We start from the raw sequence: 57671 nt of genomic DNA on the forward strand, positions 1-57671 counted from the left end.
GTCATCCACTCCCACAACCTGGAAGCAGCCGAAGAATTCCGAAAAGAAGTCCTCACCACCTTCCCGAATATCGGTGAAGTCAACATCTTCCCTCTCTCCCTGAGCGTTTCCTGCCACATTGGCCCCGGAAGTCTGGCACTCACCTGTTCCAAGGTACACCCGGAAATATGGTAAAGACTAGTCAGAAGCAATCCACATGGCCAGAGCACAGCCGGAGGGAATACTTCTGTATGGCTCTGTCTCTGGAGGAGGGCTGCTAGTCCTTAGGTTCTGGAAATCTGCGTTATTAAAAAAAGTTCGGCTGTCTGAGCGGCAACAAGCCGCGAGTTCCGAACTTTTTTTAATGGTTTTAGCAGATTTTCAGGGCCTTAGAACTAACACCCAACGGAAGCCGAAGACCATACAGAAGTATTCCCTTCGGCGTCCCTCCCGCCAACATATTTAATTTTCCTGTGTATTCTCAATCTCCACCGGCGCTTCATTCAAGATCTTCATAAACTCCTCACCGGTAATCGTCTCATGCTCATACAGATACTTGGCAATCTCATGAAGCTTTCCGATATTATCCGTCAGGATCTTCGTAGCCTTTTCATGCTCCCGTCTTACAAGCTCCACAACCTTCTTATCCAGAAGCGTCTGCGTCTCAAAGGAACAGGTGAGACTTGCATCTCCGCCAAGATACTGATTACTTACATTTTCCATGGCAACCATGTCAAAATCATCACTCATACCATACCTGCTGATCATCGCTCTGGCAATCTTGGTCGCCTGCTCAATATCATTGGAGGCACCGGTAGTAATGGAATGGAAGATCAGCTCTTCCGCTGCACGGCCGCCTGTAAATGTAGCGATCTTATTCTCCAGTTCTTCCTTAGTCATCAGGAAATGTTCCTGCTCATCTACCTGCATGGTATATCCCAGTGCACCGGAGGTACGTGGAATGATCGTGATCTTATGGACCGGTGCAGAATCTGTCTGCTTGGCAGCAACCAGTGCATGACCAACCTCATGATAGGAAACGATCAGCTTTTCCTTATTGGAAAGTACACGGTTCTTTTTCTGATATCCGGCAATAACAACTTCGATGCTTTCTTCAAAATCCGCCTGTGTGGCAAATTTCCGTCCGTCGCGGACTGCACGGAGAGCTGCCTCGTTGACAATATTGGCAAGCTCCGCACCGGAGGCACCGACTGCCGCCTTGGCAATTTCATCAAACCGGACTGTATCCGCAATTTTAATCTTCTTGGCATGAACCTTCAGGATTTCCTCACGCCCCTGAAGATCCGGAAGCTCAACCGGGATCCTTCTGTCAAAACGTCCCGGACGAAGAAGTGCAGGGTCAAGGGAATCCGGTCGGTTGGTAGCTGCCAGGATCACAACACCCTTGGAACCGTCAAAACCGTCCATCTCTGTCAAAAGCTGGTTCAGTGTCTGCTCACGCTCATCGTTTCCGCCGCCCATTCCGGAGCCGTCACGTTTCTTGCCGATGGTATCGATCTCATCAATAAATACGATACATGGTGCTTTCTCATTGGCCTGTTTAAAAAGATCACGTACCTTGGCAGCACCCATACCCACAAACATCTCCACAAATTCCGAACCGGAAATTGAGAAAAACGGAACCTCCGCCTCACCGGCAACTGCCTTGGCAAGAAGGGTTTTACCGGTTCCTGGAGGGCCTACAAGAAGGGCACCCTTCGGCATGGAAGCACCGATCTCTCTGTATTTCTCCGGATTATGAAGGAAATCTACAATTTCCGTCAAAAGCTCCTTGGCTTCATCCTCACCGGCAACATCTGAAAATTTGATTCCCGTAGAGGATTTCACATAAACCTTGGCATTGCTTTTGCCAAAGGACATCATTCCTCCCGGTCCTCCGCTGCCCATGGAGCTCATCATCTTCTTGCTGAGCCAGCGTCCCAGAAGAACAAAGATCGCGATCGGAAGTACATATCCCAGGATCAGAGACAAAAGCAATGACTGCCTCTGGGGTGCAGTTCCCTCTATACTTACTCCTGCATCGTAAAGATGTGATACAAGATCCTGATCATCTACAGATACCGTCTTGCAATAGACATCATTTCCATCCACTTTCATAGTATAATAAATGTAATCGGAATTAAGGGTTGCCTCATATACTTTTCCTCTGTCTACGGCTTTCAGAAAGGTGGTGTAATCGGTTTCTTTTACACTTCTCTCAGAAAGAGCAGGAAGAGCAAAAACATTCAGCAGAACAATAATGACGACCGCAATGATATAATATACATACAGCGGCCGCTTCTCTGGTTTTTTGGAATTCAGATTCATGCAGTCTCCTCCGTTATCTTATAGTATATCGCTATATCCACAGTGCTATATCAGGTGGTACAGCCTTGTAGTACACTGTACCACTTTTTTCAGTCAATTTCAAGGATGCCTCATCCGATTTCATAAACATTTTAGAATTAAAAATATTTCCAAATAATACCTTTATTCTGAAAAAATCCTTGCAAGCCACCCGATACTGTGCTATTATAATAAATGGTTATGCCGCTGTGGCGGAATTGGCAGACGCACTTGACTCAAAATCAAGCGGAGCAATCCGTGCCGGTTCGAGTCCGGCCAGCGGCATTCGCATAAAAGACCTGACGGAGAAATCTGTCAGGTCTTTATTATATAATACAAAAAAATCACGAAAGGAATAAAAAAATGGAAAAAGACAAAAGCTTTTTAGGAACCGAGCCTGTCGGAAAGCTGCTTCTGCAGCTTGCACTTCCTACAGTTGCCGCACAGCTCATCAATATGCTCTACAATATCGTCGACCGTATCTATATTGGTCATATTCCCGGAGAGGGTGCTCTTGCCCTTACCGGTGTAGGTGTCTGTATGCCGCTTATCATGGTCGTATCCGCCTTTGCTGCTCTTGTCGGAAACGGAGGCGCTCCCAGAGCCAGCATCTTTATGGGTAAAAATGACACGTCGAAAGCCGAACAGACTCTCGGAAACTGCTTCACCATGCAGATCATCATCTCCCTGATCCTGACTGTTATCCTGTTTCTCGGAAACCGCAGCCTTCTCCTTGCATTCGGCGCCAGTGCAAACACCATCGACTATGCGGTGGGTTACATGAATATCTATGCAGTAGGAACTATCTTTGTACAGCTGACTCTTGGCATGAATAATTTCATCACAGCCCAGGGATTCGCAAAAACCGGAATGCTCTCTGTACTGATCGGTGCGATCTCCAACATTATTCTGGATCCGGTTTTTATTTTCGGATTCCACATGGGTGTCCGGGGCGCTGCTCTGGCAACAGTGATCTCCCAGGCATTTTCCTGCATCTGGGTCCTCTCCTTCCTCTTTGGAAAAAAGACCTTCCTGAAGCTTCGGAAAAGCACCATGAAACTAAAAGCTGATATCATTCTGCCCTGTATGGCTCTTGGCTCTTCTCTCTTTGTCATGCAGCTCAGTGAAAGCGTTATCTCTGTCTGCTACAACTCCTCACTCTTAAAATACGGCGGGGATGTTGCCGTAGGAGCCATGACTATCCTTACCAGCGTCATGCAGTTTGCCATGCTTCCTCTTCAGGGACTTGGTCAGGGTGCACAGCCTATCATCAGCTACAACTATGGTGCACGTAACGAAAAACGTGTACGTTCTACATTTAAGCTTCTTATAAAAACAAGTGTTTCTTATTCCGTGATCCTGTGGCTGATCATTATGATCTTCCCGCAGATCTTTGCCGGAATGTTTACTTCGGACAGTACATTACTTGCTTTCACAAAAACAGCGCTCCGGATCTATATGGCAGTTGTGTTTATCTTTGGTATCCAGATTGCCTGCCAGATGACCTTTATCTCCCTTGGCAGAGCCAAAGATTCCATCATTGTGGCTATTGTCCGGAAATTTATTCTGGTCATCCCGCTGATCTATATCCTGCCCAATATTTTCCGTGCTGACCGGACAAATGCAGTTTATATGGCCGAGCCGGTTGCGGATATCCTGGCCGTTACATTTACTGCCGTCCTGTTTTTCTTTGAGTTTAGAAAAGCCCTGGCAGAAATCTCCGGCAGCCGGAAGCTGTAACCCTGCATTTGACCACCTTCCGCCCTGCTCGCGATCTTATGCCTACCAGATACTTAAACATAAAACAGCCTTCCAGCATCATTACAAGATGCATAGAAGGCTGTTTTTATATATTTCCGCTATTTTATTTCAGTTCGTCTTCATCCTGAAGAAGTTTCTCAAAAACAGGGAAGCAGTCAAAGGTTGCAAAATAATCTCTCGGTGTCTCGGCACGACGGATCATCTCAAAGCTGCCGTCCTCATGAAGAAGGATCTCTGCAGATTTCAGTTTACCATTGTAGTTATAACCCATTGCAAAACCATGAGCACCTGTATCATGGATCACAAGAAGATCTCCCTTGTCGATTTTCGGAAGCATACGGTCAATGGCAAATTTATCATTATTCTCACAGAGGGAACCTGTCACATCATATTTATGATCGCACGGCTCGTTCTCCTTACCCATAACCGTAATGTGATGATAAGCACCATACATAGCCGGACGCATCAGATTTACTGCGCAGGCATCTACGCCGATATACTCTTTATGCGTATGTTTCTCATGGATTGCTTTTGTGACAAGGCAGCCATACGGTCCCATCATGAAACGGCCAAGCTCTGTATAGATCGCAACATCACCCATTCCTTCCGGAACAAGTACTTCTTCATAAACCTTGCGGACACCCTCACCGATCACACGGATATCATTTGGCTCCTGATCCGGTTTATAAGGAATTCCGATACCACCGGAAAGGTTGATGAATTTAATGTGTGCACCTGTCTCCTTCTGAAGCTTCACGGCAAGCTCAAACATAACCTTTGCAAGCATTGGATAATAATCATTGGTCACTGTGTTGCTTGCAAGGAATGCATGGATTCCGAACTCTTTGGCACCTTTGGATTTCAGGATACGGAATGCGTCAAAAATCTGCTCGGTAGTCATTCCGTATTTTGCATCTCCGGGATTATCCATGATACCGTTACTGATCTTAAATACTCCACCTGGATTGTAACGGCAGCTGATCACTTCCGGGATTTTTCCGAGAGCTTTCTCTACGCTCTCAATATGTGTGATGTCATCAAGGTTGATGATCCCACCGATCTCATCTGCATATCTGAACTCTTTCTCCGGTGTGTCATTGGAAGAAAACATGATATCGCCCTTTTTGCAGCCTACTGCCTTAGCCATCATAAGCTCTGTCTCTGAGGAGCAGTCGCAGCCACAGCCATACTCCTGCAGAATATTGATCAGATATGGATTCGGTGTTGCCTTTACCGCAAAAAATTCCTTGAATCCTTTGTTCCATGCAAAAGCCTCTTTCAGGGCTTTTGCATTCTCACGGATTCCTTTCTCATCATAGAGATGGAAGGGTGTCGGAAACTTTTCAGTAATCTCGTTGAGTTTCTCAAGTGTCACAAATGGTTCTTTTTTCATAATAACTGCATCTCCTGTTTTTCCGACTGCTATTCCCGAAGAAACCTCAGTCTTATTCTGCCTCGATCACGTGCATCATATTTGTCACTGCACCACGACCGTTTGTCATGTTGGTCGCAGGGTCTCCTGCTGTAAATACAACAAGGTCTCCTTTATGTATCAGATGACGGCTGCGGACAACATTCATAGCCTGAGACATGATATGGTCCGTGGTATCTCTCTGATATCCTTTCAGAGGTGTTACACCCCAGATCAGCTGAAGTTTATGCTGGATGGTTGAGTTCGGTGTGATCGCATAGATTGGAACCTTCGGGCGGAAATTGGAGATCAGTCTGGCTGTATTTCCACTCATTGTCGGTGTTACGATAGCGTTCGCCTTCAGGTTCTTTGCAGTACGCACCGTTGCAAGTGCCACTGCACTGGAGATCTTCTCTCTTCCGTCCATGGAACGATGTTCAATAAACACTTTATAATCCAGATGCGGCTCTGTCATCTCTGCGATATCTGCCATCATCTTAAGAGCATCAATCGGATATTTGCCGGCTGCTGTCTCTCCGGAAAGCATGATCGCATCGGTTCCGTCGTAGATCGCATTGGCAACATCAGCTACCTCTGCACGTGTAGGACGCGGATTACGGATCATGGAATCAAGCATCTGTGTTGCCGTAATAACCGGTGTATAATGTTCGTTGCACTTACGGATGATCTCCTTCTGGATATGAGGTACCTGGCTTGCAGGAATTTCCACACCGAGATCTCCTCTGGCAACCATGATACCATCAGATGCTTCAATGATGGAATCAATATTCTCAACACCCTCTGCATTCTCGATCTTCGCGATAATACCGATATCTTTTCCGCCATTATCATTCAGAAGCTTACGGATCTCACGGATCACCTCTGCGGAACGGACAAAAGATGCCGCGATAAAATCAAATTTCTGTTCGATACCAAAAATGATATCCTTTTTATCCTGCTCTGTGATTCCCGGAAGATTTACTTTTACATAGGGAACATTCACACCCTTCTTCTCTCCCAGTTCACCACCGTTTAAGATGTCACAGACAATATCGGTTCCCCTGATTGTCTTAACCTCAAGCTCGATCAGACCATCATCAATGAGGATTCTGTTTCCCGGTTTTACATCCTTGTAAAGTGTCTCATATGTGATAGCAACCTTTGTGCTGTCGCCTTCAAAATCGCCAATTCCAAGTACAAACTGTTTTCCCGCTTCCAGCTTAACCTTCTGTCCGTCCTTTAAAAGTCTGGTACGGATCTCCGGTCCCTTTGTGTCAAGAAGCATGGCAATAGGCATATCAAGCTCCTCACGAAGCTCCTTGATCATATCCACACGGCCCTTCTGCTCCTCGTGGTCTCCGTGAGAAAAGTTAAATCTGGCAATATCCATTCCATTCTCCATAAGAGCCTTCAGAGTTTCCCTGTTATTGCTGGCAGGTCCAAGTGTACAAATGATCTTAGTTTTTTTCATAATCAATTATTCTCCTTCTTTTTACGTTTTACTGTACGTGTTTATGTGTAAATAAATGATCCTGACAATATTCATAATTTCCGTTGCACTTTGAGCAGAAACGAAACTCCAGGTTTGGGTCATCCTTTTCGGTACGTCCGCAGATCGCACATTTATGCTTGGCGATCCCATCCGGACCGGACCCTGTTCTGGAAGGAGCCACAGCCTTCTTAAACTGCTGCCTCCTGTGGATCTCCTTTGGATTGTATCGGTTCATATCACGGGTACTGAAATAAAAGATCACAAAGTTTAAAAGTGATGCTACGATCGGTACTACACCTACCCAAAGCCCGACTCGAAGATAAGATACGATATCCCACGCAATGAACAGTCCGTATACAAAGGCCATCCATTTCATCCTGATCGGGATCACAAACATAAGAAGCAGCTGAAGATCCGGATATGTGACTGCATAGGCAAGGAAAATAGAAAGACTGATATAATATGTGGTAAAAATATTTCCGCCAAGAGAATAGGCGATCCCGTTCATCACCACATAACCACCTGTAAATACATGTAAAAGCACTGCTGCGATCACAGTAAACAAAACACCTGAAAAAATATACAATGTGTACCGGAAAGTTCCCCAGGTACGTTCCAGTGAAGTACCAATCGGATAATAGAAAAAAAAGATTGCGAGAAGGAACATCACAAGATTGCCGGTTCCTCCCACACTGGACGGCGGATAGATCACCCATGTCACCAATCTCCAGATCTGTCCCTTCATGACCATGGACATATCAAGACTCAGCATATTCAAAACTCCTGGAGCAAACATAGCCAGAAAATACCCCAGCACATAACATCCGATGATGTAAACAGTCAGATTCGGAACCCCGAATCTTCCGAATTTACGTTCCAGTTTGTCGATAAATTTCATTAAAATCTCCTTTCAGAAAACTTTTGAAAATCAGAAAAATCGCTTCTTGGAAAGAATGATCGCTGCCACAACACTGATCGCCACAGAAATCAGGATAATGATCAGAAATCCCAATGGACTCCTTGATAAGGGCATACCGGAACCAGCCACATTCATTCCGTAAGCACTGAACACAATAGTCGGAATACTCATGACAATAGTAATGATCGCCAGTACCTTCATAACGATATTCATATTATTGGAGATGATCGATGCAAAAGCATCCATAGTTCCGTTCAGGATACCGCTGTACACATTGGCCATTTCGATCGCCTGCTTATTCTCAGTGATGACATCCTCCAGAAGATCCGTATCCTCCGGATATTTCTTGATACTGTCTATCTTCAGAAGCTTCTCCAGCACAACCTCATTGGACCGGAGTGACGTAATAAAATAAGTCAGAGATTTCTGCAGCTCCAGAAGCTCGATCAGCTCCTCATTTCTTGTGGAAAGATGCAGTTTTTCTTCCACCTGCTCACTTTTTTTGTCAATGATACGCAGATAACGCAGGTACATGCTCGCATTTCTATAAAGGATCTGAAAGATAAAACGGGTCTTCATATAGGTAAAAAAGCTCCGGACTCTTCCCTCCATAAATCTGGTAAGAACCGGTGTGTCCTCCAGACAGATGGTAAAGATCATAGACCCCGTCACAATGATGCCAAGCGGTATTGTCCCATACCAGTCCTTGTCATTACGTTCCTCGATCATAGGAACATCAACCAGGATCAGTGTATAATTATCCTCAACTTCGATACGTGACCGTTCTTCCTCATCCAAAGGGGATCGTAAATCGTCAACCTCTATATCAAACTTCTCGGAAAATTCAAAAATCTCTGTTGCCGTCGGATTCGTCAGCGCAATCCAGCAGCCTTCCTCCGGTTCCTGTATCTGGTGGATGGCTCCGTCTATTGTCTTGTAAATCCTTACCACGATTCCCACTTCCCTTCTCTTGCTTTTCTTTTGCCAGGGCAAAATTCTTTTTTATTATAAATAGTCAAAATAGCTTTGTCAATTCATACCTTTTCTTTTTAAAAGAGCTTTTAAATAATTTCACATGATCTTTACATAAAAATTCATTCTGCCTTCCACGTTCTTTACATTTTTTCCGGCTTCCTATATAATGATTCCAGAATTCCAACGAAAGGAAGTTATACAAATGAGTCAGTCATCATTCGGAAAAAAATTCGTGGTTACCACCTGGGGAGAATCTCACGGCAAGGCTATCGGTGCCGTTCTCGACGGCTGTCCCGCAGGTCTTTCTCTCTGCGAAGAAGATATCCAGGTTTTTCTTGACCGGAGAAAGCCCGGTCAGAGCCGTTATACAACTGCCCGTAAGGAAGGAGATCTGGTGGAGATCCTTTCCGGAGTTTTTGAAGGAAAGACTACCGGTACTCCAATTTCTCTTCTGATCCGCAATACAGATCAGCGTTCCAGAGATTACGGAAATATCGCATACTCCTATCGTCCCGGTCACGCAGACTTTAGCTTTGACCAGAAATACGGATTCCGTGATTACCGTGGAGGTGGACGCTCCTCCGGAAGAGAAACCGCCGGACGTGTGGCAGCCGGTGCCATTGCCATCAAGCTGTTAAACGAACTTGGCATTACATTTACTACCTACGCAAGATCCATCGGTCCTGTAGAGATCCGGTCCTTCTCAGAAGAAGAGATCCGAAATAATGCACTCTGCATGCCAGATGCCGACGCAGCCGCAAAGGCATCTGCCTATCTCGAACAATGTCTGAACAGTCAGGACAGTGCCGGCGGTGTGATCGAATGCCGCATCAAAAACGTTCCTGCCGGTCTGGGCGATACGGTTTTTGACAAGCTGGATGCTACCCTCGCTCATGCGATCATGTCCATTGGTGCTGTAAAAGCTGTTGAGATCGGTGACGGCATCAATGTGACACGTCTTACCGGTTCCGAAGACAACGACGGTTTTGTACAAAAAGACGGCATTATTTCCAAAACTTCCAACCACGCAGGTGGTATTATGGGCGGTATGAGTGATGGTAGCGATATCATTCTCCGTGCACATATCAAACCAACTCCTTCCATCAGTCAGTCTCAGTCTACTGTGACCAACACCGGAGAAAACCTGGAGCTTGAGATCAAGGGCCGGCATGATCCGGTGATCGTACCGCGTGCAGTAGTCGTTGTGGAAGCTATGGCAGCACTTACCATTACAGATGCACTTTTTAACAATATGAGTGCACGGATGGATCGTATCCACGAATTTTATCAGCGGTAATTTCACATTTTGACCTGTCAGATAAAAAATTATAAATGCGCAAAAAAAACAGACTCAGGGAAAGTTCCTACTCGTCCCTGAGTCTGTTTTTGTCTGCCTGTACAAGACTTACTTTGATCAATCCTGTTCTTAATCCAACTGCTCCCATGTATCCGGTACCGGCCAGATATGGATACAGTTCGGTGTCTCGATCTTTCTCGGTTTTTCGTTCATCATGATGATATTCTTTTCATAATCCACAGTGAAAACGGTAATACTGTTGCTGGCATGATTGGCAACAGCAATATGCTTGTTATCCGGGAAGATCATAAGATCCTTCGGGTAATCACCACTGATCGGAAGTGTAAATTTCTTGGTCAGAAGGCCTGTTTCCTGGTCTACTGCATACATAGTCACAGTATTTTCCCCTGCTGTTGTACAGAAAAGATATTTACCGTCCGCGGAAAGAGACATACCGGAAGCTGCGTTATGGAGCGCATCATTGGAATCCTCTTTTCCAAGAGTGGTAATGCTCTGAAGCAGTTGGAACTCCGGGTTCTTACCGCTTCCGTCATAGCTGTATACCTTCACCTCATTGCTGAGCTCAAAAAGAAGATATGCAAATCTTCCGTCATCACTGAAACGGATGATACGAGGGCCGCTCTCTCTCGGGCAGCGAAGAATGTCAACCAGCTCCAGTTTGTCTTTCTTCTTATTGATACGATAGATCTTAACCTGATCGATACCATTATCTACCGCACAGAGATACTTATTATCCGGTGTCGGACGTACACAATTAACATGCGGACGGAAGTTACGCTCTGCCACGCTTCCAAGTCCCTTGTGGAAAACGCCGTCCATAACACTTCCCAGACGGCCGTCTTTATGTGTATGTACAACCGTTACCTTACCATCATGGTACCCTGCCACATAAAGATATCTTCCGTCCACATCTGTTGCAAGATAGCAGCCTCGCATTCCGTTGATATCCACACTGTTGAGGCGGGTAAGATCACCGTTCTTGTCTCTTTCAAATACAGCTACACCCTCATCCTCAATGGAATACAGATATTTACCGTTTTTTGATACCGCCAGATGAGAAGCGTTGCTGACCTCCACTTCGCTTCGTTCTGTGAGTGTTCCGTTTTCTACATCTACATCGTATACCTGAATTCCCTTACTGGTTCCATGGGTATATGTTCCCACGTAAGCCACGTACTTCTTTTTTCCCATAAGTTCTGGCCTCCTGCTTTTTACATTGGTTACGTATTTTTGTGTTTATTTTATCACAAAGCTTCTGCAAGAACAAGTTACCATCCTGTTATCTTTTGTGCAATTTTTTATGCAAAGCTGCCGTCCACTATGGCGTTCACACATAATCCACGCAAATGGATCGGCTCCTGCGCATCCATTACGCCTCTTTACAGATCTCCCAAAGCGCCTCTCATTGCTTCCAGAGTTTCATCAATTACTTCATCTGTATGCGCTGTGGAAAGGAACATCGCCTCAAACTGGGAAGGTGCAAGATGAATGCCTCGTTTCAGCATTCCCTTGAAATATTTTGCAAAAAGCTCCAGGTTGGATGTTTTTGCAGAAACATAGTCTTTTACCTCCTGGTCTGTAAAGAAAATACTTGCCAGAGAAGAATCATAGTTTACCTGATATGGAAGACCTTTTTCCTCCACGATCTTCTTCAAGCCGCCGTAAAGCTTCTCACCTTTGGCAGCCAGATCTTTGTAGATTTCCTGATGCTCATAGAGATATTTCAGCTGTGTGAAACCTGCAGCCATGGCAACCGGGTTTCCGCTTAAGGTACCTGCCTGGTATACAGGACCACACGGTGAGATCAGATCCATGATCTCCTTACGTCCGCCATAAGCGCCTACCGGCATTCCTGCGCCGATTATTTTCCCGTAGGTGACAAGATCCGGACGGATACCAAAATACTCTGCTGCTCCGCCAAAGGCAAGTCGGAAGCCTGTGATCACTTCATCAAAGATCAGCAGACAATTGTGCTCATCGCAAAGCTCACGAAGCCGCTTTAAGAAGCCTGGTTTCGGAGGAACCACACCCATGTTTGCTCCTACTGCCTCCACGATCACGGCTGCCACATTTCCCTCTTCCTGTTTGAGAAGTGCTTCCACACTGGCGGCATCATTGTAGGTAGCCGTCATGGTATCCTGTGTACAGCCCTTCGGAACACCGGCGCTATCCGGAATACCACTTGCCATGACACCGGAGCCAGCACTTACCAGAAGGCAGTCGCTGTGTCCGTGATAGCAACCTGCAAATTTGATGATCTTGTCTTTTCCGGTAAAACCTCTTGCTGCACGGATGGCACTCATAACAGCTTCTGTTCCTGAGTTTACCATACGGATCATATCTACATGTGGAATATGTTCACAGATAAATTCTGCGATCTCTACTTCGATTCCTGTAGCACAGCCAAAGCTCAGGCCATTTTCGCAGGCCTTGATCACACTCTCGCGGATCTCCGGGAAATTATGTCCCAGGATCATCGGGCCCCAGGAATCAATGTAATCCACATAACGGTTTCCATCTACATCATAGATATAGCATTTATCTGCTTTTTCAATAAAACGAGGTGCCTCACCGATGGCTCCGTAAGATCTTACCGGGCTGTTTACGCCTCCTGGGATTCTTTTTACCGCACGCTCAAATAACTGTTCTGATCTTGTCATCAGCCGATCCTCCCTTCATCCATAAGTCTTGCCAGAAGCTCCGCATAATAGGTAAGATAGATCTGCGCGCCGGAACGGAATGCTCCTGTAGCCATCTCACCCACGATTCTTTCTTCGTCGATCCAGCCGTTTGCAGCTGCTGCTTTTACCATTGCATACTCACCACTGACACTGTATGCGGCAACCGGAACGTTTGTGATCTCCTTTACCTGCCAGATCATGTCCTGGTATGCAAGAGCCGGTTTTACCATGATGATATCTGCACCCTCTTCCACATCTGCAAGCGCCTCTTTCAGCCCTTCTCTGCTGTTGTGCGGATCCATCTGGTAGCTTTTTCTGTCCCCAAAGGACGGAGCAGAATCTGCTGCCTCACGGAACGGACCATAAAATGCAGAAGCATATTTTACTGCATAGGACATGATCGGTGTTGTATAATGTCCTGCCTTGTCCAGACACTGGCGGATCGCTGCAACACGACCATCCATCATATCAGAAGGAGCAACCATATCCGCACCTGCCTCCACGTGGGAAAGTGCTGTTTTTGCGAGAAGCTCCAGCGTCTTATCATTGTCCACATCATGACCGCAGAGAACGCCGCAATGGCCATGAGAAGTGTACTCACACATGCATACATCTGTTACATAATAAAGCTCCGGAAATTTCTCTTTTGCAATGCGAAGAGCTCTCTGAACGATTCCCTCCGGATCATAGGCACCGCTGCCCACTTCATCCTTATGGTCAGGAATACCAAAAAACATCACACTGCCTACACCGGCTTTGGAAAGCTGCTCCAGTTTATACGGAAGACGGTCCAGGCTGTAACGGTACTGCCCGGTCATGGACGGAATTTCTTCTTCCTTATTTTCTCCTTCCATTACGAACATAGGATACATAAGAGAAGATTTATCCATTCTTGTCTCACGTACCATCTTACGAAGGTTTTCGCTACCTCTTAATCTTCTTGGTCTTTTTGTCAGTTCCATGATCATTCGCTCCTTTTCATATCCTCCACCAGCTTGACAAGACTGTCAATGGTGGCTTTTTCTGACATATATGCTTTCATTCCAAAGCTCTCAGCAGCCGCCTTCGTCTGTCTGCCAATGCAGGCCGCCTTAACCTTTGAATAATCCAGTCCTTTTGTTCCCTCCACAAATCCCTTCACAGTGGAGGCACTTGTAAACACCGCACAGCTGATCTGTCCTGTTTCAAATTCCTTCTTCTCATCGATGAGCTGGCTCTTTTCGTAAAGAGTCTGATAGGTCGGAACATCCTCGATCACAGCACCTGCCTGTGCAAGAAATGCCGTGAGCTTTTCATTGCCCTTTTCTGCCCGCGGGATAAGTATCTTTTCTCCACCGGAAAGAAGCTCTGAAAGTTCCTTTCCAAGAGTATCCCCGTCATATACCGACGGCACAAAATCTGCCAGCAATCCTCTTTCCTGCAGGGCCTTTTTTGTTCCCTCCCCGATCACGGCCAGACGAGCATTTCCCATGGCACGGATATCTTTTCCATGGCGGATCAGTTCTTCAAAAAATACCCTTACACCTGTAGGGCTGGTAAATACAAGCCACTGATATTCCTCCAGGTGATCCAGCGCTTTATAGAGACGGCTCTGGTCTTCCATGGGGACAGTACGGATCGCCGGAAGCTCCAGAACCTCCGCGCCTTTTTCACGAAGCATGTCCGCAGTTCTGGAAACAAGCTCTTTCGGTCTTGTGACAAGGACCTTCCATCCTGAAAGCGGCAGTTCTTCATACCAGCCAAACTTCTCTGCCAGTGTACATACCTTACCCACCACAATGATCGCCGGTGTCTCGATCCCCTGGCGTTTCACCTCTTCTTCCAGGGTAGAAACTGTTGCTACGATCCGTTTCTGACCTGCTGTAGTTCCCTTCTGCAGGATCGCTGCAGGCATGTCCTTTTCCATTCCTGCACCTATCAGACCCTCGCAGATATCCGGAAGTGCGGACACGCCCATCAAAAATACAAGCGTTCCCTTTGTATCAACAAGTGCCCGGAAGTCTATATCATATTCTTCTCCGGCCCTCTTATGTCCTGTAATGATGTGGACTGAAGAACAGAAATCCCTGTGTGTTACCGGAACCCCGTTATATGCCGGTACTGCAATGGAGGAAGTAACACCCGGAACAACCTCATAAGGGATCCCATTCTCCCGAAGAAGCTCCAGTTCCTCTCCTCCTCTTCCAAAGAGGAATGGATCTCCGCCTTTCAGGCGCACCACACGAAGACCCCGCTGTGCCTCCTCAAGAAGTACCTGATTGATATTTTCCTGACGCATGATATGGTGACTGGCACGTTTGCCTACATTGATCAGCCTGGCATTTTCCGGGATTCTTGACAGAACTCCCTGACCTACCAGACTGTCATAGACGACCACATCTGCCTGTTCCAGCACTTTGAGGCCCTTTAATGTAAAAAGGCCAATATCGCCAGGACCCGCTCCTACCAGCCATACTTTTCCTGTTTTCATCTGTTTTCTCCTTTTTTCCGAAGAGTTTCTGCCAATTCCCTGCCTAAGCTTTCCGCATCTGCCTTATTGCCACGCAGTGTTCCTGTTACATAGGAACCGTCTTTTTCATTATAATAAAGCCCTCTGAGATAGATCTCATCCCCGAGAATTTCCGCATGGGCAGCCACCGGAGAAGAGCACCCTCCATCCAGGAGCTTTACAAAAGCACGCTCCGCACTTCCCGCGGTCCAGGCATCCTTATCACAGTAGCCCTCCAGGAAATCATAAGCTTCCCCTTTTCTTCCCTGTACAGCAAGGATTCCCTGACCAGCAGCCGGAATGATCTCATCTGCTGTAAAATACCGGTTGATCCTGGATTCCAGTCCAAGTCTCTTAAGGCCGGCAGCAGCCAGGATCAATGCACTGTACTGTCCTTCATCCAGCTTCCGGAGTCTTGTCTGAAGATTTCCGCGGATACTTCTGACATCCATATCCGGATACAGTTTTTTAAGCTGTAAGGTTCTCCTTAAGCTGGAGCATCCAAGGGGCTTGCTTTTATCAAGTTCAGAAGCTCCCTCAGGAAGAACCAGTACGTCTCTCGGATCTTCTCTTTTGGAAAAAGCCAGAAGCGGCAGCTCCTCCGGAACCTCCATAGGCATATCTTTCAGGCTGTGTACAGAAAGAATACTTCTTCCATCTATCAGTGCTTTATCCAGCTCCTTTACAAAAAGCCCTTTTCCGCCAACCTTATCCAGTGTACGGTCCAGAATGATATCCCCGGTAGTTTTCATAGTGAGGATTTCCACTTCCAGATCCGGATTTTTTTCTTTTATGTAGTCACGGACCATTTCGCTCTGCAGCACTGCAAGCTTACTCTCTCTGCTGCCGATCACGATCTTATCTCTCTTCATCTTCATCCTGCTCTCCCAATACTTTTTCCAGCGCATTCTGGATCTCTTCCCTTACACGCTTTGCTTTTTTGTGATCCAGTCCGCTGGCTGTAACTCCAACTACCATTTCATCCCGCATATATACGCCTGGGAAATAAAAATCACAGGCTTCCCGGTCGGAGGCTACATTAACATAAATGCCCTCCTCCTTACAGACACGGTGGATCTCATCATTCAGCTTCCAGTCATTGGTGGCTGCGATCACCATATATGCATTGGCAAAATCAGAACGTTTCACGGGACGGATATACAGAGTCACGGTTCCTGCTTTCCCGAGATCCATAAGCTCCTGGGTCACTTTTGTAGCCACTACCGTGATATTTCTTGTAAATTTCAGAAGAGTTTTTATTCTTCTGGTAGCAATATTACCACCACCTGCCACAACGATATTTTTATCGGACAGGTCTATAAACATGGGGAAATAAGGTTTATTCTTCATAAAGTTTCTCCAGTCCTTCCACACATTCCAGAAAAGCATCCTGGTTCAGACTGTCCCGAAGCCCGAAGATCAGCTTGTTCACAACCTTTCCGGCTGCAGTATCCACTGCTTTTTTCAGGTTTTCTCTGTCTGAATCCTCCATAGGAGTTTTCCGGAAGATTTTTTCGATCCTCAGGTTCAGATCTTCCACAGCATCCGCTTTGATCTCCTGGATGCGCGGGATGATATCACGACCTTCCAGCCACTGGAAAAATTCGTTCATCTGGGCCTTCACAATGGCTCCTGCTGCTTCTAGGTTATCTGCAAGTTCCTTCGGTGTCTCGCCGGTTCGGAAGCTGTCCATATCATAAAGTGTGATGTTATCTTTTTTTCGGATCTCCGGATCAATATCTCTTGGAACTGCCAGATCGATAAGGATCATAGGTCGTTCCACACGTACATCCTCAAACAATTCTTCCGTCAGTGTATAATTGGGGCTTGCTGTTGCGCTGACCACCAGGTCACACTCCGGCAGATAATCCATTCTCTCACCATAATTGATCCTGCTGCATCCAACAGGAATGCTCACAACACCACTTCTGTACTGACGGATCGTAACCGTCACATCCGCTCCTGCTTCACGCAGTGTCTGGGCAGCCATCTTCCCCATCTCACCGTTTCCGATCACCATACAGACTTTATTGCGAACATGATAACCGCCCTCTTCCAGAAAACGGATGGCCTGATGGATCACAGAAGGATTTCCATGGGAAAACGGCACTTCCGTTTTGATCTTCTTGCCTGCAGTTACCGCCATACGGAAAAGCACCTCCAGAACACTGTCTGTGGTAAACTCATCCCTTGACATACTCAACGCATCTTTTACCTGGGTCAGGATCTGATCTTCCCCCAGGATCTGGGATTTCAGTCCGCTGGTAAGATAAAACAGGTGTTCCACCGCCTCTTCGTTTTCTCTGCTGGTAAAATACTTCTGGTATTGTTCTCCCTGCACACCTTTCAACGAGCAGAGCCACTGATACAGGTCCGGCTTCTCCTCATCTGCAGTACTTACCCACAGTTCCAGCCGGTTACAGGTCGACAGAATAATACACCCGCAGATCCCAGCTTCTTCTTTCAGCCTGCGCAGCGCCTCTCCGGTATTTTTACGGGTAAAAGCAAACTGCGCTCTGACATCTACAGGTGCCATATTATGATCGATTCCAATCATGAATATACTCATGTCCTACGTTTCTCCTTTGTTTCCACAATCTTTTATAATGATAAACATTTCCGTAAGGAAAGTCAACTACGATTGACAATGTCAGCCCTCCCTTTTATAATATCTTATGGTAGAAATTGCGGATCATCTTTATATTCCAGCGGAGAAATATAAAGAGTTTATCATAATCACCATAATTATCAGGATGGAGGAAATCCCCGTATGAACTCAGCTTCAAAAAAAGCGATCCTAGTAGTAAGTTTCGGCACAAGCTATGAAAACACCCGTAAGCTTACCATCGAGGCCATCGAGCACGATATTGCCGATGCATTCCCGGCCTGTCCCACCTACCGTGCATGGACAAGCAAAATGATCATTGCCAAACTGAAAAAGCGGGACGGTCTTACGATCCACACGGTAAAGGAGGCTCTGGAACAGATGCTTCTGGATGGTATCACCGATGTGATCGTACAGCCGACTCATGTGATCAACGGTATCGAAAATGATCAGATGAAAGCCGATGCGCTTTCTTTTCGTGACCGTTTTTCCAGTATTGTTTTCGGAAATCCTCTTCTCACAACAGAAGAAGATAACCAGGCGATCGTCCGGGTAGTTGCAGATGAATTCCGGGACATGGATCCGGACACTGCACTTGTACTGATGGGACATGGAACAGAACACTACGCAAACACGGTTTACGCTGCTTTGGATTACCGTTTTAAAGATACCGGACATAAAAATATTTTTCTTGGAACTGTAGAAGCCTATCCAGCCCTGGACTCCCTTCTCCGGGCTGCCGACAGCTTTCATCCGAAAAAGATCGTGCTGGCGCCTTTCATGATCGTAGCCGGCGACCATGCACAGAACGATCTGGCCGGTGCAGATCCGGACTCCTGGATGAACCGTCTTTCTTCCGAAGGATATGAAGTCACCCCTGTACTGAAGGGACTTGGCGAATATCCCCAGGTCCGGCAGATCCTTGTGGAACATGTACAGCAGGCCATGAACGCTTCGGTCTGACAGAGATCAGATGATCCATATATATCCCTCATAAAAAAACTGCACCGTGATCCATCCCAGGATCTTCCGGTGCAGTTTTTTATTTTTTATGAAATTACTTGAAGTTCTGAAATTCCTGTTATTTATGCCATCAGTTCATCCAGTTTTGTCTTTACAGCAAGGATAAACTCTTTGCTGTTCAATACCTGTACCTCTTTCAGGGAAGTGATCAGTGCAAGATCCTTGGTCATCTTTCCGCTTTCAATGGTATCCAGTGTTGCTTTTTCCAGTTTTCCTGCAAAATCAGCAAGTGCTTCATTTCCGTCCAGCTCGCCTCTCTTGCGGAGAGCTCCTGTCCATGCAAAGATCGTTGCAACAGAGTTTGTGGATGTTTCTTTTCCCTCAAGATGACGATAATAGTGTCTCTGAACTGTTCCGTGGGCAGCCTCATACTCAAAATATCCCTTCGGGGATACCAGTACAGAGGTCATCATGGCAAGAGAGCCAAATGCGGAAGATACCATGTCGCTCATAACATCTCCGTCATAGTTCTTGCATGCCCAGATAAAACCGCCATCTGCCTTCATAACACGGGCTACGATATCATCGATCAGACTGTAGAAATAGGTCAGGCCGGCTTCCTCAAATTTATCCTTAAACTCTGCATCAAAGATCTGCTGGAAAATCTCTTTAAATCTTCCATCGTATGTTTTGGAAATGGTATCCTTGCTTCCGAACCATACATCCTGCTTTGTGTCCAGTGCATAATTAAAGCAGCTTCTCGCAAAGCTCTTTACGGAATCATCAAGATTATGCATGCCACGGAGAACACCTGCTCCATCAAAATGCTGGATCAGCTCCTTACGCTCTTCTCCGTCTTCGCCCTCAAATACAAGATATGCATCTCCCGGCTTGTCAATATAAAATTCTGTATTCTTATAGATATCTCCATATGCATGACGTGCAAGTGTGATCGGTTTCACCCAATTCTTTACACATGGCTCGATTCCCTTTACAACGATCGGCGCACGGAATACAGTTCCATCAAGAATAGCACGGATCGTTCCGTTTGGACTCTTGTACATTTTTTTCAGGTCATACTCTTCCATTCTGGCTGCGTTTGGCGTGATCGTGGCACATTTTACGGCTACTCCGTATTTCTTGGTTGCTTCTGCTGCATCAATGGTAACCTGATCATCTGTCTCATTTCTGTGCTCAAGACCAAGATCATAATATTCTGTATTCAGTTCCAGATACGGTGTGAGAAGTTCATCCTTGATGATCTGCCACAGGATACGTGTCATCTCGTCTCCGTCCATCTCAACTAAAGGTGTCTGCATTTTGATTTTTTCCATATTATTTTCTCCTTTTGAGGTTTATTCTCCTGTTCGGATTCCAGGTGCTCTTTCCTTTAGAATCTTTCTTCAGCACTTTTACTGTACATTGTACTCATATTTTCCGGTTCCGTCAACGCTTTTGTGCTTTACCACACTATGTTTATAAGAATTGTATAATAATTCAGCCTGCCAACAGTTTTTCACAGTTAAATTTCCCCCATCCCTGCTGATTTCTGGGAAGTCCCATATCTTCTGCATTTTCTCTTAACAACATCTTTACCTCTACATTAGAAAGCCGGGGATCTTTTTCCAGAAGGCAGGCGATCCCTCCTGACACCAGAGGCGTCGACATGGAGGTTCCGCTTTTGAGTCCATATGAGTACGGCAGTCCCGGTGCACAGGCAATGACCTGGCTTCCCGGCGCTACCAAATCCGGTTTGCACACACAGTCAAAAGTAGGGCCTCTTCCGGAAACTGCCTTTCTGCCATTCAGCATATCACTGGAGCCTACGGTAATGATCTTCCGGCTGCTTCCCGGTGCTGTTACCGTGCCGGCCCCCGGTCCCTGATTTCCTGCTGCAGCTACCACCACAAATCCCAGATCCCAAAGTTTTTCCACTCCTTCAAGAAGATCTGTCTGTTCCTTATGATCCCGGGATGTTGTTCCCACTGAAATATTAACGATACGGATATGATAAATGCTTCCAAACTCCATGATCCACCGAAATGCCCGCATCACATCCTCCCTGCTTCCGTTCCCGAAACGATCCAGAACCTTCAGAGCAGCGATACTGCAGCCAGGTGCAGCCCCTTTATATTTTCCACCTGATGCAGTTCCGTCCCCTGCAAGGATCCCGCTGACATGAGTCCCATGTCCGTTATCATCATATGGGCTGCGTCTGACTCCTGTAAAATCACGAAACACGGAAATACGGCTGCCAAAATCTATATGAGGAAAAATACCGGTATCCAGAACCGCCACGCCTATCCCTTTTCCTGTATACATCCTTTTATACCTTTCCAAAGCTCTCCCGCCGGACAGCTGACCTTTCTTTAGCTTATTCTGCGACCATCTTTCCCGCTACTCGTTTTATATAAAAAGACCCCGGGATCTTACATCTGAATCCCCGGGATCTTTGCTGTATATTTTATTTAGGTTCCGCGATCAGCTGTGGAAAAAATGAGATATACAGAAGCTGTTTTAAAAATCTCCATACCCGGTGATAATTATATTTTCTTGCAATATAATGTATAAAATACATTATCTCCTCCAATACTTAACATATCTGAAAAATAAAGGAGGTTTTTCTATGCTTCTCTTTTTTCTTGTATTCTTCGGACTCCAGATCTTTGTTCTTTTCTGCTGTGCCGCTGCAGGAAATGACGCCGCTTCCCAGGAACTATCTGACCAGGAACAGCTTCAGTTTATCGCAGAATGGAAAAAACAACATCAAAAAAAGGACGTCTGCTGAAGAACGTCCTTTTTGCTTTGCAATTCTATTCTCCATTCATATGATGATACACACCAGTCCGCCTTTGCTGTCATTTACGATCTTCTTCATAGTATCCTGAAGCTTCACCTGACTTTCTTCGCTGATCATGGCCAGCTTGTTCCGGATTCCGTCTTCCACCAGCTGCTGGATGGATTTTCCGAAAATATTGGTCTCCCAGATACTTTCCCCTCGCTCCGGGCTTTCTCTGATATACTTTATCAGATCCTCCGCCTGCTGTTCTGTACCAACGATCGGAGCGATCTCCGTTTCGATTTCCGCCCGGATCATATGAATGGACGGACTTTTTGACCGGATCTTTACTCCGAATTTATTTCCCTGACGGATCACCTCAGGTTCCTCAATAGTGATCTCGGAAAGCTCAGGCACCACAACCCCATACCCTGTTCCTTTTACCGCTTCCAGGGCAGCCTGGACTTTTACAAATTGTTCCTTCATACCGGCAAGCTCTTTTATGGTCTGGATCAGTTCATATTCGCTTTCCATGGATATCCCGCTCATTTCACTGAGCATCTGATAATAATAAATGTCTTTTACTGCGATCCGGATACGGACTTTTCCATCGGAAAGACTGACCTGCTCAAGCAATGTATCTTCCACATATGGACTTTCCAGATATACTGATTCTCTACTTACATCACGCACATGAGTAAGTCTGGTCATCTTTTCCCGAATCTCATTTAACAGAGCCGCCTTTACCTCATGTTCCGGAGAAAGCATCTCCACCCATCTGGGAACAAAAAGCTCTATCTCACTGACCGGAAATTCATAAAGGATCTTCTCCAGGATCCTGGTCACATCCTCTTTTCGAAGCTGTTCACAGTTGACTGCCAGAACGGATACTCCGTATTTCTCTTCCAGATTTTTTACGATTTTTCCGATTTCCTCACTGTAGGGAGTCTGGGAGTTTACCAGGAGCAGAAATGGTTTTCCCTGGGCTTTCAGCTCTTTTATCGTCTGCTCTTCTGCCGGAATAAAATTTTCTCTGGGAATCTCCCCGAAACTTCCGTCTGTTGTGACTACAATCCCAATGGTGGAATGCTGGCTGATCACTTTTTCCGTTCCAATGCGGGCTGCATCATGGAACGGGATTGCTTTTTCCTGCCAGGGAGTTTTGACCATCCGCTCCCTGCCTTCTTCCACATTTCCGGATGCATCTTTTACCAGAAAGCCTACACAGTCAATGAGTTTTACCCGGATTTTCTGGTTTTCCCCTATGGATACTTCCACTGCTTCTTTTGGAATAAATTTGGGTTCTACGGTGGTGATCATTTTTCCGGCACCGCTTAATGGCAGTTCATCCTGAAGTTCTGCTCTTTTTCCCTCGCTGATCGATGGCAATGCTATCAGCTCCATAAATCTCCGGATAAATGTGGATTTTCCTGTACGGACCGGGCCCACAACCCCTATGTAGATATCCCCGCCCGTCCGTGCCTGGATATCACGGTAAACCTGAAAGTTTTCCATATAAAAAAGCCTCCCTGCATATACTGGCCTGTAAGCTCCGGAAACCATCTGCAAAAGATAATTCCCGCATATCACAGTATATGCCCGGAAGGCTTCTTATATGCTGCTGTTCATCAGGAACAGCAGCCCTTTGTATTCCTCACATCAGTCTTTAATATAAAACTCATTATGAAGCAGATGATGCTCTTTGCCTTTGAGGAGTCCCTCATAAAGCTCCAGAACCAGTGGGTTCTCATCGGATTTCTTGATGATCATGGTATTGTCTGCATTGTACAAACCTCTTGCTCTGGCTGCCTTGGTTCTGTCACCGGATCTGGTCGGCTGACCTCCACCCATGATACATCCACGGCGGCATGCCATAACCTCGATCAGATGATAGTTTGCTTCGCCGTTCTTTACACGTTCCATAACGGTTCTTGCATTTGCAAGGCCACTGGCTACGCATACATTGATATCCATTCCCTTGTACGGTACGGTAAATTCCTTGATTCCCTCTTCACCACGAACACCGCACTCTGCAATCTCATGCATGGCTTCCTTGCTGTGATCTGGGCTCAGTCTTCGAAGAACTGCCTCGGTAACACCACCGGTAACACCGAAGATAACGCCACCGCCGGAACCAAATCCAAACGGCATATCGCATGCTTCCGGATCCAGTGTTGCAAAATCAAGACCAAAGTTATCGATCATGCGGAGAAGCTCTGTGGTTGTGATAACGATATCGGTATCCTGCTCACCATCGGTAAAGCTGTTGGGGCGGATTGCCTCTGCCTTCTTGGCAGTACATGGCATAATAGAAACCATAACAGTCTTCTTGCCTGCTGCATGCTCCGGATCACGGAAGTATTCCTTGATAACCGCAGACATCATTCCCTGTGGGGAACGGCAGGTAGAAATGTTCGGAACATATTCTTTATACTGATCAGTGATAAACTTCACCCATGCAGGACAGCAGGAAGTCAGAAGCGGAAGATTCTCACCCTTCTCCACTCTGTTTAGGAACTCCTTGGTCTCTTCCATGATGGTAAGGTCGGCACTAAATGTGGTATCGTAGACTTCGTCAAAGCCCATTCTGTGAAGCGCGTTAACGATTTTACCCATAACACTTCTGCCTTTGGCAAGTCCGTAATGATCACCAACTGCAACACGAACTGCCGGTGCAACCTGTGCAACAACACGAGTATTCTTATCAGCCAGTGCATCCCATACTTCATCCATATGTGTACGGATGGAGATCGCACCTGTCGGACAGTAAACACGGCACTGACCACAGTTTACACACTGTGTCTCAGCAATCTTTTTATTGAATGCAGGCATGACCATGGCCTCTGTTCCACGGAATGCGAATCCAAGAGCTCCGATTCCCTGAAGTTCCTCGCAGGCACGTACACAGTTGCCGCAGAGGATACATTTGTTCGGATCACGGATGATGGACGGTGAACTGTCATCGATCTCGTGCTGTTCTCTTGTATTTTCGAAGCGGATATCCCGCACGCCAAGGCGATGTGCCAACTCCTGCAGGATACATTCGCCGCTCTTTACACAGGTTGTACAGTCACGGCAATGTGCTGCAAGAAGTAATTCCACGATCAGTTTACGATATTTCTTAATACGGCCGGAGTTGGTATAGATAACCATTCCGTCTCTCGGCTGCTCAGAACATGAGGCAAATGTTTTGCCTCTGTCATCCTCAACTGTACAGAGACGACAGGCACCAAAGGTGGAAACCTCTGAATGATAGCACAGTGTGGGGATATTGATACCGGCATTCCTGATGACTGTCAGGACATTTTTTTCGTCGGTGAATTCTACTTTTCTTCCGTCAATTGTCATTGTACCCATAAGATATCCTCCCTTCTATGCTTCCACATAAATCGCATCAAAGTTACAGTTATCCTTACAGGATCCGCATTTGATACATACGTCGTTGTTGATTACATGTGGATGCTTGATCTTTCCTGAAATCGCACCAGCCGGACAGTTCTTCGCACACTTGCCGCAGCCGATACAGAACTCAGGATTGATATGGAATTGACGGAGCGCCGTGCAGACCTTCGCACGACATTTCTTATCTACGATATGCTCTACATATTCGTCACGGAAACGCTTCAGAGTACTGATGACCGGAAGCGGTGCACTCTTACCGAGTCCGCACAGGGCCATGCTCTGAACCATGTTTGCAAGCTCTTCCAGCTCATCCAGATCGGAAAGCTCACCCTTACCTGCGACGATTCTCTCCAGGATCTCAAGCATACGTTTGGTACCCTCACGGCAGGGAACACATTTACCACAGCTCTCACGCTGTGTAAAGCTCATGAAGAAACGCGCAACCTCTACCATACAGGTATTCTCATCCATAACAACCAGTCCGCCGGAGCCCATGATGGCATCCAGCTTCTTAACAGAATCAAAATCAAGCGGATGATCGATCTGATCGTCGATCAGACATCCACCGGAAGGACCTCCGATCTGTACACCCTTAAATGCAGCACCGCTCTTAAGACCGCCGCCGATGTCATAAATGATATGACGGAGGCTTGTTCCCATCGGCACCTCGATAAGGCCGGTGTTCTCAATGGAACCGGTAAGTGAGAAGGTCTTTGTTCCGGGGCTTCCCTCTGTACCGATGGTGTGGAACCAGTCAGCACCCTGAAGGATGATCTTCGGTACGTTGGCGTAGGTCTCTACGTTATTGAGGACGGTAGGCTTACCCCACAGACCCTGCTCGACAGTTCTCGGAGGTTTTACTCGAGGCATACCTCTGTTGCCTTCGATAGAAGCAGTCAGGGCAGAACCTTCACCACATACGAACGCTCCGGCACCGCGATTGATATGTAAGTGGAAATTAATACCGGAACCAAGGATATTATCACCAAGAAGGCCATAGGACTCTGCCTGCTCAATAGCCATTCGAAGTCTCTGTACAGAAAGAGGATACTCGGCACGCACATAAATATAACCATCTTCTGCACCTACTGCATAGGCAGCGATCACCATACCCTCGATCATCTTGTAAGGATCACCTTCCATTACGGAACCATCCATAAATGCTCCCGGGTCACCCTCATCACCGTTACATACTACATAACGGACTTTTTCCGGCTGGCGTGCAACCTGTGACCATTTCTTGCCTGCAGGGAAGCCTGCACCGCCACGGCCGCGGAGACCAGACTTCGTGATCTCGTCGATAACACCCTGTGGGGTCATTTCAAAGAACGCCTTCGCCATTGCGGAAAAGCCGCCTACGGAAATATATTCATCAATGGACTCTGCATCGATCTTGCCACAGTTCTCAAGAACGATCCTTGTCTGCTGGTTCAGGAACGGAATGTCACTGGGATGTGGACAGGCCTCATCATTATGACGATAAAACAGACGCTCAACAGGCAGTCCGCAGATCACGGTCTTCTCTACGATCTCGCGACAGTCGTCTACCTGAACATGTACATACTGATAATCATAGGGCTCAATTCTCATAAGAGGGCCAAGTTCACATAAGCCCTGGCATCCGGTCTTAACGATTCCTACATGAGGAACATCCTTCTGCATCTCAACCGCAACACCCTCGATTCCTTCACAGAGTCTTGACATTTCTTCATAAATCTTCTGAGCACCGGAAGCAATACATCCGGTACCGGAACAGACGAGAACACGGCAGGTATAGCCATCAAGATTCTTCTTAACCTCAGCCTGTTTATTTTTCAGATCTTCCATACTGGTTATACTCATACGCTCTCACCTCTCAATTCATTTAAAAGCTCAACAGCCTTCTCAGGAGTCATCTTCGGGTGAACTTCATCATTTACAGTCAGTGTCGGTGCAAGTCCGCAGGCACCAAGACAGGAAACTGTCTCAACGGTAAACATCATATCATCTGTAGTATGCTTCTTATGACTCAGTCCAAGTTCCTTCAGCATTGCTTCCTTTACAGGCATGGACTTACGTACATGACAGGCAGTACCGTCACATACCTTGATGATGTACTTGCCTTTCGGCTCAAAGGAAAAGTTTTCATAGAAAGTGGCTACACTGTACGCCTTCGCTTCTTTTACACCAATCTGTTCCGCAACATAAGTAAGAAGCTCTCCCGGAAGATAACGGTACTCAGCCTGGATATCCTGCATGATCGGAATCAGTGATGCAGCTTTCCGGCCGTAGTGCTCGATGATCTCATCCGTTTTCTTGTAATACGTCTGGTCTAACATTCGGTTCCCTCCTTGTTTCTCATAGATTTCCCACTTGATCAACCTGTTCCACTACAGGTTAATGCTTTAACACTCTGTCAGTGCCGCGCATTTATGCAAATCATTATTTTGCACTATTTCATGCCTTTAATTATAACTTATATGGTCATTTTTCACAAGCAGTTTTTTTGCTTTTTTCAGAATATATCGAAATGTTTACAGTGGCTTACTGATTTTGTATCTATTTTCCATAAAATATGTTCAATTTTTAACAGCCTTGATAATAAAGATACAAATCTGCTCTTTGTTTCTGTCCAAAAACATTAAAGCCGGTTATTGATTTTATTTCTCAATTACTTTAAGATGGATAAAAGTGCGTGGAAAACATTTAATTAATTTATTTTGTAAAGGAGAACATCTATGCGAAATCTTGACACACCAGTAAAACAGATCCGGCGAAAGATTTTTACCGAAATTGCTAAGATCGGATTTGAATCCACGGACGAATCAATGATCCATGATATCGAATCCATTCCCTACAATATTGTAGAGGAACACGCGAAATACCGCGAAAGCATCTATCGTGAAAGAGCTGTTGCAAGCGAACGTGTCCGTCTGGCCATGGGACTTTCCCTCCGCCCGGAAAATCGTTCCGTCCACCTTACCGATGGCGTGAAAGCCAGCAACATTGACGAGAAATATTATGAACCACCTCTTATGCAGGTGATCCCTTCCGCATGTTCCGCATGCGAATCCAACAAATACGAAGTCAGCAACATGTGCCGCGGCTGTGTCGCACATCCCTGTTTACTCACCTGCCCCAAAGGCGCCATTTCCATGGTAAACGGAAAATCCTTCATCGACCAGGACAAATGTATCCATTGCGGAAGATGCAAAGCTGTCTGTCCTTACGATGCCATCGCCCATAAAGAACGCCCCTGCGAACGTGCCTGCGGTGTAAAAGCCATCGAGAGCGATGAACAAGGACGCGCCTCCATCAACCAGGATAAATGCGTATCCTGCGGCATGTGCATGGTCAGCTGTCCATTCGGAGCTATCTCCGACAAATCCCAGATCTTCCAGCTGTCCCACGCCCTTCGAGAAGGAACTGAGATCATTGCAGAAATCGCCCCCGCCTACATCAATCAGTTCGGCGAAGACATCACCCCGGGCCAATTCCGCTCCGCTCTCAAACAGCTGGGCTTCTCAAACATTTATGAGGTAGCACTGGGCGCAGACATCGGCTGCATCTCTGAAGCACACCACTACGCCAAAGAAGTAGCAACCGGCCACCTCCCCTTCCTTCTCACCTCCTGCTGCCCGTCCTGGTCAGTCATGGCAAAGAAATACTTTCCGACCATGATCGACAACATCTCCCAGGAGCTGACCCCGATGGTGGCAACTGCCCGGATCGTAAAAAAAGAGCACCCCCATGCGAAAGTAGTCTTCATCGGACCATGCGCCTCCAAAAAACTGGAAGCCATGCGACATTCCGTAAGAAGTGATGTAGACTTCGTGATCACCTTCGAGGAACTCTGGGGCCTGTTCGACGCCAAAAGCATCACCCCATCCACCTGCGAAGAGCTCCCGGAAGAAACCCAGGCCGCAACCGCAGCAGGACGAGGCTACGCCATTGCAGGCGGCGTAGCCGGAGCCATCGAAAACTGTCTGAAGGAATACTATCCCGATGTACCAGTCCACATCGAACACGCAGAAAGCCTTGCCGAATGTAAAAAAGTCCTCACTCTGGCAAAAGCCGGCAAGATCAAAAACTGCATGATCGAAGGAATGGCCTGCCCCGGAGGCTGCATCGGAGGCGCCGGAACCAACGCCGGCTTCGCAAAAACCTCCAAGGCCCTCAAAAAATACGTAGACAGCTCAGAACCAAAACTCCCCTCACAGGAACTGGAAAACCTGGAGTTGAACTAACTACCTCAAAATATTCCACTATATAATTCCCCCAATATTTCAATTTGATTGAATAAAAAACGGAGATGCAACCTAGATCTTTAATCTTCAAGGTTGCATCTCCATTATTTTATCAACCAGGACAGGGCAAAGCCCACCACCACTACTTCTCCACCGTCTCCGTACTCTCCGGCCAGGTATACTCCTCCCCCTTCAACTCCGCCAGAAGACTCCTAAGCTTATATCCATAACTTCTCCCGGCGGCCCAACCGCTGCCGTAAGGATTCTCCTGAATCCCAAGCCATTCCACATAAGGTGCACTCTCCCGGGTCACATACTGAAAACGGTTATCCACACAAGCCTGGTTCAGCTCCTCCGAAGAAGCATAAGCCTTCAGATGCTGCACCTGCGCCCGGATCCCCGTCCTTACATCAGGAAAAGAATTACCGGCAACACCACCACCGGTAGTTCCCAGCCCCGAAAAATTAAACTGCCCCACACTGGCATCCCCACCAAACTGAAGCCACCCGGTCTCAAGCATGGCCTGCTCAAAAACAACCTCTCCACGGACGCCCTCCGCATCCGCTTCCTCTATCACAATCGTGCAAAACGTATCAATATCCGGTGCACCACCCTCCGTCAGGATGCCGGAAGGATACTCCACATTCTGCGCCTCATACTGCACTACCATATCCTCCGCATCCACTGTGGTACACCCCATGATCGTATAATATCCATAAGTATTATCTGTGGAATCATCCACAAAACCCTCTGTATCACTCTCTCCAGATGACTGAGGCTTCGAAATCTGACCCTCCATAGAATGATCCGCTTCCTCTGCCAAAACACCTGCAGGCGTTCCGAACACCAGAACGCCTGCAAGTACCATCATCCGTAAACAAAAACTAATTCGGAATCTGTACATATATAAATGATCAATCCTTTATTACTGTTATTACTGCGCTTTTCTCATTGCAGCTTCAACCACATGACCTACAAGAACAGAAGTTGTAACACTTCCTACTCCGCCAGGAACCGGTGTGATCGCATCAACGATTGGCTCAACTGCCGCATAATCAACATCACCACAAAGCTTGCCCTCTGCATTGACATTGATACCAACATCGATAATAGTCTGTCCCTCTCTGACATAATCAGCGCCGACAACACCAGCACGACCAGCTGCAACGATGACGATATCCGCCTCTTTTGCAACAGACGGCATATCAACGGTTCTTGTATGGCAGATCGTTACTGTCGCATTTTTCTTAACAAGCATCATGGCAGCCGGTTTACCAACTACAAGACTTCTTCCGATAACAACCGCTTTTTTGCCTGTGCAGTCGATTCCATAGTGATCAAGGATCTCCATGCATGCCTGCGGTGTACATGGCGGGAATCCGATCTTCTTGCCTGTAAATACACCAGACATGGAAAGATCTGTCATACAGTCAACATCCTTCTCTGCTGCAAGTGCATTCTCGATCACTGCCTGATCCAGATGTTTTGGCAGCGGACGGAACAGAAGAACTCCATGGATCTTGTCATCTTTGTTTACTTTATCGATGGTTGCAAGAAGCTCATCCTGGGAAACATCCTCCGGAAGAAGAATTTTCTCACATGCAACACCAAGAGTCTCACAGCGCTTTGTAGCACCTCTCTCATAGGAAATATCGCTTGGATTCTCACCAACACGGATAATGCAAAGTGTAGGATCTACACCTTTTGCCTGAAGCTCTGCAACGTTCGCTTTGATCTTTTCATTGAGAGCCGCTGTTACTTCTTTACCTAATAACTGCTTTGCCATTTGTCTGGTTCCTCCTATTTCAGTCTTCCGAGAACACTGTCAAATGTCTCGTCTGCGATCTTTGTATATTTCTCAAGCATAGCGTCTGCTTTTTTGTTTAATTCCTCTGCATACGCACGGTCAGCCATAGATTTTGTGTTAATGTACACATTCAGGCTTGCTCCCTTAAGAGCTGCTTTGCAGAATGCAGCACCTACACCAGCATCACTGATTGCAAGCTTAGAACCTTTTGCTCCGAACTCAACGATAAGTTCAATAGCCTCGCAGCATTTCTCCATGATCTCCATAGGAACAGAGCATGCTTCCTTGAGGGCAGCTTCCATTACTCGAGCCTTCTCAGCCTTCTCTTCTTCTGTCTCTCTCGGCATTCCGTAAGCCTTGGAAAGAGGCTCAAAAACTTCCGCATCTCTCTCGATCAGATGAAGGAAATCTTTCTGAAGCTGATCACATTTCTTTTTCAGCTCCCACATTTCATCTTCTACATCTGCATATTTTTTCTTACCGACAGTAAGGCTTCCAACCATGTTTCCAAGAGCTGTACCAACAGCAGCTACAAGGGCAGATGCACCGCCGCCGCCTGGAACCGGTGCCTTGGAGCTTAATACCTCGACAAATTCAGTACATGTACTGGTAGAAAATCCCATAGGACTCTCCTCCTTATATTCTTATTTTAGCACTCTTTAGAGCCCATTGGGGGCTTTATAAAAAGCCCCCTCCGGTTGTTTTTGATCTTATGTTCCGATTAGAAGAGACCTGTGATCTTACCTGTCTCATCTACATCGATCTTGGTTGCTGCCGGAACTTTCGGGAGACCTGGCATAGTCATGATCTCACCTGTCAGAGCAACGATGAATCCTGCACCTGCGGAAATCTTCAGGTTACGTACTGTTACCTCAAAGTCTGTCGGTGCACCAAGTTTTGTCTGATCATCAGTCAGACTGTACTGTGTCTTAGCAACACAGATCGGGCAGTTGCCAAATCCAAGTGTTTCCAGCTGTTTTGCCTGTTTCTGAGCATTTGCTGTAAGAACAACTTTCTTACCACCGTAAACTTTCTGTACGATGTTATTCAGTTTATCCTCGATGGATCCCTCAAGCTCATAAGCATATGTGAAGTCATTCGGCTCCTCAACAAGACGGATTACTTCCTCAGCAAGCTTCATGCCGCCTTCGCCGCCTTTTGCCCATACCTCGGAAAGTGCAACGTTAACGCCAAGCTCTTTACATTTTGCCTCAACCAGGTCAAGCTCTGCCTTGGTATCGGTCGGGAATGCATTGATAGCAACTACACATGGAAGTTTGTATACATTTTTGATATTGCTTACATGTTTCAGAAGGTTTGGAAGACCTTTCTCAAGAGCCTCAAGGTTCTCGTTGTTCAGATCTGCCTTCGGAACACCACCGTTGTATTTCAGTGCACGAACAGTAGCTACGATAACAACTGCGCTTGGATGAAGGCCTGCCATACGACACTTGATGTCAAGGAATTTCTCTGCACCAAGGTCAGCACCGAATCCAGCCTCTGTGATAGCATAATCTGCAAGTTTCATAGCCATCTTTGTAGCTGTTACGGAGTTACATCCATGAGCGATGTTTGCGAATGGTCCGCCGTGTACGATTGCAGGAACATGCTCCAGTGTCTGTACAAGGTTTGGTTTCAGGGCATCTTTCAGAAGTGCTGTCATAGCACCCTCTGCATGAAGATCACCAGCTGTTACCGGTTTCTGCTCGGAAACTTTACCATAGGTATATCCGATGATGATTCTGGAAAGTCTCTCTTTCAGGTCTTTGATGTCACTTGCGAGGCAAAGAACTGCCATGATCTCAGATGCAACTGTGATGTCGTATCCGTCTTCACGAGGCATACCGTTTGTTCTTCCGCCAAGACCATCTACTACATTACGAAGCTGACGGTCGTTCATGTCCACGCAACGTCTCCATGTGATCTTTCTCGGGTCAATGTTCAGGTCATTACCCTGGAAGATATGGTTGTCGATCATTGCTGCAAGAAGGTTGTTTGCCGCACCGATCGCATGGAAGTCACCGGTAAAGTGAAGGTTGATATCCTCCATCGGAACTACCTGTGCATAACCGCCGCCTGCTGCACCACCTTTTACACCGAATACCGGTCCGAGGGATGGCTCACGAAGAGCTACCATTACTTTTTTGCCCATTTTCTGCATTGCATCTGCAAGACCAACGGTTGTTGTTGTTTTTCCCTCTCCTGCAGGTGTCGGGTTGATAGCTGTTACGAGGATCAGCTTACCATCTTTCTTGTCACTCTCTTTTAACAGATTGTAATCAATTTTTGCTTTGTACTTACCGTACTGCTCCAGATATTTGTCGTCAATACCTGCCTTCTCTGCAATCTGTGTGATTGGAAGCATTTCGCACTCCTGTGCAATTTCGATGTCACTTTTAAATCCCATAATGTTACCTCCCTTTAGGTATTTTTACAGTTTTTAATCCCTTAAAACTGCATCTCTATAAAAACAGGTCCCATCCTGTTCTTAACTATTTTTCATTTTTAAAGACATTTCAGAAATGCCTTTAAAGACCCAATGATAACGTCTCCCATAACGGCCATATCCTCAGCCGCAAAGGAAACCGGAAAATTATCAGAAAACAAGATCTGTGAGGACGGCGGGAACTCATCATCGCCCTCCCAGAGGATCATCTGAACTACATATCCTGGAAAGATCTCCACCTGGTATGCAATATCTCCATGATCCACGGGAACCGCATGGATGTGTTCCATAATTTCCTTGAAATCCTTAAGTCTGTTTCCGTATGTGAAAGCTAGGCGTTTGATGCACCTGCCATCAAACTGACGGAGATAAACCTCTCCCCAGGGCATTTCCCTGTATGTTTTAAACCTTCCGCTTCCCTGAGATACATTCCCGTTCAGCAGAAAACGGATAGCAAGGATCTTTGCATAATGCATTTCCTCAAGAGGATAAAATCCCGCATCATCTTCCTCATGAGTTACCTGAAAATCCGGCCAGGAAATATAATAAACGCTTCCCAGGAATTTCAGAGTCAGTTCTTTCTTCTCTTCGTCATAAGGAAGTGAAAGACGTCCGGCAATTTCTGCCGGGTCTACCTTAGCGAACTCCTCTGTATAATGCTCCCAGGGCATTCTTTCTTTGCTGTCTTTTTCATAATTCAAGTCATTTATACTAAAAGCCATGTTTTACCTCTGCTGTTTTAGTCTGCTTTATCTCTTCTGCTGTTCTTCCATAACAGACGGAAACAGATTTGTGTCCGTATGCGGAATAAAGCATGCACCTACAAACTCATCCATATAGGTAGGAACTGTAGAAAGCTCCAGGTAAGTCATATTTGAAGCCAGTTCATAGGTTTTCTTCTCTGCTGATGTGGAATGAAGCATCAGATAAGCACCCGTCAGAGAAGAGTTACCAATGTAATGGAACTTCTCAAGAGGGATATCCGGGAACATTCCGATATGTACTGCATTAGCCATATTGATCCCGCTTCCGATTCCACCGGCAACATATACGTCATCGATCATGGAAACATCGAAATCAAGAGAATTCAGCATAGTACGGATTGCAGAGAAAATAGCACCTTTGGCACGGATAAAATTATCAATATCTACTTCTGTGATCTCAACATCCTTGGCAGAACCGGCTTCCTCTTCAAACGCGATCACATAGCTTCCCATGCCATAATGATCGTGACGGATTCTTTTGCCCTCACGGACAAATTTTCCCTTCGGATTGATGATTCCTGTCATAAAAAGTTCACTGATCACATCAATGATACCGGAACCGCAAAGTCCTACCGGTTTGGTTCCAGGTTCACCTACAACCTTATATGTCGGCTCCATAGTTTCTTTATCAATGGTACATGCCTCAATAGCACCGTCTGTAGCACGCATACCGCAGCTGATATCTCCACCCTCAAAGGCAGGACCTGCGGAACATGCACAGCTCATCATAAAATCGGAATTACCGAATACAAGCTCTCCGTTAGTACCAAGGTCGATAAACAGAGAAAATTCCGGTCTGTTCCAGATCATACTTACCAGTGTACCGGCAGTGATATCTCCACCTACATAGCTTCCGATATTCGGAGCCATGATAATATGGGCATCCGGATTGATCTCAATTCCCACATCCGATGCAAACAAGGAATTTGTTTTGAAAAACGTAGGAATATACGGTTCCATACGAAGCGGATCCGCATTGATCCCTGCAAACAGATGATTCATGGTTGTATTAGAAGCAACACACATCCGGTAGATCTGTTTCTCCGGGAAATGAATACTTCTGCACATCTCATGGATCATCGGGTTAATGGTCTCTTTGATCACCGCATCCTGAAGTTTCTTCTTTCCGCCAGGTTTCTGAGATTCGATGATACGGTTGATAACATCCGCACCAAAACGGATCTGTCCGTTTCCGGAAGAACTCTTGGCCAGAATCTCTCCTGTTTCCATATTGATCAGGACTGCAGAAACGGTTGTGGTACCGATATCTACAGCAAGACCACCGATCACAACATCTTTCTTACTGTCAAAAATATCATAAACATACATGTCATTTGGTGCTGTACGAACCACGCACTTCACAGAAAATTTACTCTCACGAAGTACATCTGGAAGCTTCTTAAGCACCGCATACGGAATTCTGACACGCTTCAGGTTCATAAACTTCTGAAGTGCACGGGTCAGTCTTTCATTATCCGGCATGGTATCATCCAGTGATGGAATATCCATCTGAAGTTCCACAACATCAAGACTGTTTGTAAGTTCTATGCCAGCCATCTCAACTTCATGCTTGGCATTTTCAAAAATAGCGATTTCTTCTTTTGAGCTCAAATCAGCCACTTTCATTCGGCTCTTATATGCGGATGCAATATCCGGAACAAGAACCTCCACATCTGCACTGATCTTGCTCATACAGGCCAGACGCCAGCCTGCGCCATATTCTTCATCCGAAATATGAAGAGTTTTCTTTGAGTCCAGTTCTCCGCTTTTTAACTGTACCCGACATTTTCCACAGGCTCCGTTTCCGGAACATGGTGCATCGATAGCCACATTGGCACTACGAGCAACCTCCAGTAAATTATCCCCCGCATTGGCAAATGCTTCTACCGTACTGCCATTTTCAAAAGCAAAAGTCACCTTAAACATTCGGCAACCACCTTTCTCGCCTCGTAAAAGTTATTCGTCTTCCACCTGTGGCGTTGGGAGTTAGACTAAACTATATTAGTAAAAAAGAGGCTGAAGGCCGAAGCCCCCAGCCTCTGAAATAGCGCTCCTGTTTTGTTCACACGCCAAATTAGATCTCAAGGTAAGAATCTGCGTAAAGTGTGTTACCCTTGAATACGTCACAGGATTTGATTGTCTCCATAAGACGAAGGTCGTTAGGGTTAACGATTGCAGATGTAAGACCATTCATCATAGCCATAGCTACAAGAGCAGAGTCCATGATCGGACGGATATGTTTTGGCATACCGTTACTGTTGTTGGAAAGACCGCCAGTAGAGTTCAGACCCATCTCGGAGAACATCTTGATTGCCTCAAGAACTTCCATCTGTTTGTCCTGCATTCCTTTTACAACAAGGAAAAGCGGATCAAACCAGAGATCCTCTGCTTCCATACCAAGGCCAAGGCCTCTCTCAAGCATGTTCTGGCAGTGCATCATACGCTCGTCATTGTCTGATGCAACCATACCGGAAGAGCAAAGTGCGATACAGATCGCATCGTTAGCTGCTGCAAGGTCGATATTGGAAATTCTGTCTCCAGCATCTGCAGAGTTTACGATCGGTTTACCTTTGCTTCTGTTGTATACGGAAATACCAGCCTCAATAGCTTTCTGATTTGTAGTATCCAGAGCAAGCGGAACATTGTCAAACTCAGACTGAAGGAGCTGTACTGCCCATTTCATAAGGTCCTCTCCATCGTTCTCAGCCGGTCCGATGTTTACATCAAGATATGTAGCGCCTGCATCAAGCTGCTGTTTTGCTCTTTTGATGATCGGCTCAGGATCTCTCTCAGTAAATGCTTTATTTACTGCCGGTGCTGTTGTTGAAAGTCTCTCCCCAATTGTTACAAATTTTGCCATACTCGTGTTCTCCTTTACATATTAGTAGGATATGGCTGTGCAGCAAACCTGCACAGCCGTTTATAACTGCCGGCGATATTGCCGGACAGCTGATTTCTTAAACCTTAAGTTTATGCATCAAGGTCTTTTAAGAATTTCACAAGCTGTACTGCTTCTCTTGGTCCTACGATGATCTCCCATCCAGGAAGCTTAGCCTCAAGATCGCCCTTAAGAACTGCTACTTTACCAGGAATAACCAGTCTTCTGCATTTAACCTTCGGCTCAACATTCTCTTTGATATACTCGGAGATGCTGTTTCCGGAGAATTTACCTGCTGCCCAGGATGTAAGTACGGAAAGTCCGCCTGCATCATTGATCACCAGGTTAAGCGGAACACCGGAACGCTCCAGCTCGCCAGATACTACGAAATATGTAAGAGCAAAGTCTACTGTTGTTACAACGAGAGAATTCTCGTCTGCTCCGTTCAGAGGATAAATGCCCGGTTCTACCTTCATTGGCTTCTGCGGGTCTGTAAATACGTTCTGACGAAGACCGAACAGCGGAAGTGCCTCTGCATATGTCATCTGCTCCATAACGATGATAGAACCATATTTCATAGTAAACATGGAAGCAAGTGCTGCCTGTAAATGTTTGTCACCCTTCGCAAGTTTAACAAGGTTAACGATAGAAGGATAACCAAATGTTCTGTCCTGATTCTTAAGAGCTGCACGACGAACCTGTACAGTATTTGCAAAGGTCTCTTTGATGTCAGCTCCTGTTGTATCAAGTACGAGATTCTTGTTGCCAAGTTTCTCAATAGCTGCTGTAGTATCATATAACTCATTGATGTCCTTACCGGATACACCGAGAACTACTCCTGCATCTGTAGCAACCTTGCTCATTGCCTCGTAGTTGGAAGCGTTTGCTCCGTTAAGAACCGGTTTGCCGTCCTTACATACTTCAAGGGCAGCTTTTGCGATCTCAGGATCTGTACAGCCAAGGATCAGTGTTCTTCCAAGACCTTTAGCCTTCTCTACAAGTGCTGTAAATTTTGCAGCATCTGCATTCTCATCGCAGTTTACATACACAAGCTCTACATGCATTCTCTCACCGATACGATCATAGTCAACGTGTGGGATCTCTGCAAGTTTTGCTTCTACTTCTTCATCACTCATGCATGTGCAAAGTGATACGGCATATCTTGTTTTGCTTACAAATGTCTTCTCATGTCTGAAAAGAACAGTCTCTCCACCAAGTGTAAACTCTCCATCGCCTGTTCCGATCTTGATAGTTTTCATTGGCGGTGCAGTTGCCTCAGAAAGAGATGCTAATGCATCCTCGGACATATGAGGACACTGCTCAATTTTCATAGCGCCCTGTGCAACTTTCATAGAGAAAGCCATACATGTAGGGCATCCACATTCCTTACAGTTTTTCTTTGGTGTTAATTTAAAGATCTGAATACCATTCAGTGCCATAGCTCTTTATCCTCCTATTTATTACGCAAGTGCTTTGATCAGCTTGGAAATTGTCTTAACAGATTCCGGATGTCTTAAGATAACTGCATCAGAACCAGCTGCAAGATCAGCTGCTGCTGTCTCAACTTCCATGTCGATTCCACGCTCGTCCTGTGGTCCCCATGCCGGCATGTCTGCTTCAGAAGCCATTGCCTCTTTAACATTCCATGTCTCAGCGGATACAGGTGTAATAATAGGCATCTGCAGCATGTTATCATTCTGGCCTAAAGCGGCACCTTTGATACGGTCCATAGTAGATACTACGTACTCATATCCATAACCAACTGCTGCACTACCGATATTCATAACGATCTTCTTTGCATCTACACCAAGCTGTGTAGTAACAACGTTAAGCTGTTTAGCAAGGTTGATATCAACGGCAGACTCAGCGCCTACGATCTGATTGTAAGCAAGACCTGCTGCTGCACCGATCGCTTTGTAGTTCTCCTCTTTCTCGGAAAGGATCAGTGCATTTCTGCCCTGAAGAGCCTCTGCAACCTTCGGAAGGAGCTCTGCATCCTTCTCAACATTCTTGCAGCCCTCTACAACCAGTGGACAGTCAACTGCATCTGCAACTTCTTTAACAACTGCGATCAGCTCATCGATAGATTTGTTAACACCGTTCGGGTCGCCGCCCTCAAGAATAAGTGCAACAAAGTCAGCACCCTCCATAGCTGCAGCTTTCTTAGCAATGTCAGCCATTGTAGTAGCGCCTTCATAGTAAGCTTTGATACCTTCAGATACGCCCTCAAGACCCATATCAGAGATCTCTACACCGATCTTCGGGCAGTTCTCTGACTCTGCGTCAAAGGAATAAAATGGGAATGTACAATCCCCACCAATTGTCACAGTCTTATCTCCGCTTCCGATTGTGACAGCATTAATCTTTGCATTGAACTTTTGTGGTTTCTGATTAAACGGCATTTTTCGTTAGCCTCCTTAAAAATAATAATTAAAAACTACAGAGCTTCTTATATTATACTACATAGCACCAGTTATTGGCAAGATGCAGCACTATATTTCTGTTAAAAAATCAACAAACTTTTTAACAGTTTACAGGAGAAAGGATGTCCGCACATCCTTTCTCCCGGATAAATTACATCATCGGATCAAGTCCGAGAGCCGGATGTCCTTTTTCTGTAAGGAATGCAACCAGTGTCTCTGGATCTTCTGCGATCGTCTCATCACCGATCATGTCTGTAAAGTTATCGATTCCGTAAAGCTCTTTTGCAGTCTTATTAAGTCTGTCAGCTACGAATTCTTTCAGTTCTTTTGGCATCCATACGATACGCTCGATACCGCCCTCAGCCTTCATGAACTTCTTAGAGGAAATGAAATGTTTACCATGTCCCATGAATCCAGGTGTCTGAACTCCACCACCTGTCATGGATGCCATCTCAGGGAATGTCATTCCAAGTGGTGTCATGCCTGCATACTCACGGTTAGCAATAACAACACCGTTGGAGAATGGCTCGATACCACAGATACACTCGAAGCATCCGCAGGAAGTCATCGGATCCTGCATGATGGAGTACAGTGTAACGTGCTCCAGAGCACCCTGGGAGAATTTCTGAACTGCCTCATCAACGTCCTCATAAGAACCAAGATTCTCATCGATCGGACGCTCTTTTGTGATGATCTGGCAAGGGCCAGCTGGGTCAAGCTGATGTGTAGCTTTTGCATCCAGCCATGAAACCGCACCGCAAAGACCAAGTCTCTCAGGTGTTACTACACATACGTGGCTTGGTGCGAATGCCTGGCAAAGGATACAGCTGTAATATACGTCAACAGACTCATCTGTCAGAGTATCAAGACGCTCATCACGTTTGTCAAAGATCGGAATTGCAACCTCATGACGGATTCTTGTACACTCAGCAGGATCTGTATAGATAACAACCTCACATTTATCAACAACCGCATCGAACTCATTCTTAACAGATGCATAAAGAACCTCACCGATATGTTTGATTCTGAAGCCTGCATTAAATGCATCAATGCTGATACGGATACGCTGCATATCACGCTGTCCTGTATGGTATACACCCTCGATACAGTTGATATAGTTGTGGAATTTACGCTCGATAACCGGCTCAAAGTCAGACTGCATGTTCTTACCTGCAACTTTAACAACATATGCAATGCTGTTCTTGCTGCCGAATTCCATCTCATCTACTTCAGGTCCGATCACTGTGATCTTGTGATCCTCGATCTCAGAAGCATCGCAGGTCTGTACAAGCTCTGCACAGTCTACACGGGAGCCATCGAACTCAACCTGCATATCTTTACGACGGATGATCTCACCCTCGAATGCAGATGCGAAAGCAACCGGAATATCAATATTTGTGATCTTGATCTTAATATCACGCGCCTCAAGAGAAGTAGCGTTAAATTTGCTTACGTCCTCCTGAACGATAAGGCTCTTCGGTACACGGAAGATATTCTCTGTCTCATTTGTAACAACCGGGAATCCAAGTGCGATAGCGCCTGCACCGCATGCTACGATCACATCATCCAGAGGTTTGAATGCGTTAACAAATGCCGGTACACGATCCATTGTGTATTTCATAAGTGTTCCTGCATCTCCAGGTGTTACGTTACCGAAGATCAGAGCTGCACGGATCGCAACGGAAACTACATGAACAACAGATGTAACATCTTTTCCAAGAGGAATAACACGAACGTTGGCACCTGTCTTCATTCCGGCTTCTGCAACCTGATCAATGATTCCGCCAACAAGTGTTACCAGGATACCCTGTGCCTGATAGCTCTTTACAAGAGCAACACCCTCTTCTGTAGTAGGAGCAGCACCAAGGATAACAGCAACGCCTGGGATATCGCCTGTTACAAGCGGTACACCGAGCTCACGGATAACAGCATCACCAAGATGTCCATAGCATGGCTCTTCGTAAGGAGTTGCTCCGTCGATATATTTCAGAACCTCGATGAACTCTGCGCAGAGTGCTGTAGCAACACCGGACATGAATGCATCGTTCAGTCTTTTCTCTCTTGTCATAAGTGTTTTTACAACGCCAAGAGCTTCTTTTAATTCTTTTAATGTTGTAACTTTTGTTCCTGTTACAGCATAGTAGCAAGGAAGGCTGTAAGCGGTATTCGGGAAGCTGACAGCTTTGTCTTCGCCATACTGAGCGATCGCGCCGTCAATAGCACCCTCTGTTAAACCATATACAGCATCGTTTCCGCCGAATACTCTATCAAATAAAGTCACTGTAATACCTCCTATTTTTACAGAATTGAATTCTGATCAATTTTGTCTTTGATTTTTCTGATTTCAGCTGTTACAGTTTCACTGAAATCGTAGGGAGATTTTCCCTGACGATCAGCATCTATAACTTCTGTATTGTAGTGGATCATTCCAAGCAGATCTTCTGCCGGGATCTTACTCCGGATAAATTCCTCATCCTCCGGATTCCTTACCTTATTGGCCACGACCTTAACCTGAGAAACTCCCAGATCCTTTGCAAGACGTTTAACATTCTTATATGTCTGTACACTTCTTGCCCCTGGTTCGATCACTACAATAAATTCATCCATGCTCTCCGTGGTGCCCCGGCCCAGATGTTCCAGGCCGGCCTCCATATCCATGATCACCACATCATCTCTGTGGATCACAAGGTTATTGATCACTCTTTTAAGCATCACATGTTCAGGACAGACGCATCCGCCTCCACCTGTTTCCACAGTTCCAAGGACAAGCAGCTTTACGCCATTACAGGTTTTTCCATAAGTATCCGGAATATCGTCTACCTTTGGGTTCAGTTTATAAAACTGATTCTGGCTGTTGGCTCCGGTGCGTTCTTCTATGAGCTTACGCATTTTTGAGATTGGAACAATAGAATCCAAGGTTTCCTCGTCAAATCCAAGGGCAAGACCCAGGTTCGCATCCGGATCCACATCCGCCGCAAGGACTTTTTTTCCCTCATCTGCGTATAGTCTTGCAAGTGTTGCTGCGAAAGTTGTCTTTCCTACTCCGCCTTTACCGGTTACTGCTATTTTCATTTTACGTCTTCCACCTTTTATAACATTTTAAAGATCGCAACGGATTAGATTCCTAATGCTGTTCTCTTCTCTTCAATTCTCTCGATCATAAGATCAACTAATTTCTCGATGTCTGTCTCTACTGTGTAAGCAGCACCTGTCCATTTTCTTGTTCCCTCTGTAAGAAGTTCGCACATTTCTGAAGAACCGGAAACATATGGATCAACGCCAAGGAATGTATCAATACCAGTACCAACTACGTAGTTACCGATGGATACAGCTTTTTCAGACATCCACTCAGGAGCACATCCTACTACCGGAAGCTGATTGATCTGAAGTCCTGCATCTTTTGCAAGTTCAGCAGCCAGGATCATCATACGGGAGATATCTACGCAGGATCCCATATGAAGTACTGGTGGGATATCAGCCAGCTCACAAACACGTTTCAGACCTGCACCGCAGAGATCTTTTGCGGATTTGTCCATCAGACCAGCTTTAGCAGCTGCCTGTGCGGAACATCCGGAAGCGATGATAACGATATCATTTGCGATACACTTCTTCATCAGTTCGATATGTGCATAGTCAGGACGGATCTTAGGATTGTTACATCCAACCATAGCGACAGCACCACGGATAACACCGGAAGTGATGCACTCAAGTAATGGTTTGGTTGTTCCTGTTACATCAACCTGAGAGTTTGTAACACCATCAAGAACTTTAACGATCGCTTCTACTGAATAACCAACAGTAGCTTTCTGTTTCAGCTGCGGGATATGTACAAGCTCAGGTTTTCTGTTCTTGAAGTTATCGATAGCCATCTTAACGATTGCTTTTGCATTTTCTCCTGCTGTCTCAGCGTTGAATCTGATAAATTCAGAATCCGGCATCTGAGCGATCGGAGAAGTTGTAACAAATTTAGTATGGAAACATTTGCTCAGAGGTCCTAATGCAGGGAAGATACACTGAACATCAACTACGATCGCCTCGCAGGCACCTGTCAGTACTACGTTCTCCTGCTGCAGGAAGTTACCAGCCATCGGAACACCACGACGCATAGCTACCTCGTTAGAAGTACAGCACACACCGGAAACGGTGATTCCTTTTGCTCCTACAGATTTTGCATAATCGATCATTTCTTTGCTGTCTGCATACTCACAGATCATCTCAGAAAGACTCGGATCATGTCCGTGTACAACAATGTTTACGTTCTCTTCAACCATTACTCCAAGGTTAGCCTCTGTATCAAGTGGCTTCGGAGTTCCGAATAATACATCAGAGAACTCTGTTCCCATCATGGAACCGCCCCATCCATCAGCCATACCGCAGCGAAGAGACTGTTTTACAAGCGCCTCCGGAAGAGATGAACATCCCATATGAGACATATGCAGGGAGCTTGCAACCTCACGGTCGATAGCACGTGGTGCGATTTCGTTCTCGATTAGTTTTTCTTTCTGTCCTGCAGGCATTCTGTCAAGGAATCTCTGATATCCGAACGGTTTACCATATTCCATAAGACCGATCTCAGCCATCTCATGAGCCAGATCATAGATATCCTTGCCTTCTGTTTCCACGCCCCACTCTTTAGCGATGCGAAGCAGTTTCTCAGGATCTTTTACCTGATAATTTCCGCCCTCTTTTGCACAGTACAGTGTATGGCAGATCTCACGACCATGATCGGAGTGAGTAGCTGCACCACCGGCTGTAAATTTAAGGAAGTTTCTTCCTACGATACCATGAGCATCACATCCGCAGATTCCTCTTGGAGCCTTCGGTGTAATACGACACGGTCCCATTGCACAGATACGGCAGCAGATACCCTGCTCACCGAATTTACAGTGCGGAGTCTGGTTCTTTGCACGGATCTGCCATGCATCTGCTCCTACCTTTGCACCTGTCTCGAGAAGACGGGCTGTAGCGGCTTCAAATTCCTCCACTGTAGTTAATTTGAATTCACTCATTATAGACCTCCTTTAATAGCACATCTATTTTTATTTTTCTTTTTATAATAAGCCCAGGGCAGGAACCCATCCCCACCCATGGGTTATTTTCTTTTTTAAAAAAAGGTTTATATTTCGTTATAAACCTAATTTATCAAAAATTTCAAAAGCTGCTTTTCTCATCGGATTATCCTCAGGAAGAGTAACGGTTGGTTTACCATCGCAGTCATATTCATAAACTGCCTCATCCTGTGGTACCACACCGATCAGATCGAGTCCCTGATTCCGGATCTCCTCAAGGATTCCTGAATTCAGTTCTGCTTTTGGCGCGCGATTGATAATAAGACCTACTCTGGAAGGCTTCATATCGCATTCCTTAATAAGTTCTGCGATCCTGCCAACTGCCTGAACGCCTCTTCTGGAGCAGTCACTTACAAGAATTGCTGTCTCCATGCTCGGAAGAATTCCTCTGCTGATATGTTCCATTCCGGCTTCGTTATCCACAACAATATACGGATAATTTTTCTGGTATTTGGCAAGCTGTGCCTGAAGCAGACCATTTACAAAGCAATAGCAGCCTTTTCCCTGGGTTCTTCCCATCACAAGAAGATCATAATCATCTTCCTCTGCAAGAGCATCCTCAAAACGTACCTCCGCATAATCTGCCTTGGACATTCCTTTGGGGATCGGGCTTTTCTCTGTCATCTCAGCATGTGCGATCTCCTCACGTACATCGCCAAGAGTTGTATCTACTTCTACGCCAAGAACCTCGTTCAGATTTGAATTGGCATCTGCATCTACCGCCAGTACAGGTCCTTTTTTCTTTTCGCAGAGATACTGGATCAGCATTCCGCATAATGTAGTTTTTCCAACGCCGCCTTTTCCTGCGACTGCAATAACATGTGCCATAAAACGGGCACCTCCTGATTTTATATCTGTTATGCCGGCGCATAAGGGAGGTGCCTGATACTGTTCTGGCACCTCCGCATCGTGCCGGAATTCTTATTTATTTCGTTGATAGTTAGATAAGTGTACGAAGTCCGGATCTGTCAATGATCTCGGATACATCTTTCCATTTGTTTAATGCATAAAGATGGATACCGTCAACACCAAGAGCGCGATACTCATCGATCTGTCTGATGGTGTATTCGATTCCTTCTTCTTTGAATCGTTTAACCTTGTCCTCATAGAACATGTCAAATGGTTTACCATCAGCATCTTTAGCGTTAAACGGATTCGGGAACAGCCAGTTTCTGGAGATCAGCCTGCAAAGCTCACTGTCCATTACACAGCCGTTACGTGAAAGAGCCATATTAATGGTAGCTGCCTGATCCAGGATCGGCATTACACCAACATCTACAGGCATTGTCACTCCAGCCTCGCGGATAGCGTCCAGCCAGTATTTAAACTGTTCCATATCCCAGCAGAGCTGGGTCATGATATAATCAGCACCATTGTCCTGTTTCTGTCTCAAAACAGCAATATCAGCATCCAAGCTTCTGCATGCGATATGGCCTTCCGGTGAACCGGCTACTGCGATCTCGAACTTATTGCCAAATTCATCACGGACAAATTTAACAAGGTCTGTCGCATAATTGAAGTCTCCGCATGTTGTTGTCTCACCGAGTGGAATATCTCCGCGAAGTGCCAGCATATGGTCAACGCCATCTGCCAGATACTGTTCCAACTGCTGTCTGATCCCTTCTTTTGTGTTCTTGATCACTGTGAAGTGTGTTACAGGAATAGTTCCTGCATTCCTGATCATCTGGCATACTTCCCTGTTGGCACCGACATTTCCGCCGCCGGCACCGTATGTACAGGAAATATACTCCGGTCTATACTTCATGAGATGTTCAATGGTTCCCGGCAGGTTTGCCATACCTTTTTCTGTCTTTGGCGGAAAAAGTTCAAAGGAAAGCAGCATTTTTTCTCTCATTGCTTCAGATAATTTCATTGATCATCCCTCCACGTATTTGTATCAGTCACACTGCAGTTTCACGATGCTGTTTGCAAGATCCACCATAAGGATACTGCCTTCTACCACGCGCTCATCTCCCATGATATCTCGAAGGATCAATTTATTTCCGTCCACATCGATCCGGCTTACATTCTTAAAGATCACAGAATTATCTTCTTCCTTATATACTGTTGCAAGACACATAATCATTCCTCCAAATAAGTGGCATCATTTAACCACTATGCTGTCAAAACTATTCTGTCGGTTTTTATTTCAACTCTTCCTTAACAAGTGTAAGGGCAAGTCCAAGTCTCATATTGCCTTTCTGAAAATCTGCAACTGCCTCTTTGATCGTCTTCGCAGCTGCATCCATGTTAAGCTTCTTAAGATTGTCAGCCATCTGATCAAGTTCTGCGGCATGATGCTCGTTATGCTGCAGCATGTAGGTAAGAAGTGCTACAGTCTCATTCTTGCAGTCACCGCTCTCGCAGGAACCGCAGTGTCCATCACCGTGTGTATGACAATGGTTATCTCCTTCCGCATGGCTGTGTGTATGGCTGTGAGTCACACCGTCCTCATGGGTGTGCTCATGTGTATGTTCATGGCTGTCTGCATGTCCATGCTGAACAAGATTGCCATTCTCATCTTTGATTAAATGCATAAATACCCCTTTCCTGTATCCGCCGGGCGGACACTCTCATGACAAGAATTTATCAATTAAATTTATTATACATCTTTTCACTGTTATTATCAAGAAAATAATTATAAAATATAGCCAAAATTATATGCTGTTTTTCCTATTTTTCCAAAAACTTTGACAGTAAATTAACTCGATTGTTTCATTTTTAACGAAGTTAGTCTTTTCAAACCACAACTTATTACCCAGTCTGCGCGTCTGTCCAACTCTAAGCTTTATCACTTTTGTAATATAATTGATGTGATTCTTTCATATTTTTGTGCTATAATAGCAAAAGCATGGAAAGCAGAACATACAAGGAGGAATTATTTTGAAAGAAACTGTTTTTCTGAACAACGACAGAGAAATGCCTCTTCTGGGGCTTGGCGTATACAAGTTGCCCGATGACGTACAGGCCGAAGCAGCAGTCACTTCTGCTATTTCCGCCGGCTACCGCATGATCGATACCGCTTCTGTTTATAAAAATGAAGAAAGCGTTGGACGTGCCATTGCCAAATGCGGAGTTCCCAGAAAGGATCTTTTCATCACCAGCAAAATCTGGAACAATGCGCAGCGTCTCGGCGATGTCCAGGGAGCTTTTTCCCGTAGTCTCGACCGTCTGAAAGTCAGTTATGTAGATCTCTATCTGATACACTGGCCGGTTCCCGGCTGCTATTTGAGCACCTGGAAAGAGCTGGAATCCATTCTGGAATCTGGACGTGCTTTAAGTATCGGCGTCAGTAATTTTGATATCCGGCATCTGGAAGAGCTTCGTAAGATATCCGGGGTTATTCCTGCTGTAAACCAGATCGAGTGCCATCCTTTGTGTTACCCTGCTGAACTGATCGAATACTGCAAGGCTTTCGGTATTCAGGTACAGGCTTATGCTCCTCTGGCAAGAGGTGCATATTTTGATAATGATGTAATGTGTGTTCTGGGGACCAAATATGCTCGGACACCTGCACAGATTGGACTTCGCTGGGCAATACAGAAGGGAATTTCTGTCATTCCGAAATCCATTAACCCGGAACGAATCCGCAGCAATGGAAACATCTTTGACTTCAATATCGAGGATGAAGATATGGCGATCATCGATACACTGAACGAAGATCTGCATACTTCTCATGTTCCAGAAGATCTCCGTGATATTCAGTTTTAATTTCCATAATAATGCAAAAAAGATATCTGTCAGAGCATAAGTGATCTTCTGGCAGATATCTTTTTATTTTTTCTTTTCAGTTGATACGGCGATCCTGTTATTCCCAGCTTAGCATTTCACATATCTGAAACCCGGAAATATTTAACTGATCCGCTCACGCATTTTCCCACGGGAGCATGGGCGTTTCCACTTTTTTATCACGCAGCATCAGGTCCATTACTGCTTCCGCTGCTGATTTTCCTTCAAACAGTACGCGGTTCACTTCCGTTATGATAGGCATCTCCACCTCATATTTCTCCGCAAGTTCTCTTGCAGCTCTTGCAGAATAAACACCTTCCACAACCATCTGCACTTCTTTCATAGCTTCTTCCATCGTATATCCCTGGCCGATCAGATATCCGGCCTTTCGATTACGGCTATGCTTACTTGCACAAGTCACGATCAGGTCGCCAATCCCGGACAGGCCGTAAAAGGTTTCCATCTGCGCCCCCATTTTTTTACCAAGTCTTCCTATTTCCGTGATTCCCCTGGTGATCAGTGCCGCCTTGGTATTATCTCCATATCCAAGGCCGTCGGCAGTACCTGCTGCCAGTGCGATCACATTTTTCAGTGCTCCGCCAAGTTCCACCCCAAGGATATCCGGTGTTGTATACACGCGGAACACAGGGCTCATAAAAATACTCTGAAGGTATTCCGCAGTTTCCTGTGTATGTGCGCTGATCACACAGGTTGTAGGAAGTCCGCGTCCTACTTCTTCCGCATGGCTTGGACCGGAAAGTACAGCTACATTACCCTGCGGAATTTCTTCTTCGATCACCTCGCTGAATGTTTTCAGTGTCTTTTCCTCAATACCTTTTGCAACATTGACGATTTTCTGGTCCCTGCATACAAACGATGCCATCTTGTGTGCAGTACTCCGGATATACGGGGAAGCTACTGCCAGAACTGTTACATCCACATCCTTAAGCGCACGCTCCAGATCTGTCAGGACATCGATTTCATCCGGAAGCCGCACCCCCGGAAGCCTGTCAGGATTTTCTCTTTTTTCCCGGAGTTTCCGGGCATTCTCCGGTCTTGCCGACCAAAGAAGGACTTCATGGCCATTATTATGCAACAGGAGTGCCAGGGCTAATCCCCAGCTCCCCGAACCCAGTACGCTGATTTTTGCCATAAATCTTACCTCTTATTTTTTATTCTTACTGCTTAAAAACACCTTATTCTCTGTTCCATGAAACAGTCTTACAATGTTTGCCCTGTGTCTGTAAAACGCCATTGCTGTAAGAACTGCCATCACGATATAAAGCTCAACAGTATGCGCCTGATCCATCCCATATTTTCCCATATGTCCAAAAACTAGGACCAGGATAAAAGCCACCGCATATGCACAGAGAGAGCAAAGCGATACATAATGAGTTGTAAAGAACAGTGCAAAAAAGACAACTGCACATACAATAAATATCCGCCAGTCAAAAGCAATGATCATGCCTACAGAAGCAGCAATTCCCTTTCCACCGCGAAATTCCATAGAAATCGGAAAATTGTGGCCGAGGATACATCCCAATGCTGCATAAAGGGTAAGAAGCGGAAGGAGACCATTCATGGAATTTCCATAAACCATTCTCACGATCACAATAGCCAGTACACACTTCAGGCAGTCTCCCAGCAGGGTGATCGCTCCCGCTTTCTTTCCAAAGGTCCGGAAGGCATTCGTAGTACCCGCATTCCCGCTGCCATGATCTCTGATATCTGTCTTGTGGACTTTTCCAATAATATAGCCTGTCTGAAAAAGCCCGCATACATAACCGATAACAAGACAAATAATACGTTCCATACTTTTATTCCTTTTCCCCGCGCTCGCGGATGATAAATTTCAGGGAAGTTCCAGAAAATCCAAAAGCATCCCTGATCTTGTTCTCCAGATATCTTACATAGGAAAAATGCATCAGTTCCTTGTCATTGACAAAGATAACAAATGTCGGCGGTTTTACCGCAACCTGTGTCATATAGAAGATCTTCAGTCTTCTTCCTCTGTCAGACGGCGGCTGCTGAAGAGCGACTGCCTCAGAAAGGATCTCATTAAGAACACCTGTCTGGATACGAAGTGTCTGATTTTCGATAACTGTATCGATATTTTCGAAAAGCTTTGGAAGTCTCTGACCTGTTTTTGCAGAGATAAAGATGATCTGTGCATATGGCATAAAGGAAAGGATCTGACGGATCTTTTCCGTATGCTTGTAGATGGTCTTGTCATTTTTCTCAATGGCATCCCATTTATTTACCGCTACGATGATACCCTTTCCTCTGTCATGAGCGATTCCCGCGATCTTAGCATCCTGCTCGGTAACGCCCTCGGAGGCATCGATCACAACTACAACCACATCTGCACGCTCTACAGCTGTCACAGTACGGATAACACTATAGCGCTCGATCTCTTCTTTTACCTTACCCTTGCGTCGAAGTCCTGCAGTATCGATAAAAATATAATCTTTTTTGTTCCAGGTAACCTTTGTGTCTATAGCATCACGTGTGGTTCCTGCAATATTGGATACGATCACACGCTCCTCTCCAAGAAGCTTGTTGATCAGAGAAGATTTTCCCACGTTCGGCTTTCCTACAATGGCGATCTTCGGAATATCATCCTGATCTTCCTCTTCACTCTTATCCGGGAACTCTTTGATCACCTCATCCAGCATATCTCCAAGGCCTTGTCTGTTAGCTGCGGAAATCGGGATCGGTTCTCCGATTCCAAGATTGTAAAACTCATATACGTCCATCATATATTTCTGGTGGCTGTCTACCTTGTTAACTACAAGACGTACCGGCTTGCCGCTGCGGCGGAGCATATCTGCCACCTTGGCATCGGAATCCACAAGACCCTGGCGAACATCTGTGATAAAAATGATCACGTCTGCCGTATCAATGGCGATCTGTGCCTGCTCTCTCATTCTGGAGAGGATGATATCGCTGCTGTCCGGCTCGATTCCGCCTGTATCGATCAGAGTAAATGTCCTGTCAAGCCATGTGACATCTGCATAAATCCTGTCACGGGTTACTCCTGGTGTATCCTTTACTATGGAAATATTGTCACCTGCCAGAGCGTTAAACAGAGTGGATTTGCCTACATTAGGCCTTCCCACTATCGCTACTACTGGTTTGCTCATAAATCTGTCTCCTTCTTGTTTGTTTATGTTCCGGAGGGTAGATCACGGCTTCCACCAGATCACGTCCTCCTGTGTCTACGATTACAATTTCTGTGTTCAGTGCTTCCGAAAGCTCTTCCAGCGTCATGTCATCCAGAAAAATCTCCTCATCACCTTTCAGCATGCTGCATGGGATCAGAAGCTTCTCTCCAAGGTCAAGACCGGAAAGCTGCTCTTTCAGATCCTGCCCTGTGATCAAACCGGACACCGTGATCTTTTCACCGAAAAAACGATTCTCGATGGTTGTGACCGAAATCTGCACATTGGGATATTTCTTCTGGATCTCTTTTATATAGCGTGCGATAAAAGGCGCTGCCAGTTTTCCTGTGGCGATCCTGCCTGTCACCTTACGGTCGTCACCAGAAAGCCCCTCCAGCGTTTCTTTTACTTCCGTTTCCAGAAGTCTGAGCATTCCCACGCCATTCTCAAGCTGCAGATATCCATCATATTCATCCTCACAGGGAAGCTCCCTGTCTGCCAGAATATACCATTCGTCTGAAGCATGGATAAAATGGATCCCGTATTTCTCCATCATGATCTTCTGCCAGCGTTCGATCTGCCCCAGGACTTTTTCAGCATCTTCCTTATTAAAAGGCTCCAGAGGATAGAGACCTTCTCTGTATTTGGTAAGTCCTACCGGTACAACAGAAACGCTCTGAAGGACCGGCGCATAAGCAGAAAGCTTTTCAAGGCTGTATTCCAGCTCGTCTCCGTCATTGACACCCTTACACAGTACGATCTGTCCATTCATGGTGATTCCTGCATTGTACAGCATATCCACCTTATCCAGAGCCTTTCCTGCAAAACGGTTATGCAGCATTTTACACCGGAGTTCCGGATTCATTGCCTGGAACGAAATGTTGATCGGTTCCAGATGATAGCGGATCACACGCTCAATATCCTTCTCGCTCATATTGGTAAGCGTAACATAATTTCCCTGAAGAAAGGAAAGCCTGGAATCATCATCCTTAAAATACAGCGTCTCACGCATACCTGGAGGCATCTGGTCAATAAAACAGAACATACACTTATTTGAACAGGAGCGATAGTCATCCATCAGTCCTCCGTTCTCAAATTCTATTCCAAGGTCTTCCTCATATTCCTTCTCTACTTCCAGCTCCCACTCTTCGCCATCAGGCTTCTCTACCAGAAGCACCACGAGCTCTTCATTCATGAGATACCGGTAATCGAAGACATCTTCCACAGGCTGTCCGTTTACAGACACAAGTCTGTCTCCCGGCTCCAGCCCCAGCTCCTCGGCAATACTGTCGGGCAGCACCCTGGAAATCATATGTTTTCTTAATTTCATCATTATCTCCCTTTTCTATCCCGTATATAATAACAACTTTGCTCTTAAAAATCAACACTTTGAGAAAACACCTTGACTGACACGTGGGTCTGATGTTATAAATAGACTGAGAATTTTTAATGACATACACTTAGGAGGAATATTATGCCAAACATAGAATTGCTGGAAAAGTCTATGCCTGTTGCCCCGATCCGAATCGCCGCACTTGCCGGATGCCGCGAACTGGCCGAGGAGGTTGACAAAAAGCTGGTTAAATTCCGTAAAGAACTTGTAGCCGCCAAGAAATCCACCATCATCCCACAGGGATATGCAGAAAAATCTTTCCTTGTAGACTGCGAATGCCCACGTTTCGGAACCGGTGAGGGTAAGGGTTACATCAAGGAATCTGTCCGCGGAACAGACCTTTATATCATGGTAGATGTGACCAATTACAGTCTTACTTACAGCGTATGCGGTCATGAGAACCACATGTCTCCGGATGACCATTACCAGGATCTGAAGAGAATCATCTCCGCAGCCACCGGTAAAGCACACCGCATCAACGTTATCATGCCATTCCTTTACGAGGGACGTCAGCACAGACGCACCAAGAGAGAATCTCTTGACTGTGCACTTGCACTTCGCGAGTTAAGTGCCATGGGTGTTTCCAACATCATTACTTTTGATGCTCATGACCCACGTGTACAGAACTCTATTCCGCTGAAGGGCTTTGATAACTTTTTCCCCACATACCAGTTCCTGAAAGCACTGGTCAAAAATGTCCCTGATTTCAAGCTTGACAATGATCATCTCATGATCATCAGCCCGGATGAAGGTGCCATGTCCCGTGCTGTATACTTTTCCAATATCCTTGGAGTCGATATGGGTATGTTCTACAAACGCCGTGATTACTCCACCGTTGTCAACGGAAAGAACCCGATCGTTGCTCACGAATTCCTCGGAGATTCCGTAGAGGGCAAAGATGTTGTCATCATCGACGATATGATCTCTTCCGGAGAAAGCATGCTGGATGTTGCCCGTCAGCTCAAAGAGCGTAAAGCCGGACGTGTATTCGTCTGCACAACCTACGGTCTGTTTACAGATGGCGTAGCCAAATTTGATGAATATTACGAAAAAGGCTGGCTGGACAGAGTCATCACAACCAACCTTAACTATCGTATTCCTGAGCTTCTTGACCGTCCATACTATATCGAAGCAAACATGAGCAAATATCTTGCAAGTATCATCGATATCATCAATCATGATGTATCTGTCGAGAAGGTTCGTTCCAGCAACGAAAAGATCATGGATCTCATGAAAAAAGTCAACGAACAGTAATAAATGCTCCCAGGTTTCCACGTTTCCCGTGAGAAGCCCTGTGTGAGTAAAGAAAGAGCGGATTACAGCAGGTGCAGATGCCCGGCATTGAGATCCGCTCTTCTTTTATGCCTGCATCCAGAAAGATCCTTCGGTTCGCCTCCCACAGATTCAGCTGGTATTTCCCATCTGGTTTTCTGTAAAAAAGCACATCCCAGTATTTTTCTTCAAACGCCTCTCTAAACTGATCGATCACATCTTCACTGACTTCATAGCAATCCTGACAGATAGAAGGACCAATGGCTGCATAAAGCTCTGAAGGATCTGTCTGAAATTCCTCAGTCATCTTCTCCACCGTCACTTTTCCGATCTTTCCTACAGTACCTCTCCAGCCGGAATGAGATAATCCCACAGCTCTATGTACCGGATCTATAAAGAAAAGTGGTACACAGTCCGCATAAAACGTTGCCAGCACCAGTCCCGGCACATTGGTGATCATTCCATCCACATCTGTATAAGGTCTTGGTTTTGTGATCCCATTTCCTCTGTCTTCTTCCGTGACCACACGTACATTGGTGGTGTGTGTCTGATCAGAGGTTACGATATCTTCCATGGAAAATCCCATAGCAGCAGAAAGTCTGCGGTAATTTTCCCGCACCGCAGACTCTTCATCCCCTCTTGTGAAGCTTAAGTTCATAGATTCATAAATCCCCTGGCTTACTCCTCCCAGGCGGGTACTGAAGCCATGTACGATCCCGGGAAATTTCTCAAAAGCAGGATATGTAAGCCAGGTAACCTTGTTCTTCTGATTTACATTCATTAGCTGTTTATCTTTATACCATTTTATTTTCATCTTATGTGACCAGTCCTTTCAACTGCAAAAATCAAAAGCATTTTTTATCCAGTGGATGTTCTCTCCATCAATTCCTACTACGTCAAAACGGCAGGGAGGCAGCTCCCGGTATCCATGTGCAATCAGATAAAACATTGCCACTTTGCTGATGATCCTCTGTTTTTCTCTCCCTACCGCTGAAAAAGGACTTCCACTCTTTCCGTTCTTTCTGTATTTCACTTCAATAAACACCAGATATCTTCCATCCTGCGCAACAAGATCGATCTCACCACTTCGGCAGCGAAAATTTCTTTCCTTGATCTGCAGCCCCTTTTCTTCCAGGAACTCTGCAGCAATCCCTTCATAATAGCTTCCCTTCTGTCTTCTATTTTCCTTCAGATAAACAAAACCTTTCTGTTTTTAATGTCGGTATCTTAAGTATTTTTATACAAAATGTGTGATAAACGTTTTTCTATGTATCGGACTTGGTCCATATTTCTTCAGCGCATCAATATGCGCTGCAGAACCATATCCTTTATTGGAGGCAAATCCGTATTCCGGAAGAACCTTATCATATTCTTCCATCATCCGGTCTCTGGTCACTTTGGCAACAATACTTGCTGCCGCAATGGATACACTTTTTGCATCACCTTTGATGATGGGTACCTGCGGAATCTGGATTTCCGGTATGGTAACCGCATCGTTCAAAAGCAGCTGTGGCTGTACAGAAAGCCTGCTCACTGCCTGACGCATTGCCTCATAGGTTGCCTGCAGGATATTGATCTCATCAATCCTCTCCGGACTTGCCATTCCGATTCCAACAGAAACTGCTCCCTCCAGGATCACATCGTACAATTCTTCTCTCTTCTTAGCTGTAAGCTTTTTAGAATCATTCAGCCATAAAATATCGCAGTCTTTCGGAAGGATCACCGCACAGGCGACTACCGGTCCGGCAAGCGGACCTCTTCCCACCTCATCGATCCCGCAAAGATATCCAAGATGCTCATATTCATGTTCATATTTCTTCATGCTCTCTGTACGTACACGCTCATCCTCCAGAGCCTGAAGCTTTTTGTGATACTGCTGGATCAGTTTCTGTACACCGCTTCTCTCATCATTTTCATAATGACGAAAAAGGGCGTTATATTCGCCCTCCTTCGCTGACGCAAAACGCGCCTTGATATCTTTCATTGTTTCCATTACGCTTCCTCCGGTCCTTTTGGAAACTCCAGAGTCACTTTTCCCAATTTTCCGGAACGAAATTCTTCCAGCAAAAGACGGGATGCTTTCTCATAATCAAGCTCTTCGCCCTTTTTCAGACATCCTCTTGCTTTCGCAACTGCAGTAAGGATATCCAGCGGTTTCAGCTCTTCTTCTACATTGTATCTCTCTCTGATCGCTGCCGGATAAAACTCCTGCAGATATCCGATCAGACCCAGGGCAAGTTCTTCGATGTTCAGAATATCGTCCTTGATCGAACCGATATAGGCAAGACGCATTCCAACTTCCTGATCTTCAAATTTCGGCCAGAGAATTCCAGGGGTATCCAGAAGCTCCACACTTTTATTCAGACGTATCCACTGTTTTCCTTTTGTAACTCCTGGTTTATTACCGGTCTTGGCACAGGCTTTTCCTGCAAAGGTATTGATAAATGTTGATTTTCCAACATTAGGGATTCCTGCAACCATCGCACGTACCGGACGGTTTTTGATTCCTCGTCTCCGGTCTCTCTCCGTCTTTTCCTTACATGCCTCTGTGATTGCCGCAGAAACGGCCTTCATAGATCCCTTATTGCGGGAATCAATACTTACCGCATAGATTCCTTTTTCTTTGAAATATTCCATCCAGGCACGGTTCTGTCTCTCATCGGCAAGATCTGCTTTGTTGAGAAGGATCATACGCGCCTTGTTTTTTCCCAGCTCATCAATATCCGGATTTCGGCTGGAAAGAGGAACTCTTGCATCTACAAGCTCAATGATCAGATCGATCAGCTTGATATCTTCCTGCATCTGACGCTTCGCCTTCGTCATATGGCCTGGATACCACTGTACGTTCATAATTCACCTCATTTATCTGTACTTTAATCTGTTTACTTTGATCTATTTTATAAAACCTATTTTATTTTTCGGGGAAACTGTAAACCAAACTTTCCCGATAATGTACTTCTTACTGATATTTCCGATATCGCTGAAGCGGCTGTCCTCACTGTTATTGCGATTATCACCAAGGACAAAATATTCCCCGCTTTCCAGAGTTATAGCACTATTTGCAAGTCCTCCATCTGTCATATCCTGATAAGCTCCGTTTTCTTCATAAACCTTGCCGTTGATATAGATCTTCCCGTCTTTAACCTGAACAGTCTCCCCGGGAAGGCCGATCACACGTCGGATATGTAGGGCTGCCGAGTCACTGGCGCTTGTTTTAAAAACGATCACATCTCCACGTTTTGGTGAACTGACCTTATATAAAGCCCTGTTTACAAAAAACTTTTCACTTACAGAATACGTGGGTTCCATGGCACTTTCTTGCAATGTCACAGTCTGAAATGCAGAAATTGCAACCAGCACAGCAAAAACCAGGGTCACAATAAT

At 45.7% G+C, this 57671-nt stretch carries 50 protein-coding genes and 1 tRNA gene (1 of these 51 running past the window's edge); 8 read left to right on the forward strand and 43 right to left on the reverse strand.

Going from position 1 to position 57671, the window contains the following annotated elements; translation table 11 throughout:
- Nucleotides 1–441: 441 nt before the first annotated feature.
- The gene (ftsH, locus tag CCC70_RS11200; RefSeq protein WP_270390384.1) at nt 442–2307 is read right to left on the reverse strand and encodes an ATP-dependent zinc metalloprotease FtsH; all 1866 of its coding nucleotides are present in this window, start codon (nt 2305–2307) and stop codon (nt 442–444) included.
- Nucleotides 2308–2528: 221 nt separating this feature from the next.
- Here ftsH and CCC70_RS11205 point away from each other — a divergent pair.
- Nucleotides 2529–2610 (forward strand) — tRNA-Leu (locus tag CCC70_RS11205).
- Between the two features lie 78 nt (nt 2611–2688).
- Nucleotides 2689–4065: an MATE family efflux transporter gene (locus CCC70_RS11210; protein WP_287084855.1), complete on the forward strand. Its 1377-nt coding sequence runs from the start codon at nt 2689–2691 to the stop codon at nt 4063–4065.
- Nucleotides 4066–4189: 124 nt separating this feature from the next.
- Here CCC70_RS11210 and CCC70_RS11215 read toward each other — a convergent pair whose 3' ends face one another.
- Genes CCC70_RS11215 through CCC70_RS11230 form a run of 4 tightly spaced genes read right to left on the reverse strand, consistent with a single transcriptional unit; the run spans nt 4190 to nt 8859 of the window.
- Nucleotides 4190–5479, reverse strand: coding sequence for a diaminopimelate decarboxylase (locus CCC70_RS11215; protein WP_059085911.1), 1290 nt, complete (start codon nt 5477–5479; stop codon nt 4190–4192).
- Between the two features lie 52 nt (nt 5480–5531).
- Nucleotides 5532–6968: a pyruvate kinase gene (gene pyk / locus CCC70_RS11220; RefSeq protein WP_118514433.1), complete on the reverse strand. Its 1437-nt coding sequence runs from the start codon at nt 6966–6968 to the stop codon at nt 5532–5534.
- Nucleotides 6969–6996: 28 nt separating this feature from the next.
- A complete protein-coding gene (locus tag CCC70_RS11225) occupies nt 6997–7887 on the reverse strand; it encodes a hypothetical protein (RefSeq protein ID WP_022426903.1) in 891 nt (296 codons plus the stop codon).
- Nucleotides 7888–7917: 30 nt separating this feature from the next.
- Nucleotides 7918–8859 carry a magnesium transporter CorA family protein gene (locus CCC70_RS11230; protein ID WP_022426904.1) on the reverse strand — a complete coding sequence of 314 codons (942 nt, stop codon included), beginning with the start codon at nt 8857–8859 and terminating at the stop codon, nt 7918–7920.
- Nucleotides 8860–9085: 226 nt separating this feature from the next.
- Between CCC70_RS11230 and aroC the strand changes: the two genes are divergently transcribed.
- Nucleotides 9086–10180: a chorismate synthase gene (gene aroC, locus CCC70_RS11235; protein WP_287084856.1), complete on the forward strand. Its 1095-nt coding sequence runs from the start codon at nt 9086–9088 to the stop codon at nt 10178–10180.
- A gap of 129 nt (nt 10181–10309) precedes the next feature.
- Here the strand turns inward: aroC and CCC70_RS11240 are convergent, their stop codons facing one another.
- The 7 genes from CCC70_RS11240 to hemA all read right to left on the reverse strand — a co-directional run bounded on the left by CCC70_RS11240 (nt 10310) and on the right by hemA (nt 17939).
- Nucleotides 10310–11392: a lactonase family protein gene (locus CCC70_RS11240; RefSeq protein WP_287084857.1), complete on the reverse strand. Its 1083-nt coding sequence runs from the start codon at nt 11390–11392 to the stop codon at nt 10310–10312.
- A 188-nt stretch (nt 11393–11580) separates the two neighbouring features.
- Nucleotides 11581–12861, reverse strand: a complete 1281-nt coding sequence (gene hemL, locus CCC70_RS11245) for a glutamate-1-semialdehyde 2,1-aminomutase (RefSeq protein WP_015525262.1) — start codon at nt 12859–12861, stop codon at nt 11581–11583.
- Nucleotides 12861–13844: a porphobilinogen synthase gene (gene hemB, locus CCC70_RS11250; RefSeq protein WP_022426908.1), complete on the reverse strand. Its 984-nt coding sequence runs from the start codon at nt 13842–13844 to the stop codon at nt 12861–12863. Before hemB ends, hemL begins: the two co-directional genes overlap by 1 nt.
- Nucleotides 13845–13846: 2 nt before the next feature.
- Nucleotides 13847–15352 (reverse strand): uroporphyrinogen-III C-methyltransferase, encoded by a 1506-nt coding sequence (gene cobA, locus CCC70_RS11255; protein WP_287084858.1) that lies wholly within the window; start codon nt 15350–15352, stop codon nt 13847–13849.
- Nucleotides 15349–16242 carry a hydroxymethylbilane synthase gene (gene hemC / locus CCC70_RS11260; RefSeq protein ID WP_022426910.1) on the reverse strand — a complete coding sequence of 298 codons (894 nt, stop codon included), beginning with the start codon at nt 16240–16242 and terminating at the stop codon, nt 15349–15351. Before hemC ends, cobA begins: the two co-directional genes overlap by 4 nt.
- Entirely contained in the window at nt 16229–16720 is a 492-nt protein-coding gene (locus CCC70_RS11265) for a precorrin-2 dehydrogenase/sirohydrochlorin ferrochelatase family protein (RefSeq protein WP_015525267.1), read from the reverse strand. The genes hemC and CCC70_RS11265 overlap by 14 nt, the downstream gene beginning before the upstream one ends.
- Nucleotides 16710–17939 carry a glutamyl-tRNA reductase gene (hemA, locus tag CCC70_RS11270; protein WP_021653027.1) on the reverse strand — a complete coding sequence of 410 codons (1230 nt, stop codon included), beginning with the start codon at nt 17937–17939 and terminating at the stop codon, nt 16710–16712. Before hemA ends, CCC70_RS11265 begins: the two co-directional genes overlap by 11 nt.
- Nucleotides 17940–18140: 201 nt before the next feature.
- Between hemA and CCC70_RS11275 the strand changes: the two genes are divergently transcribed.
- Nucleotides 18141–18938: a sirohydrochlorin cobaltochelatase gene (locus tag CCC70_RS11275; protein WP_278796936.1), complete on the forward strand. Its 798-nt coding sequence runs from the start codon at nt 18141–18143 to the stop codon at nt 18936–18938.
- A gap of 122 nt (nt 18939–19060) precedes the next feature.
- On the opposite strand, the gene CCC70_RS11280 is transcribed toward CCC70_RS11275, so the two are convergent.
- Nucleotides 19061–20272: an NADP-dependent isocitrate dehydrogenase gene (locus CCC70_RS11280; RefSeq protein WP_059085918.1), complete on the reverse strand. Its 1212-nt coding sequence runs from the start codon at nt 20270–20272 to the stop codon at nt 19061–19063.
- A gap of 163 nt (nt 20273–20435) precedes the next feature.
- The gene (locus CCC70_RS11285; protein ID WP_015525272.1) at nt 20436–21260 is read right to left on the reverse strand and encodes a S8 family peptidase; all 825 of its coding nucleotides are present in this window, start codon (nt 21258–21260) and stop codon (nt 20436–20438) included.
- A 304-nt stretch (nt 21261–21564) separates the two neighbouring features.
- Between CCC70_RS11285 and CCC70_RS11290 the strand changes: the two genes are divergently transcribed.
- Nucleotides 21565–21726: a hypothetical protein gene (locus CCC70_RS11290; protein WP_015525281.1), complete on the forward strand. Its 162-nt coding sequence runs from the start codon at nt 21565–21567 to the stop codon at nt 21724–21726.
- A gap of 36 nt (nt 21727–21762) precedes the next feature.
- Here CCC70_RS11290 and spoIVA read toward each other — a convergent pair whose 3' ends face one another.
- From spoIVA to CCC70_RS11310, 4 genes are all read right to left on the reverse strand, one after another.
- Nucleotides 21763–23232, reverse strand: a complete 1470-nt coding sequence (gene spoIVA / locus CCC70_RS11295; protein ID WP_287084859.1) for a stage IV sporulation protein A — start codon at nt 23230–23232, stop codon at nt 21763–21765.
- A 144-nt stretch (nt 23233–23376) separates the two neighbouring features.
- Nucleotides 23377–25074, reverse strand: a complete 1698-nt coding sequence (locus CCC70_RS11300) for a [FeFe] hydrogenase, group A (RefSeq protein WP_110103282.1) — start codon at nt 25072–25074, stop codon at nt 23377–23379.
- Between the two features lie 15 nt (nt 25075–25089).
- Complete coding sequence (locus CCC70_RS11305; protein ID WP_118369163.1) at nt 25090–26961, reverse strand: NADH-quinone oxidoreductase subunit NuoF; 1872 nt, start codon at nt 26959–26961, stop codon at nt 25090–25092.
- Nucleotides 26958–27437 (reverse strand): complex I 24 kDa subunit family protein, encoded by a 480-nt coding sequence (locus CCC70_RS11310; RefSeq protein ID WP_022426537.1) that lies wholly within the window; start codon nt 27435–27437, stop codon nt 26958–26960. Before CCC70_RS11310 ends, CCC70_RS11305 begins: the two co-directional genes overlap by 4 nt.
- A gap of 399 nt (nt 27438–27836) precedes the next feature.
- Between CCC70_RS11310 and CCC70_RS11315 the strand changes: the two genes are divergently transcribed.
- Nucleotides 27837–29345, forward strand: coding sequence for a 4Fe-4S dicluster domain-containing protein (locus tag CCC70_RS11315; protein WP_287084860.1), 1509 nt, complete (start codon nt 27837–27839; stop codon nt 29343–29345).
- 142 nt (nt 29346–29487) lie between these two features.
- On the opposite strand, the gene CCC70_RS11320 is transcribed toward CCC70_RS11315, so the two are convergent.
- The 16 genes from CCC70_RS11320 to CCC70_RS11395 form a co-directional block, all read right to left on the reverse strand.
- Entirely contained in the window at nt 29488–30249 is a 762-nt protein-coding gene (locus tag CCC70_RS11320; protein WP_330577200.1) for a glucosaminidase domain-containing protein, read from the reverse strand.
- A gap of 30 nt (nt 30250–30279) precedes the next feature.
- On the reverse strand, nt 30280–31131 hold the full coding sequence (locus tag CCC70_RS11325; RefSeq protein WP_015525289.1) for a bifunctional 5,10-methylenetetrahydrofolate dehydrogenase/5,10-methenyltetrahydrofolate cyclohydrolase: 852 nt from the start codon (nt 31129–31131) through the stop codon (nt 30280–30282).
- A 14-nt stretch (nt 31132–31145) separates the two neighbouring features.
- The gene (locus tag CCC70_RS11330) at nt 31146–31775 is read right to left on the reverse strand and encodes a cyclodeaminase/cyclohydrolase family protein (protein WP_021651423.1); all 630 of its coding nucleotides are present in this window, start codon (nt 31773–31775) and stop codon (nt 31146–31148) included.
- Nucleotides 31776–31873: 98 nt separating this feature from the next.
- The gene (locus tag CCC70_RS11335) at nt 31874–33559 is read right to left on the reverse strand and encodes a formate--tetrahydrofolate ligase (RefSeq protein ID WP_138277590.1); all 1686 of its coding nucleotides are present in this window, start codon (nt 33557–33559) and stop codon (nt 31874–31876) included.
- A gap of 98 nt (nt 33560–33657) precedes the next feature.
- Nucleotides 33658–34320 carry a DUF3786 domain-containing protein gene (locus tag CCC70_RS11340; protein ID WP_118369155.1) on the reverse strand — a complete coding sequence of 221 codons (663 nt, stop codon included), beginning with the start codon at nt 34318–34320 and terminating at the stop codon, nt 33658–33660.
- Nucleotides 34321–34347: 27 nt separating this feature from the next.
- The gene (gene acsV / locus CCC70_RS11345; RefSeq protein ID WP_015525294.1) at nt 34348–36288 is read right to left on the reverse strand and encodes a corrinoid activation/regeneration protein AcsV; all 1941 of its coding nucleotides are present in this window, start codon (nt 36286–36288) and stop codon (nt 34348–34350) included.
- A 148-nt stretch (nt 36289–36436) separates the two neighbouring features.
- Nucleotides 36437–37222: a carbon monoxide dehydrogenase/acetyl-CoA synthase methytransferase subunit gene (acsE, locus tag CCC70_RS11350; protein WP_015525295.1), complete on the reverse strand. Its 786-nt coding sequence runs from the start codon at nt 37220–37222 to the stop codon at nt 36437–36439.
- Between the two features lie 110 nt (nt 37223–37332).
- Entirely contained in the window at nt 37333–38679 is a 1347-nt protein-coding gene (acsC, locus tag CCC70_RS11355; RefSeq protein WP_015525296.1) for an acetyl-CoA decarbonylase/synthase complex subunit gamma, read from the reverse strand.
- A 21-nt stretch (nt 38680–38700) separates the two neighbouring features.
- Complete coding sequence (gene acsD / locus CCC70_RS11360; protein ID WP_015525297.1) at nt 38701–39642, reverse strand: acetyl-CoA decarbonylase/synthase complex subunit delta; 942 nt, start codon at nt 39640–39642, stop codon at nt 38701–38703.
- Nucleotides 39643–39814: 172 nt separating this feature from the next.
- Nucleotides 39815–41944: an acetyl-CoA decarbonylase/synthase complex subunit alpha/beta gene (gene acsB / locus CCC70_RS11365; RefSeq protein ID WP_092072021.1), complete on the reverse strand. Its 2130-nt coding sequence runs from the start codon at nt 41942–41944 to the stop codon at nt 39815–39817.
- A 17-nt stretch (nt 41945–41961) separates the two neighbouring features.
- Nucleotides 41962–42735: an ATP-binding protein gene (locus tag CCC70_RS11370; RefSeq protein WP_015525298.1), complete on the reverse strand. Its 774-nt coding sequence runs from the start codon at nt 42733–42735 to the stop codon at nt 41962–41964.
- Nucleotides 42736–42779: 44 nt separating this feature from the next.
- Nucleotides 42780–44672, reverse strand: a complete 1893-nt coding sequence (cooS, locus tag CCC70_RS11375) for an anaerobic carbon-monoxide dehydrogenase catalytic subunit (protein ID WP_278603585.1) — start codon at nt 44670–44672, stop codon at nt 42780–42782.
- A gap of 117 nt (nt 44673–44789) precedes the next feature.
- The gene (locus CCC70_RS11380; protein ID WP_021975845.1) at nt 44790–45560 is read right to left on the reverse strand and encodes an ATP-binding protein; all 771 of its coding nucleotides are present in this window, start codon (nt 45558–45560) and stop codon (nt 44790–44792) included.
- A gap of 112 nt (nt 45561–45672) precedes the next feature.
- Nucleotides 45673–46605, reverse strand: a complete 933-nt coding sequence (locus CCC70_RS11385; RefSeq protein WP_287084862.1) for a methylenetetrahydrofolate reductase — start codon at nt 46603–46605, stop codon at nt 45673–45675.
- A 24-nt stretch (nt 46606–46629) separates the two neighbouring features.
- Nucleotides 46630–46812 (reverse strand): CooT family nickel-binding protein, encoded by a 183-nt coding sequence (locus tag CCC70_RS11390; protein WP_021975843.1) that lies wholly within the window; start codon nt 46810–46812, stop codon nt 46630–46632.
- A gap of 64 nt (nt 46813–46876) precedes the next feature.
- The gene (locus CCC70_RS11395) at nt 46877–47269 is read right to left on the reverse strand and encodes a hypothetical protein (protein WP_015525305.1); all 393 of its coding nucleotides are present in this window, start codon (nt 47267–47269) and stop codon (nt 46877–46879) included.
- A gap of 346 nt (nt 47270–47615) precedes the next feature.
- Between CCC70_RS11395 and CCC70_RS11400 the strand changes: the two genes are divergently transcribed.
- Nucleotides 47616–48443, forward strand: coding sequence for an aldo/keto reductase (locus tag CCC70_RS11400; RefSeq protein WP_022426672.1), 828 nt, complete (start codon nt 47616–47618; stop codon nt 48441–48443).
- Between the two features lie 154 nt (nt 48444–48597).
- On the opposite strand, the gene CCC70_RS11405 is transcribed toward CCC70_RS11400, so the two are convergent.
- From CCC70_RS11405 to CCC70_RS11420, 4 genes are read right to left on the reverse strand one after another with little or no spacing between them, the layout of a single operon-like run.
- A complete protein-coding gene (locus CCC70_RS11405) occupies nt 48598–49614 on the reverse strand; it encodes an NAD(P)H-dependent glycerol-3-phosphate dehydrogenase (protein WP_287084863.1) in 1017 nt (338 codons plus the stop codon).
- A gap of 12 nt (nt 49615–49626) precedes the next feature.
- Nucleotides 49627–50274: a glycerol-3-phosphate 1-O-acyltransferase PlsY gene (plsY, locus tag CCC70_RS11410; protein WP_287082746.1), complete on the reverse strand. Its 648-nt coding sequence runs from the start codon at nt 50272–50274 to the stop codon at nt 49627–49629.
- Nucleotides 50275–50278: 4 nt separating this feature from the next.
- Nucleotides 50279–51604, reverse strand: a complete 1326-nt coding sequence (gene der / locus CCC70_RS11415; protein ID WP_015525309.1) for a ribosome biogenesis GTPase Der — start codon at nt 51602–51604, stop codon at nt 50279–50281.
- Nucleotides 51567–52952, reverse strand: coding sequence for a DUF512 domain-containing protein (locus tag CCC70_RS11420; RefSeq protein ID WP_118369140.1), 1386 nt, complete (start codon nt 52950–52952; stop codon nt 51567–51569). The genes der and CCC70_RS11420 overlap by 38 nt, the downstream gene beginning before the upstream one ends.
- A 144-nt stretch (nt 52953–53096) precedes the next feature.
- On the opposite strand from CCC70_RS11420, the gene CCC70_RS11425 reads away from it, so the two are divergent.
- Nucleotides 53097–54269 carry a ribose-phosphate pyrophosphokinase gene (locus CCC70_RS11425; RefSeq protein ID WP_015525311.1) on the forward strand — a complete coding sequence of 391 codons (1173 nt, stop codon included), beginning with the start codon at nt 53097–53099 and terminating at the stop codon, nt 54267–54269.
- On the opposite strand, the gene pgeF is transcribed toward CCC70_RS11425, so the two are convergent.
- The 5 genes in view from pgeF to lepB are tightly spaced (at most 45 nt apart) and all read right to left on the reverse strand, a layout consistent with a single transcriptional unit that may run on beyond the window.
- Entirely contained in the window at nt 54256–55101 is an 846-nt protein-coding gene (gene pgeF, locus CCC70_RS11430) for a peptidoglycan editing factor PgeF (protein WP_022426627.1), read from the reverse strand. The genes CCC70_RS11425 and pgeF overlap by 14 nt on opposite strands.
- An 18-nt stretch (nt 55102–55119) precedes the next feature.
- Nucleotides 55120–55479: a YraN family protein gene (locus CCC70_RS11435; RefSeq protein WP_186582607.1), complete on the reverse strand. Its 360-nt coding sequence runs from the start codon at nt 55477–55479 to the stop codon at nt 55120–55122.
- Between the two features lie 45 nt (nt 55480–55524).
- Entirely contained in the window at nt 55525–56280 is a 756-nt protein-coding gene (locus CCC70_RS11440) for a ribonuclease HII (RefSeq protein WP_287084864.1), read from the reverse strand.
- Nucleotides 56280–57137: a ribosome biogenesis GTPase YlqF gene (gene ylqF, locus CCC70_RS11445; protein WP_015525314.1), complete on the reverse strand. Its 858-nt coding sequence runs from the start codon at nt 57135–57137 to the stop codon at nt 56280–56282. The genes CCC70_RS11440 and ylqF overlap by 1 nt, the downstream gene beginning before the upstream one ends.
- 42 nt (nt 57138–57179) lie before the next feature.
- Nucleotides 57180–57671: the 3' portion of a signal peptidase I gene (gene lepB, locus CCC70_RS11450; RefSeq protein ID WP_287084865.1), read on the reverse strand. The gene runs 117 nt beyond the window's last position; the window shows 492 of its 609 coding nt (coding positions 118–609); the start codon falls outside the window, past its right edge; it ends in the stop codon at nt 57180–57182.

The organism is Blautia sp. LMAG:89, assembly GCF_008679485.1.
GTDB classification, from domain to species: Bacteria; Bacillota; Clostridia; order Lachnospirales; family Lachnospiraceae; genus Blautia_A; species Blautia_A fusiformis.

What these genes read in the sequence shown, in the direction of transcription:
- ftsH (WP_270390384.1), bottom strand. Translation starts at nt 2,307, where the DNA reads ATGAATCTGAATTCCAAAAAACCAGAGAAGCGGCCGCTGTATGTATAT.
- CCC70_RS11210 (WP_287084855.1), top strand. Translation starts at nt 2,689, where the DNA reads ATGGAAAAAGACAAAAGCTTTTTAGGAACCGAGCCTGTCGGAAAGCTG.
- CCC70_RS11215 (WP_059085911.1), bottom strand. Translation starts at nt 5,479, where the DNA reads ATGAAAAAAGAACCATTTGTGACACTTGAGAAACTCAACGAGATTACT.
- pyk (WP_118514433.1), bottom strand. Translation starts at nt 6,968, where the DNA reads ATGAAAAAAACTAAGATCATTTGTACACTTGGACCTGCCAGCAATAAC.
- CCC70_RS11225 (WP_022426903.1), bottom strand. Translation starts at nt 7,887, where the DNA reads ATGAAATTTATCGACAAACTGGAACGTAAATTCGGAAGATTCGGGGTT.
- aroC (WP_287084856.1), top strand. Translation starts at nt 9,086, where the DNA reads ATGAGTCAGTCATCATTCGGAAAAAAATTCGTGGTTACCACCTGGGGA.
- CCC70_RS11240 (WP_287084857.1), bottom strand. Translation starts at nt 11,392, where the DNA reads ATGGGAAAAAAGAAGTACGTGGCTTACGTGGGAACATATACCCATGGA.
- hemL (WP_015525262.1), bottom strand. Translation starts at nt 12,861, where the DNA reads ATGACAAGATCAGAACAGTTATTTGAGCGTGCGGTAAAAAGAATCCCA.
- hemB (WP_022426908.1), bottom strand. Translation starts at nt 13,844, where the DNA reads ATGGAACTGACAAAAAGACCAAGAAGATTAAGAGGTAGCGAAAACCTT.
- cobA (WP_287084858.1), bottom strand. Translation starts at nt 15,352, where the DNA reads ATGAAAACAGGAAAAGTATGGCTGGTAGGAGCGGGTCCTGGCGATATT.
- hemC (WP_022426910.1), bottom strand. Translation starts at nt 16,242, where the DNA reads ATGAAGAGAGATAAGATCGTGATCGGCAGCAGAGAGAGTAAGCTTGCA.
- CCC70_RS11265 (WP_015525267.1), bottom strand. Translation starts at nt 16,720, where the DNA reads ATGAAGAATAAACCTTATTTCCCCATGTTTATAGACCTGTCCGATAAA.
- hemA (WP_021653027.1), bottom strand. Translation starts at nt 17,939, where the DNA reads ATGAGTATATTCATGATTGGAATCGATCATAATATGGCACCTGTAGAT.
- CCC70_RS11275 (WP_278796936.1), top strand. Translation starts at nt 18,141, where the DNA reads ATGAACTCAGCTTCAAAAAAAGCGATCCTAGTAGTAAGTTTCGGCACA.
- CCC70_RS11280 (WP_059085918.1), bottom strand. Translation starts at nt 20,272, where the DNA reads ATGGAAAAAATCAAAATGCAGACACCTTTAGTTGAGATGGACGGAGAC.
- CCC70_RS11285 (WP_015525272.1), bottom strand. Translation starts at nt 21,260, where the DNA reads ATGTATACAGGAAAAGGGATAGGCGTGGCGGTTCTGGATACCGGTATT.
- CCC70_RS11290 (WP_015525281.1), top strand. Translation starts at nt 21,565, where the DNA reads ATGCTTCTCTTTTTTCTTGTATTCTTCGGACTCCAGATCTTTGTTCTT.
- spoIVA (WP_287084859.1), bottom strand. Translation starts at nt 23,232, where the DNA reads ATGGAAAACTTTCAGGTTTACCGTGATATCCAGGCACGGACGGGCGGG.
- CCC70_RS11300 (WP_110103282.1), bottom strand. Translation starts at nt 25,074, where the DNA reads ATGGGTACAATGACAATTGACGGAAGAAAAGTAGAATTCACCGACGAA.
- CCC70_RS11305 (WP_118369163.1), bottom strand. Translation starts at nt 26,961, where the DNA reads ATGAGTATAACCAGTATGGAAGATCTGAAAAATAAACAGGCTGAGGTT.
- CCC70_RS11310 (WP_022426537.1), bottom strand. Translation starts at nt 27,437, where the DNA reads ATGTTAGACCAGACGTATTACAAGAAAACGGATGAGATCATCGAGCAC.
- CCC70_RS11315 (WP_287084860.1), top strand. Translation starts at nt 27,837, where the DNA reads ATGCGAAATCTTGACACACCAGTAAAACAGATCCGGCGAAAGATTTTT.
- CCC70_RS11320 (WP_330577200.1), bottom strand. Translation starts at nt 30,249, where the DNA reads ATGTACAGATTCCGAATTAGTTTTTGTTTACGGATGATGGTACTTGCA.
- CCC70_RS11325 (WP_015525289.1), bottom strand. Translation starts at nt 31,131, where the DNA reads ATGGCAAAGCAGTTATTAGGTAAAGAAGTAACAGCGGCTCTCAATGAA.
- CCC70_RS11330 (WP_021651423.1), bottom strand. Translation starts at nt 31,775, where the DNA reads ATGGGATTTTCTACCAGTACATGTACTGAATTTGTCGAGGTATTAAGC.
- CCC70_RS11335 (WP_138277590.1), bottom strand. Translation starts at nt 33,559, where the DNA reads ATGGGATTTAAAAGTGACATCGAAATTGCACAGGAGTGCGAAATGCTT.
- CCC70_RS11340 (WP_118369155.1), bottom strand. Translation starts at nt 34,320, where the DNA reads ATGGCTTTTAGTATAAATGACTTGAATTATGAAAAAGACAGCAAAGAA.
- acsV (WP_015525294.1), bottom strand. Translation starts at nt 36,288, where the DNA reads ATGTTTAAGGTGACTTTTGCTTTTGAAAATGGCAGTACGGTAGAAGCA.
- acsE (WP_015525295.1), bottom strand. Translation starts at nt 37,222, where the DNA reads ATGGCAAAATTTGTAACAATTGGGGAGAGACTTTCAACAACAGCACCG.
- acsC (WP_015525296.1), bottom strand. Translation starts at nt 38,679, where the DNA reads ATGGCACTGAATGGTATTCAGATCTTTAAATTAACACCAAAGAAAAAC.
- acsD (WP_015525297.1), bottom strand. Translation starts at nt 39,642, where the DNA reads ATGCCGTTTAATCAGAAACCACAAAAGTTCAATGCAAAGATTAATGCT.
- CCC70_RS11370 (WP_015525298.1), bottom strand. Translation starts at nt 42,735, where the DNA reads ATGAAAATAGCAGTAACCGGTAAAGGCGGAGTAGGAAAGACAACTTTC.
- cooS (WP_278603585.1), bottom strand. Translation starts at nt 44,672, where the DNA reads ATGAGTGAATTCAAATTAACTACAGTGGAGGAATTTGAAGCCGCTACA.
- CCC70_RS11380 (WP_021975845.1), bottom strand. Translation starts at nt 45,560, where the DNA reads ATGGCACATGTTATTGCAGTCGCAGGAAAAGGCGGCGTTGGAAAAACT.
- CCC70_RS11385 (WP_287084862.1), bottom strand. Translation starts at nt 46,605, where the DNA reads ATGAAATTATCTGAAGCAATGAGAGAAAAAATGCTGCTTTCCTTTGAA.
- CCC70_RS11390 (WP_021975843.1), bottom strand. Translation starts at nt 46,812, where the DNA reads ATGTGTCTTGCAACAGTATATAAGGAAGAAGATAATTCTGTGATCTTT.
- CCC70_RS11395 (WP_015525305.1), bottom strand. Translation starts at nt 47,269, where the DNA reads ATGCATTTAATCAAAGATGAGAATGGCAATCTTGTTCAGCATGGACAT.
- CCC70_RS11405 (WP_287084863.1), bottom strand. Translation starts at nt 49,614, where the DNA reads ATGGCAAAAATCAGCGTACTGGGTTCGGGGAGCTGGGGATTAGCCCTG.
- plsY (WP_287082746.1), bottom strand. Translation starts at nt 50,274, where the DNA reads ATGGAACGTATTATTTGTCTTGTTATCGGTTATGTATGCGGGCTTTTT.
- der (WP_015525309.1), bottom strand. Translation starts at nt 51,604, where the DNA reads ATGAGCAAACCAGTAGTAGCGATAGTGGGAAGGCCTAATGTAGGCAAA.
- CCC70_RS11420 (WP_118369140.1), bottom strand. Translation starts at nt 52,952, where the DNA reads ATGAAATTAAGAAAACATATGATTTCCAGGGTGCTGCCCGACAGTATT.
- CCC70_RS11425 (WP_015525311.1), top strand. Translation starts at nt 53,097, where the DNA reads ATGCCAAACATAGAATTGCTGGAAAAGTCTATGCCTGTTGCCCCGATC.
- pgeF (WP_022426627.1), bottom strand. Translation starts at nt 55,101, where the DNA reads ATGAAAATAAAATGGTATAAAGATAAACAGCTAATGAATGTAAATCAG.
- CCC70_RS11440 (WP_287084864.1), bottom strand. Translation starts at nt 56,280, where the DNA reads ATGGAAACAATGAAAGATATCAAGGCGCGTTTTGCGTCAGCGAAGGAG.
- ylqF (WP_015525314.1), bottom strand. Translation starts at nt 57,137, where the DNA reads ATGAACGTACAGTGGTATCCAGGCCATATGACGAAGGCGAAGCGTCAG.